The 56,681-nt window shown below is 54.9% G+C and carries 54 protein-coding genes and 1 pseudogene (2 of these 55 cut by a window edge); 22 read left to right on the top strand and 33 right to left on the bottom strand.

Annotation, left to right across the window (positions count from 1 at the left end):
- Window positions 1-441: the end of a type II toxin-antitoxin system HipA family toxin gene (locus tag KHQ24_RS09045; RefSeq protein WP_064187239.1), read on the top strand. Its footprint begins 882 nt before the window's first position; only the last 441 of its 1,323 coding nucleotides appear in the window; the start codon falls outside the window, past its left edge; its stop codon occupies window positions 439-441.
- Between the two features lie 16 nt (window positions 442-457).
- Here the strand turns inward: KHQ24_RS09045 and KHQ24_RS09050 are convergent, their stop codons facing one another.
- The 8 genes from KHQ24_RS09050 to KHQ24_RS09085 form a co-directional block, all read right to left on the bottom strand.
- On the bottom strand, window positions 458-1,750 hold the full coding sequence (locus KHQ24_RS09050) for a glycoside hydrolase family 10 protein (protein ID WP_211777231.1): 1,293 nt from the start codon (window positions 1,748-1,750) through the stop codon (window positions 458-460).
- A gap of 141 nt (window positions 1,751-1,891) precedes the next feature.
- Entirely contained in the window at window positions 1,892-2,098 is a 207-nt protein-coding gene (locus KHQ24_RS09055) for a helix-turn-helix domain-containing protein (protein WP_004205917.1), read from the bottom strand.
- Between the two features lie 2 nt (window positions 2,099-2,100).
- Window positions 2,101-2,634, bottom strand: a complete 534-nt coding sequence (locus KHQ24_RS09060) for a DUF2975 domain-containing protein (RefSeq protein WP_004205916.1) — start codon at window positions 2,632-2,634, stop codon at window positions 2,101-2,103.
- Window positions 2,635-2,662: 28 nt separating this feature from the next.
- The gene (locus KHQ24_RS09065) at window positions 2,663-3,007 is read right to left on the bottom strand and encodes a hypothetical protein (RefSeq protein WP_004205915.1); all 345 of its coding nucleotides are present in this window, start codon (window positions 3,005-3,007) and stop codon (window positions 2,663-2,665) included.
- Entirely contained in the window at window positions 2,994-4,109 is a 1,116-nt protein-coding gene (locus KHQ24_RS09070) for a serine hydrolase domain-containing protein (RefSeq protein WP_048294850.1), read from the bottom strand. Before KHQ24_RS09070 ends, KHQ24_RS09065 begins: the two co-directional genes overlap by 14 nt.
- Window positions 4,110-4,377: 268 nt before the next feature.
- Window positions 4,378-5,160 carry a type I methionyl aminopeptidase gene (map, locus tag KHQ24_RS09075; protein ID WP_065904745.1) on the bottom strand — a complete coding sequence of 261 codons (783 nt, stop codon included), beginning with the start codon at window positions 5,158-5,160 and terminating at the stop codon, window positions 4,378-4,380.
- On the bottom strand, window positions 5,141-5,359 hold the full coding sequence (locus tag KHQ24_RS09080) for a ParD-like family protein (protein ID WP_002904808.1): 219 nt from the start codon (window positions 5,357-5,359) through the stop codon (window positions 5,141-5,143). The genes map and KHQ24_RS09080 overlap by 20 nt, the downstream gene beginning before the upstream one ends.
- A gap of 290 nt (window positions 5,360-5,649) precedes the next feature.
- Window positions 5,650-5,898 (bottom strand): hypothetical protein, encoded by a 249-nt coding sequence (locus KHQ24_RS09085; protein WP_004205912.1) that lies wholly within the window; start codon window positions 5,896-5,898, stop codon window positions 5,650-5,652.
- A gap of 296 nt (window positions 5,899-6,194) precedes the next feature.
- Here KHQ24_RS09085 and KHQ24_RS09090 point away from each other — a divergent pair, with 296 nt between their 5' ends.
- Window positions 6,195-7,850, top strand: a complete 1,656-nt coding sequence (locus KHQ24_RS09090) for a putative bifunctional diguanylate cyclase/phosphodiesterase (protein WP_004205911.1) — start codon at window positions 6,195-6,197, stop codon at window positions 7,848-7,850.
- A 33-nt stretch (window positions 7,851-7,883) separates the two neighbouring features.
- Here KHQ24_RS09090 and KHQ24_RS09095 read toward each other — a convergent pair whose 3' ends face one another.
- The 7 genes from KHQ24_RS09095 to KHQ24_RS09125 form a co-directional block, all read right to left on the bottom strand.
- The gene (locus KHQ24_RS09095; protein WP_211777232.1) at window positions 7,884-8,822 is read right to left on the bottom strand and encodes an alpha/beta hydrolase; all 939 of its coding nucleotides are present in this window, start codon (window positions 8,820-8,822) and stop codon (window positions 7,884-7,886) included.
- Window positions 8,823-9,010: 188 nt separating this feature from the next.
- Window positions 9,011-9,151: a hypothetical protein gene (locus tag KHQ24_RS09100; protein WP_017900388.1), complete on the bottom strand. Its 141-nt coding sequence runs from the start codon at window positions 9,149-9,151 to the stop codon at window positions 9,011-9,013.
- A gap of 12 nt (window positions 9,152-9,163) precedes the next feature.
- Window positions 9,164-9,415, bottom strand: a complete 252-nt coding sequence (locus tag KHQ24_RS09105) for a hypothetical protein (RefSeq protein WP_004205908.1) — start codon at window positions 9,413-9,415, stop codon at window positions 9,164-9,166.
- 432 nt (window positions 9,416-9,847) lie between these two features.
- The gene (locus KHQ24_RS09110) at window positions 9,848-10,291 is read right to left on the bottom strand and encodes a PTS sugar transporter subunit IIA (protein WP_004205906.1); all 444 of its coding nucleotides are present in this window, start codon (window positions 10,289-10,291) and stop codon (window positions 9,848-9,850) included.
- Window positions 10,281-11,726, bottom strand: a complete 1,446-nt coding sequence (locus tag KHQ24_RS09115) for a sugar porter family MFS transporter (protein ID WP_004205904.1) — start codon at window positions 11,724-11,726, stop codon at window positions 10,281-10,283. Before KHQ24_RS09115 ends, KHQ24_RS09110 begins: the two co-directional genes overlap by 11 nt.
- Window positions 11,727-12,468: 742 nt before the next feature.
- Window positions 12,469-13,797: a 6-phospho-alpha-glucosidase gene (locus KHQ24_RS09120; protein WP_004205902.1), complete on the bottom strand. Its 1,329-nt coding sequence runs from the start codon at window positions 13,795-13,797 to the stop codon at window positions 12,469-12,471.
- A gap of 11 nt (window positions 13,798-13,808) precedes the next feature.
- Window positions 13,809-15,347: a PTS transporter subunit EIIC gene (locus tag KHQ24_RS09125; protein WP_211777233.1), complete on the bottom strand. Its 1,539-nt coding sequence runs from the start codon at window positions 15,345-15,347 to the stop codon at window positions 13,809-13,811.
- A gap of 267 nt (window positions 15,348-15,614) precedes the next feature.
- Between KHQ24_RS09125 and KHQ24_RS09130 the strand changes: the two genes are divergently transcribed.
- Window positions 15,615-16,313 (top strand): GntR family transcriptional regulator, encoded by a 699-nt coding sequence (locus KHQ24_RS09130; RefSeq protein WP_004205898.1) that lies wholly within the window; start codon window positions 15,615-15,617, stop codon window positions 16,311-16,313.
- Here the strand turns inward: KHQ24_RS09130 and KHQ24_RS09135 are convergent.
- Window positions 16,310-17,062 carry a sulfite exporter TauE/SafE family protein gene (locus KHQ24_RS09135; RefSeq protein ID WP_064187370.1) on the bottom strand — a complete coding sequence of 251 codons (753 nt, stop codon included), beginning with the start codon at window positions 17,060-17,062 and terminating at the stop codon, window positions 16,310-16,312. The genes KHQ24_RS09130 and KHQ24_RS09135 overlap by 4 nt on opposite strands.
- Before the next feature lie 110 nt (window positions 17,063-17,172).
- Here KHQ24_RS09135 and KHQ24_RS09140 point away from each other — a divergent pair, with 110 nt between their 5' ends.
- Both KHQ24_RS09140 and KHQ24_RS09145 read left to right on the top strand, forming a co-directional pair.
- Entirely contained in the window at window positions 17,173-18,057 is an 885-nt protein-coding gene (locus KHQ24_RS09140) for a LysR family transcriptional regulator (protein ID WP_108432962.1), read from the top strand.
- A gap of 130 nt (window positions 18,058-18,187) precedes the next feature.
- Window positions 18,188-19,063: an NAD(P)-dependent oxidoreductase gene (locus tag KHQ24_RS09145; RefSeq protein ID WP_211777234.1), complete on the top strand. Its 876-nt coding sequence runs from the start codon at window positions 18,188-18,190 to the stop codon at window positions 19,061-19,063.
- A gap of 52 nt (window positions 19,064-19,115) precedes the next feature.
- On the opposite strand, the gene KHQ24_RS09150 is transcribed toward KHQ24_RS09145, so the two are convergent.
- The 5 genes from KHQ24_RS09150 to KHQ24_RS09170 form a co-directional block, all read right to left on the bottom strand.
- Complete coding sequence (locus tag KHQ24_RS09150) at window positions 19,116-20,585, bottom strand: alpha/beta hydrolase (protein WP_017900396.1); 1,470 nt, start codon at window positions 20,583-20,585, stop codon at window positions 19,116-19,118.
- Window positions 20,586-20,763: 178 nt separating this feature from the next.
- The gene (locus KHQ24_RS09155; protein WP_211777235.1) at window positions 20,764-23,838 is read right to left on the bottom strand and encodes an efflux RND transporter permease subunit; all 3,075 of its coding nucleotides are present in this window, start codon (window positions 23,836-23,838) and stop codon (window positions 20,764-20,766) included.
- Window positions 23,835-24,983, bottom strand: coding sequence for an efflux RND transporter periplasmic adaptor subunit (locus KHQ24_RS09160; protein WP_043519563.1), 1,149 nt, complete (start codon window positions 24,981-24,983; stop codon window positions 23,835-23,837). The genes KHQ24_RS09155 and KHQ24_RS09160 overlap by 4 nt, the downstream gene beginning before the upstream one ends.
- A gap of 78 nt (window positions 24,984-25,061) precedes the next feature.
- Window positions 25,062-26,258 carry a sensor histidine kinase gene (locus KHQ24_RS09165; RefSeq protein ID WP_211777236.1) on the bottom strand — a complete coding sequence of 399 codons (1,197 nt, stop codon included), beginning with the start codon at window positions 26,256-26,258 and terminating at the stop codon, window positions 25,062-25,064.
- A complete protein-coding gene (locus KHQ24_RS09170) occupies window positions 26,255-26,950 on the bottom strand; it encodes a response regulator (protein WP_004205879.1) in 696 nt (231 codons plus the stop codon). Before KHQ24_RS09170 ends, KHQ24_RS09165 begins: the two co-directional genes overlap by 4 nt.
- Window positions 26,951-27,074: 124 nt before the next feature.
- On the opposite strand from KHQ24_RS09170, the gene KHQ24_RS09175 reads away from it, so the two are divergent.
- Window positions 27,075-27,851 (top strand): MipA/OmpV family protein, encoded by a 777-nt coding sequence (locus KHQ24_RS09175; protein WP_211777237.1) that lies wholly within the window; start codon window positions 27,075-27,077, stop codon window positions 27,849-27,851.
- Between the two features lie 213 nt (window positions 27,852-28,064).
- Here KHQ24_RS09175 and KHQ24_RS09180 read toward each other — a convergent pair whose 3' ends face one another.
- The 6 genes from KHQ24_RS09180 to KHQ24_RS09205 form a co-directional block, all read right to left on the bottom strand.
- Window positions 28,065-29,738: a dipeptide ABC transporter ATP-binding protein gene (locus tag KHQ24_RS09180; protein WP_012968222.1), complete on the bottom strand. Its 1,674-nt coding sequence runs from the start codon at window positions 29,736-29,738 to the stop codon at window positions 28,065-28,067.
- A complete protein-coding gene (locus KHQ24_RS09185; protein ID WP_012968221.1) occupies window positions 29,735-30,598 on the bottom strand; it encodes an ABC transporter permease in 864 nt (287 codons plus the stop codon). The genes KHQ24_RS09180 and KHQ24_RS09185 overlap by 4 nt, the downstream gene beginning before the upstream one ends.
- Window positions 30,591-31,553, bottom strand: coding sequence for an ABC transporter permease (locus KHQ24_RS09190; RefSeq protein WP_008804871.1), 963 nt, complete (start codon window positions 31,551-31,553; stop codon window positions 30,591-30,593). The genes KHQ24_RS09185 and KHQ24_RS09190 overlap by 8 nt, the downstream gene beginning before the upstream one ends.
- A complete protein-coding gene (locus tag KHQ24_RS09195; protein ID WP_008804870.1) occupies window positions 31,531-33,141 on the bottom strand; it encodes an ABC transporter substrate-binding protein in 1,611 nt (536 codons plus the stop codon). Before KHQ24_RS09195 ends, KHQ24_RS09190 begins: the two co-directional genes overlap by 23 nt.
- A gap of 377 nt (window positions 33,142-33,518) precedes the next feature.
- A complete protein-coding gene (locus KHQ24_RS09200) occupies window positions 33,519-34,163 on the bottom strand; it encodes a TenA family protein (protein ID WP_064150037.1) in 645 nt (214 codons plus the stop codon).
- A complete protein-coding gene (locus KHQ24_RS09205) occupies window positions 34,163-35,008 on the bottom strand; it encodes a BtpA/SgcQ family protein (protein ID WP_032740651.1) in 846 nt (281 codons plus the stop codon). Before KHQ24_RS09205 ends, KHQ24_RS09200 begins: the two co-directional genes overlap by 1 nt.
- Window positions 35,009-35,034: 26 nt before the next feature.
- Here KHQ24_RS09205 and KHQ24_RS09210 point away from each other — a divergent pair, with 26 nt between their 5' ends.
- Window positions 35,035-35,907 carry a PfkB family carbohydrate kinase gene (locus KHQ24_RS09210; RefSeq protein WP_211777238.1) on the top strand — a complete coding sequence of 291 codons (873 nt, stop codon included), beginning with the start codon at window positions 35,035-35,037 and terminating at the stop codon, window positions 35,905-35,907.
- Window position 35,908: 1 nt separating this feature from the next.
- On the opposite strand, the gene KHQ24_RS09215 is transcribed toward KHQ24_RS09210, so the two are convergent.
- Entirely contained in the window at window positions 35,909-36,862 is a 954-nt protein-coding gene (locus KHQ24_RS09215) for a substrate-binding domain-containing protein (protein ID WP_049138059.1), read from the bottom strand.
- Window positions 36,863-37,207: 345 nt separating this feature from the next.
- On the opposite strand from KHQ24_RS09215, the gene KHQ24_RS09220 reads away from it, so the two are divergent.
- The 7 genes from KHQ24_RS09220 (at window position 37,208) to KHQ24_RS09250 (ending at window position 43,912) form a co-directional block, all read left to right on the top strand.
- Entirely contained in the window at window positions 37,208-38,230 is a 1,023-nt protein-coding gene (locus KHQ24_RS09220) for a LacI family DNA-binding transcriptional regulator (protein WP_004190069.1), read from the top strand.
- Window positions 38,231-38,609: 379 nt separating this feature from the next.
- The gene (locus tag KHQ24_RS09225; protein WP_074186512.1) at window positions 38,610-39,356 is read left to right on the top strand and encodes an ATP-binding cassette domain-containing protein; all 747 of its coding nucleotides are present in this window, start codon (window positions 38,610-38,612) and stop codon (window positions 39,354-39,356) included.
- A gap of 18 nt (window positions 39,357-39,374) precedes the next feature.
- Window positions 39,375-40,376 (top strand): ABC transporter permease, encoded by a 1,002-nt coding sequence (locus KHQ24_RS09230; RefSeq protein ID WP_016161045.1) that lies wholly within the window; start codon window positions 39,375-39,377, stop codon window positions 40,374-40,376.
- A gap of 3 nt (window positions 40,377-40,379) precedes the next feature.
- Window positions 40,380-41,459 (top strand): phosphotriesterase family protein, encoded by a 1,080-nt coding sequence (locus KHQ24_RS09235; RefSeq protein WP_211777239.1) that lies wholly within the window; start codon window positions 40,380-40,382, stop codon window positions 41,457-41,459.
- A gap of 14 nt (window positions 41,460-41,473) precedes the next feature.
- Window positions 41,474-42,229 (top strand): glutamine amidotransferase, encoded by a 756-nt coding sequence (locus KHQ24_RS09240; protein ID WP_023297626.1) that lies wholly within the window; start codon window positions 41,474-41,476, stop codon window positions 42,227-42,229.
- Window positions 42,229-43,341: a M20 family metallopeptidase gene (locus tag KHQ24_RS09245; protein ID WP_094311925.1), complete on the top strand. Its 1,113-nt coding sequence runs from the start codon at window positions 42,229-42,231 to the stop codon at window positions 43,339-43,341. Before KHQ24_RS09240 ends, KHQ24_RS09245 begins: the two co-directional genes overlap by 1 nt.
- A 142-nt stretch (window positions 43,342-43,483) precedes the next feature.
- Entirely contained in the window at window positions 43,484-43,912 is a 429-nt protein-coding gene (locus KHQ24_RS09250; RefSeq protein ID WP_065905156.1) for a cell envelope integrity TolA C-terminal domain-containing protein, read from the top strand.
- Between the two features lie 186 nt (window positions 43,913-44,098).
- Here KHQ24_RS09250 and KHQ24_RS09255 read toward each other — a convergent pair whose 3' ends face one another.
- Entirely contained in the window at window positions 44,099-45,004 is a 906-nt protein-coding gene (locus tag KHQ24_RS09255) for a LysR family transcriptional regulator (RefSeq protein WP_049092257.1), read from the bottom strand.
- A gap of 103 nt (window positions 45,005-45,107) precedes the next feature.
- Here KHQ24_RS09255 and KHQ24_RS09260 point away from each other — a divergent pair, with 103 nt between their 5' ends.
- Entirely contained in the window at window positions 45,108-46,316 is a 1,209-nt protein-coding gene (locus tag KHQ24_RS09260) for an MFS transporter (protein ID WP_049092258.1), read from the top strand.
- A 101-nt stretch (window positions 46,317-46,417) separates the two neighbouring features.
- Here KHQ24_RS09260 and KHQ24_RS09265 read toward each other — a convergent pair whose 3' ends face one another.
- Together KHQ24_RS09265 and KHQ24_RS09270 are read right to left on the bottom strand one after the other, a co-directional pair.
- Entirely contained in the window at window positions 46,418-47,047 is a 630-nt protein-coding gene (locus KHQ24_RS09265) for a helix-turn-helix domain-containing protein (RefSeq protein WP_049092259.1), read from the bottom strand.
- A gap of 66 nt (window positions 47,048-47,113) precedes the next feature.
- Window positions 47,114-47,773 carry a winged helix-turn-helix transcriptional regulator gene (locus KHQ24_RS09270; protein ID WP_049092266.1) on the bottom strand — a complete coding sequence of 220 codons (660 nt, stop codon included), beginning with the start codon at window positions 47,771-47,773 and terminating at the stop codon, window positions 47,114-47,116.
- 440 nt (window positions 47,774-48,213) lie between these two features.
- On the opposite strand from KHQ24_RS09270, the gene KHQ24_RS09275 reads away from it, so the two are divergent.
- From KHQ24_RS09275 to KHQ24_RS09300, 6 genes and pseudogenes are all read left to right on the top strand, one after another.
- On the top strand, window positions 48,214-48,744 hold the full coding sequence (locus KHQ24_RS09275) for a fimbrial protein (protein WP_064183388.1): 531 nt from the start codon (window positions 48,214-48,216) through the stop codon (window positions 48,742-48,744).
- A 57-nt stretch (window positions 48,745-48,801) separates the two neighbouring features.
- Window positions 48,802-49,479: a molecular chaperone gene (locus tag KHQ24_RS09280; protein WP_032456061.1), complete on the top strand. Its 678-nt coding sequence runs from the start codon at window positions 48,802-48,804 to the stop codon at window positions 49,477-49,479.
- Between the two features lie 28 nt (window positions 49,480-49,507).
- Window positions 49,508-52,042, top strand: a pseudogene (locus KHQ24_RS09285) (fimbria/pilus outer membrane usher protein).
- 34 nt (window positions 52,043-52,076) lie between these two features.
- Complete coding sequence (locus KHQ24_RS09290) at window positions 52,077-53,084, top strand: fimbrial protein (protein ID WP_032456062.1); 1,008 nt, start codon at window positions 52,077-52,079, stop codon at window positions 53,082-53,084.
- Between the two features lie 10 nt (window positions 53,085-53,094).
- The gene (locus tag KHQ24_RS09295; protein ID WP_032456063.1) at window positions 53,095-53,607 is read left to right on the top strand and encodes a fimbrial protein; all 513 of its coding nucleotides are present in this window, start codon (window positions 53,095-53,097) and stop codon (window positions 53,605-53,607) included.
- Between the two features lie 135 nt (window positions 53,608-53,742).
- Window positions 53,743-54,369 (top strand): helix-turn-helix transcriptional regulator, encoded by a 627-nt coding sequence (locus KHQ24_RS09300; protein WP_032456064.1) that lies wholly within the window; start codon window positions 53,743-53,745, stop codon window positions 54,367-54,369.
- A 51-nt stretch (window positions 54,370-54,420) separates the two neighbouring features.
- Here the strand turns inward: KHQ24_RS09300 and KHQ24_RS09305 are convergent, their stop codons facing one another.
- Both KHQ24_RS09305 and KHQ24_RS09310 read right to left on the bottom strand, forming a co-directional pair.
- A complete protein-coding gene (locus KHQ24_RS09305) occupies window positions 54,421-55,041 on the bottom strand; it encodes a LysE family translocator (protein ID WP_053810379.1) in 621 nt (206 codons plus the stop codon).
- 184 nt (window positions 55,042-55,225) lie between these two features.
- Window positions 55,226-56,017 carry an HAD-IIB family hydrolase gene (locus KHQ24_RS09310; RefSeq protein ID WP_192079811.1) on the bottom strand — a complete coding sequence of 264 codons (792 nt, stop codon included), beginning with the start codon at window positions 56,015-56,017 and terminating at the stop codon, window positions 55,226-55,228.
- A gap of 534 nt (window positions 56,018-56,551) precedes the next feature.
- On the opposite strand from KHQ24_RS09310, the gene KHQ24_RS09315 reads away from it, so the two are divergent.
- Window positions 56,552-56,681: the start of a hypothetical protein gene (locus tag KHQ24_RS09315; protein ID WP_012968198.1), read on the top strand. 509 nt of this gene lie beyond the right edge of the window; 130 of the gene's 639 nt are visible here — the first part of the coding sequence; its start codon is at window positions 56,552-56,554; its stop codon lies beyond the right edge, outside the window.

Consider the following 56,681-nt stretch of genomic DNA (forward strand, 5'->3'; position numbering starts at 1 on the left):
TTTATGAAGTTCATGGTGTTCCAGTGGCTGACCGGGGCAACGGACGGGCATGCGAAGAACTTCTCGCTCTTTTTGCTGCCCGGCGGCAGCTACCGGCTCACGCCGTTCTACGACATTATTTCGGCATTTCCGGTGCTGGGCGGGACGGGACTGCATCTGCGCGACCTGAAGCTGTCGATGGGGCTCAATGCCACAAAAGGGCGGAAAACGGAGATTAACGCTATCTATCCGCGTCATTTTCTGGCGACCGCCAAAGCGGTTAACTTCCCCCGGGAGCAGATGCTGGCGATCCTGGGCGAGTTTGCCGACCGCGTGCCGCAGGCCATCGAAAGCGCCCGCCGAACGCTGCCGTCGGACTTTTCCGCCCACGTCTGGCGGGCCATCACGGAGAACATGCTTAAACTGCACGCCCGCCTGCAGCAAGGGCTGCTGGCGGGATAGCGAAGCCGGTTGGCGGTTAGCTCTGCGGCGGCCCCCAGCGGCTGCGCAGGTAGTTAACCGCCTGGCGGGTCTGCGGCTGATTGAGGTTGTTTTCGCGGAACAGGATGGTGCCCTGGATCTGCGGCAGGGACTCATTGAGGTCGAGCTGTTTTTTCAGCTCCGGCACGCCGCCATCCACCGTCCAGTCAGGTTCATTTTTGGACGGTTCACCCACCTTGTACAGGGCCACGCCGATATACAGCCGGGTATGCGTCGGCTTGACCACCTCGGCCCACCAGTTGGCCAGCACATCGTAGCGCGCCGCATCGCGGGCAAACGGCCAGTAAATCTGCGGGGCGATGTAGTCGAGCAGCCCCTGCTGCACCCAGCTGCGGGTATCGGCATAGGATTCATCATAGGCGGCCGCGCCACGGGTATCAGACCCCGCCGGATCGTGGGAGCGGTTGCGCCACACCCCGGCCGGGCTCACGCCAAACTCGACGTTCGGATTGAGTTTTTTAATGGTCGCGGAGACCTGGGCAATAAGCTGCTGAGTGTTATGCCGCCGCCAGTCGCCCTTCGAGGCATCGCCCTGCCCGTAACGACGGAAGGTCTCGTTGTCGTTAAGCGGGGAAGAAGCGGTTTCGGTGTAGAAATAGTCATCGAACTGCACGCCGTCAATCGGGTAGTTCTGCACCACTTCAGCGACAATGCTGGTGATCCAGTCACGCGCTTCGGGAATACCCGGGTCGAGAACAAAGCGATCGCTGGCGGTGCGGATCCAGTTACGGTGCAGGACGAACACGCTGGCCGGCACCTGAGTGAGGGTGTTGTTCAGCTCGGCAATCGTCGACGGTTTGGTGTTGACCGAGACGCGGTAAGGGTTAAACCATGCGTGGACCTTCATGCCGCGCTTGTGCGCTTCATCCAGCATAAACTGCAGCGGATCGTAGCCGGGGTATTCGCCGATTTTGCCGGTCAGCATATCGGACCACGGCAGGATATCCGACCGCCAGAGCGCCGTACCGTCCGGTTTCACCTGGAAAAAGACGGTGTTGATCCCCAGGCGCTGCAGATTATCGAGTTTGGCGATCAGCGCCAGCTTCTGCTGGGTGATGCGGCTTTCCGGCGTACTGGCGATAATTGACCCGACCGGCGGCCAGTCAAGGCGCGAGACGGTGGTCAGCCAGACGCCGCGTACCGGCTCCCGGTGCGTCTGACCGGCTTTAACGGCCGCGCTCTTCGGCGGCGTGACGAGGGATTTGGGGGCCTTACTGGTGCAGCTGAACAGCATGCCGGCGGCGATGAGCGCCGCGCCTGCCAGCGCCACTTTGCTGGCTAGGGGGAATCGACGAGAATGGCTGATGATGAACTCCCGTGTAATCAGATCGTCGCGTGTAGGCGCTATTCTCTTACGATTCGCCGGCCAGAGCAATTCCTTGATAGGACTGTTGACATCAGGTGGGAGAGGTCAGTCGGGCTCCCACGCCAGAATATCGCCAGGCTGACACTCGAGCGCCTCGCAGATGCGCGACAGGGTATCAAAGCGGATGCCTTTGACTTTTCCCGACTTGAGCAGCGACAAATTCTGTTCGGTAATGCCAACAAAGGCCGCCAGCGCCCTGGACGTCATCTTTTTTTCCACCAGCAGTTTGTCCAGATTCACCACCACAGCCATCGTTAAATAAACTCCTTATTCTCTTCTTCCGCACGGATCCCGTGGAGCATGGCGTGAAATGTCACAAACAGCAAGCTTCCTGTCAGAAGCAGCACCCCGTCGCTGAGCAGAAACACCACCTGGTAATAAGGCTGCGGCCACCAGGCGAGCAGCGGGATGAGAAAGCGGCACACCGGCAACAGGATCCCCATGCCCACCATGGCCAGAGCGATGTAACGAACGCTGTGCGCCAGGGAGAGGCTGAGCACGCTGCGCTGGCGGACGCTACGGGTTACCTTCATGCCCTGCCAGATAGCGAACGCGAACAGCCCGGCCGGAAGATACAGCAGGGCCAGCAGCAACAAACGTCTCGCCATCCCCGGCGCCTGGGCCGGGTTGTCGGTTAACGGCACTTCAGCAAAGTGCAGCAGGGTGGAAAGAAAATATCGTTCGCCGGTAAAGAAAATCCACAGCGGCACGATCAGGGCGAGCATAAAAAAGAGGGGCAGTATGCCGCTAATAATAGCCAGACTCAGCCGGGTTCTGGATTGCTTCACAATTTACCTTCCTGATTGATGAGAATAATTAAAGCACCAGCCGCGTCAAGCATGACATAAGGGCCACGGCGAAGACAACGCTCATCGCCCGGACGCCGCGTCGACGGCTGGCAAACCACGGACGGGTCCAGACGCGGTAGAGGCTGAGGGTGATGAACGATGCCTGGATGGTCCAGGTCAGCATCCGAAACAGGTAGCCCATTTTGCCGAGATTCTGCAGGGTCTGGAAAACCTCGGCGAGATAAATAACCCCGGTCACCAGCAAAACATAATTGAGCAGGCGTATTTTTCGCTGCGCCAGCCAGTCGCCGGAAATAAACAGGATCACCGACAACAGCGTTAACAGCGCCCAGAGGATGTCAATTCCGTTCATTACGCGCCTCCTGTTCATCAGGGGTGGCAGCCAGTAAGAGCTTGATGGCAGGCCCGATCACCGGCCAGGCGGTATCGGAGAGGATCACTACCGCGGTCTGTCGCTGTCGGTCGAAGGCCATCATTGCCGCAAAGCCGCCACTCTGCCCGTCATGCCAGACGATCTCCCGTCCGCGGACGCGGGTAGTGAACCAGGCATAACCCACCCGGGAATCGGGATCATCGGTGGCGAACAGGGGGGGCATGCCTTCACTGCCCGCCAGGTTTCCTGCCAGCAGCGCCTGGGCATATTTCGCCATATCGACAATCGTGGCGCGTACGCCGCCGGCGGGGGCGAAGGCATCCATCACCCATGGCTGCTGAGGAAAACCAGAGACAGACCAGCCCGCGGCAAACGACGGCGAGGCTGGGGTATTCTGCCGGGCCACTTCCGCGCCCTGCATTCCGGCGGGGGCAAAGACCCGTTGCGCCATCAGTGTGGCAAAATCGCGATGAGACGCCCGCTCCAGCGCCAGTCCGAGCAGGGCAAACCCGGCGTTGGAATAATCAAACCATTTCGTCGGCTGCAGAGTGGCCTGGTTCATCATCGCGATCAGCGCGGGTCGATCGTAGCGCCAGGGATTCTGCCGCCGGGCAATGTCGCTCAGAATAGCCAGCCGCTGCCCAACCGACGCGGTAAGCGGTGGCAGTCCTGAACGGTGAGAAACCAGTTGCTCCAGGGTAACGTCCCGCACCGGGCTGACAATCTCCGGGACCAGCGCCGACACCGGCGTCTGCGCGGTGACTTCGCCGCGGCGAATAGCCTCCAGCAGCAGGCTGGCGGTCATGGTTTTGCTCAGGCTGGCGATCTCATACTGCGTCGTATACTCGCTCCCCCACAGGCCGTAGCGCACCCCCTGAGGCGTAATCAGCGCGGCGGCGACCTGTCCGCGGGCGCCATTGAGCAGGGGCGTTAATATCGAGACCAGCTGTTTATCCCCCGTCGTCCGGGAGCTGGGGGGATGAAAGCCGGGCTGCAGGGCGATCCCCGCCGCCACAATGACGGTAAAAACCAGCACGGCGGCAATGATCTGTCTGTCCCGGCGATAGCGGTTCCAGCGCATGTTTTCTCCTTAACGCGGTACGACATCCAGGTGAGGGAATACCGTTTCTCCCTGGTGTTAAAGTGAGCGCAGGTTAGCCTGGTGTTTATCGTTTTACAATAAATTTTTATCGTTTTATGATTAACTTTATGAGGGGTAAAGCAGACACACCCGGCGCGGTGTGGAGAACGCGGGGGGCAATAGAGGCCAGGGGATAAAGTGCGCTGACGAAGGGCGGTACTCGCCAGCGAGAAATGTCGGCTATGCCGATATACCGGGAGAAGAAAACTCAGCGGATCCGCGACTGCTCGTCGTCGCGTAGCGTCAGCACCTCAAATCCGTTGGCGGTGACGGCCACGGTGTGTTCCCACTGCGCGGAGAGTTTTTTATCGCGGGTGACCACCGTCCAGCCATCCTTTTTGGTCTTGATACGACTGCCGCCCTGGTTCACCATCGGTTCAATAGTGAATACCATGCCTTCCCGCAGCACCGCGCCTTCACCGGGCCTGCCGTAGTGCAGCACCTGCGGCTCTTCATGCATTTCCTGGCCGATACCGTGACCGCAATATTCTCTGACCACGCTGTAGCCATGGTCCTCGACCCAGCGCTGAATGGCATGGCCGATGTCGCCCAGCGTCGCGCCGGGTTTCACCACCTCAATGCCTTTCCACATGGCTTCATAGGTGGTCTTTACCAGCCGGCGAGCCAGCGGGGAAACGTCGCCTATCAGGTACATCTTACTGGAGTCAGCGATCATGCCCGCTTTCTCGAGGGTGATATCGACGTTAACGATCATCCCGGAGCGCAGATGCTCGGTCGCCTTCGGGATCCCATGGCAGACCACATCGTTAATCGAGGTGTTCAACACATAGGGAAAGTCGTATTGCCCCTTGCTGGCCGGGCGGGCGTCCAGCTGGTTGACGATAAAATCTTCCACTCGATCGTTGATTTCCATCGTCGTCACGCCGGGGACGATAAAGGTATCCAGCATGTCAAACACCGATGCCAGCAGCTGGCCGGCATGGCGCTGGCGCGCGAGCTCATCGGCGGTTTTAATGATTATTGATGGCATTGATCACCTCCAGCAGACGGTCAGAGCCGGATTTCAGCATCAGCAGTTTGATCTGCTGGTGGTTAAGCTCGGGGTAGAGTTCGCTCATCATGCCCAGGCGGATCCAGTATTCCGCCTGGGCATTAACGGAGCGGGACATGGCTTTGCTGGCATCACGAATGTCATCGTGCAGCAGATCGGAGATTTTGACGATTCCCATAGAAACAGACCATATATGATTCGTAGATGTATCGTATACAAACCAGCGCGGGATGTCCTTGGCATTTTGTGGCGTGGGTGACGAGCGTCATGCAAAAAAGCCCGACCAGCGGGCTTATTTACCGTATTTTTTCAGGTTAAAAATTCGCGCGGCTCACCATGGCGAAAATTACCCATTAGGTTATCGGTATGCGGAATGAAAATAACATGATGACGACGCATCAATATATTTTATGCAGGTGTTAATTTTGCGTATGAATATTCTCCCGTCAGGCCGGGAATCCGGGGAATTTACAGCGCGTCAGTGAGTTTATCCACCACCACTTTACCCGCATTATCGAACTGCGTAATGCGGAAGCTGTCGCTCCAGGAGCGGCGGGTGGTGAAGCGGTCAAACAGGGATACCCGGCCTTTACGCTGGCCATCTTTACTTAAAATAACCCATTCAGTTACCGAAGAATAATGCTGACTATTGTCATGACGACTCTGTTGTTCAACCAACCGATCTTCTTTTTCCACTTTTAAATAATCACGCAACATATTTAACCTCCATAGAAAGTATTATTAACATTACTCCTTTTATTTATTCTTTCAATCAAACTTTTTAATCAATAAAAGTAACTATTAGTGGGCGACCTAAGTGCGAAAATCGCCGAGGTTATCCCCCCGAAGGTGGCCTGGTCCACTACGCTTAACAGGAGTGTCCGCCGCGCGATCGGCGGTTGTCCGGGCCGGAAAGGCGACCATAAAACACCTTAACCTTGTATTCATTATGGGCGTGATTCTGTTATATCTAATGCGTTTTGCCACGACCGAGCCACAGAGAGCGCTGTACCATGAGTAACGATCACCTGACGGACATTGCCTATCGCCACTTTATTGAAAGTGTTAAAGATTATGCCATCTATATGCTGAGCGCCGACGGGACGGTCATTAGCTGGAATGAGGGCGCCCGCCGGGCAAAAGGGTACCTGAGCGATGAGATCATCGGTCGCTACTTCGGTCTCTTCTATAGCGAAGCCGAACAACTCTCCAGGGTGCCGGCGAATAATCTGCAAATTGCCCTGCGTAGCGGGCAGTTCGAAGGCGAAGGCTGGCGGTATCGTAAAGATGGCTCCCGGTTCTGGGCGCATGTCATGATCAATGCCATCCGCGATGAGCAAAATAACCTGCTGGGCTTTGCCAAAATTACCCGCGACATCAGCGAACAGAAGGCGATCAATGACCGCATCGCGTGGATGGCGCGTTACGATGCGCTGACCGGTTTACCCAATCGGGTGGAGTTCTTTGAGCGGGTGGAAAAGCTAATCACCGGGAATGACGCCCGCCGCTTTGCCGTTTTCACCATCGATTTAGATAAGTTTAAAGAGATTAACGATCTGCAGGGCCATCTTATTGGCGATCAACTGCTGCAGCGCGTGGCAGGCGCCGTACTCAAAACGCTGCAGAAGGAGGAGATGGTCGCCCGCTTCGGTGGCGATGAGTTTGTGGCCGTCAAACCTTTTGCCGATGAAAGCGAGGTGGACGCCTTTGCCGCCCGTCTCTGGCACTGCTTCAGCGGTAAGCAGACGTTTGCCGCGACGGAAGTGATCCTTTCCGCCAGCATGGGTATCTCCGTCTACCCGGAGGACGGGACGGATATTAATACGGTTCTGAGCAATTCCGATCTGGCCATGTATCGGGCAAAGAGCAGTCTCGACCACAAAATTTGCTGGTACGAACGCGAGATGGACGACAAGACGCGGCAGCGGAATATGATGGCCGCCGACATCCGCCGCGGTATTCAGGCGGGGGAGTTTTCGCTTCACTATCAGGCGATCCGCAATATTAAAGATCGTCGCATCACCGGTTATGAAGCGCTGTTGCGCTGGCAGCATCCTCAGCTGGGCGCTATTCCGCCGGACGTGTTTATTCCCATTGCCGAAGAGAGCGGCGCCATCGTGCCGTTAGGCTACTGGGTGCTGGAGCAGGTGTGTAACGAAGCGCTGGAAAAGGGTCTCAACAGAAAAATTTCGGTCAATATCTCGCCGGTGCAGCTGCGTCATCGTAGCTTTATCGAAAAAGTCCGCGAGATCCTGATGCGTACCGCCTATCCGGTCAGCCTGCTGGAGTTTGAGGTTACCGAGACGGCGTTTATCGTGAACAAGCAGCTGGCATTCAGCGTCCTGCATCATCTGCAAAAGATGGGGATCAGTATCGCACTGGATGATTTCGGCACCGGCTACTCCTCCCTGAGCATGCTGCGCGATTTTCATTTCGACGTCATCAAGCTCGACCGCAGCTTTATGCTGGATGTGGAGAGCAATCCCCAGGTCCGCTCATTCGTGCGGGCCATTATTTCGCTGGGCAACTCGATCAATACGCCGCTTATCGCCGAGGGCGTGGAAACCGCAGGACAACTGCAGATCCTCGAAGAGGAGGGATGTGACGAAATGCAGGGGTTCCTGTTCGGCGAGCCGGTCGATATTAAACACCTGCCCGATCAGCGCTGAATCGCCCGCCGTCCGCTGGTGGGCGCAAGGTCATCACTGATGCGCAAGCGCTGCCTGCCCGGAAAGGTGCAGCAGCGCGGAGCGCAGGGAGACCTCGAACATCTGACCATGGGTCAGCCCAGGGTAGCGCCAGAAGGCCACCCGCAAGCCGTTGTCCGCCAGTTGCTGTTGGGTCTGACGCAAAACCGCCAGGGAAGCCACGTGCCCGGACGGCTCTCCAGGGGCTTTGCCATCCCCCTCCAGCAGATACAGCGATTTCCCGACGAAAGCCGCGGCATCGATGTTTTTGCTGTCTTTAAGCGGAGACTCGAGTGCCTGGCCGAGCGACGGGCTGGTGGAATAAAAGATATGGAACAGGTCGCTCTTACGCCACGCGTCGAGTACAAACAGTCCGCCATAGGAGTGACCCCAAATAGCGCGCTGGCGGGGATCGATTTTCAGCTTAGCTTCTGCTTGAGGAACCATCGTTTCGCTCAGCAGCTGGCGAAACAGGTCATTACCCCCGGTTTTTCGCGGCGGCAGCGCGGATTTTCCAGCGCGAGGTTGATGCGTCTTAAGCGGCGGAGTGTAATCCCAGGCCCGGGCTGTGGTATCGAAGGGCAGCGCCGTCTGGTAACCAATAGCGACGATGACCGGCGGGGAACCAGCGGAGAGCTGTTGCAGAAACGCGTCGTTGAGTTTATCCATCACCGCGTTGCCGTCCAGCATATACAGTACCGGATAACCGGCGGCCGGCGGCGCTTTATCCGGCACCGCAGTCCACACCCGGTAATGGCGTTCGCCATCGGCAGAGTCGTACTGGCGCTGGGTAAAATGGTAGAAAGCTGACCCTTTGTCCGCAATATTCGGCCCCAGCGGCTGCAGATCCGGCCGGGCGAAACTGCCGCTGCTGTAGAAGAGCGCGGCGCCTATCGCCAGCGTCAGCAATCCGTGCGCCTGCCGCGCTGTGATGATCCCTGAATCCTGCTTCACCTCGTCTGTCCCCCTGTTTTCTGTCATCTGGCGTTTTGCCTGGGCTGACACGTTAGCATAGCTTCATTGATAATGGTTCTCATTTCTTTTCATGCGCGCTGCAGCAGGCTGCATGCCGCTAAGGCTGGTGGCGGAATCAGTCTAACAGGAGGAGAGATGGCCGCCTGTCGGCGGCCGTGAGAGAAAAGTCAGGACCGATCGTGAAGGGTGCTCAGCAGTTTTTTGACCAGCGGGGTAAGCGCCATAACCAACAGCGCAATAATGACAATCAGTAAGATCGTCAGACCTTTATGGTGATTGATAAGCACCAACAGCATCGCCAGCGTCATGGGCATGCTCCTTTAATAACGGTATTCAGCGCCGCTGAGGTGAATGAAATTCAGTAGAATGGTCATCACCACCCAGGCCAGCAGCAGAAAGCGTCGTCTGTCGCGTCGCGCTTCCAGGGCGGCGAAATAATTAGCGCTATACCAGGTCGATATAATAATAGCCAGCGTGATGATGACCTGCCAGACCGCCTGACGATAGCCTGTCACGATGCTTATCCCGCGAAAGCAGAGGACGATCGCGATACCATTAAGCGCGTTACACATCAGCCATCCCCACAGGCTTGCGGGCCGGCTAAATAAATATCCAAATCGTAAAACCAATGTCGTATACACCTTTCCAAAATAATCGCGCTGTAAAATGCATTTTAACGCTGGAGGCAGTATTGATATAAATCAAAACTAATGGGATAGCGCAGGAATCACTGGCGCGCGGCACTCACGGCCTGAACAGCAAAGCAAAGAATGCAAAGACTTTTAATAGTTAACATGCTGTTTTTATTGGTCATTTTCCTATATTGGATAAGAGCTGTCGCATAATAAATAGAGTTGATAGCCATTCGATATGCGTTAATTTCCCCGGTTATTATTGTGAGTGACGTGATAACGGAGAAAATTAGATTTTTCGTAATGCTTGCTTTCTGCGAGACCAATAAAATAAGGCGATGGCCGGGGGCAGAGCCCCGGCCGGTGGCGCACTTAACGCGGTAGCGCGTTATGCTGGAGGATCTTCAGGAAGTCATTTTTGTCGGAGATTAATGACAACGCATTCGCGATCAGCTCATCGCTGAATATCGAGGCAATTTCTTTGAGCACGTCAATATGCTCTTTCTCTTTCGCAATCACGCCAATGGCAATAAACATCACGTTGCCGCGATCCCAGATAACGCCATCAGGAAACTGATAGATCTCAATCCCGGTTTTAAGAATGATATCCGTCGCTGATTTCGGCAGATGCGGCAGGGTGATGCCATTGCCCAAAAAAGTGGAAACCTGATGTTCACGCTCCAGCAGAAAGTGAACGCACTCCTGATTGACATAGCCTTTGGCTTTACACTCTGCGCCAATCATGGCGATGACTTCCGCTTTATTACTGGCCTTGCAGCCGATGTGCAGATTATCCAGCGTGATGTTATCGATCATAGCCAACCTCCCTGGTGAGACGAGTAGATTTTTTATCCTCATGATTCGCTGACAGCTCCGCTTCTAACTGCTCCAGCGATTTATTGGAGGTCTCCGGCAGGGCGAACACCACGAACAGAATCGCCAAATAGTTGATGGCCGCGAAGATAAAGAAGACCGGCCCAAGGCCCAGTTTCGCCTGCAGCAGCGGGAACAGGTAGCTGACCACCGCGTTCATGATCCACATGAAAAATACCGAGATCCCCATCGACAATCCGCGGAATTTCAGCGGGAACAGCTCGGCTAACACCACCCAGGTGATAAAGCCCATCGAACCCTGCATCACGCCGACGAACAGCGCACCCAGCAGCCAGATAGCGGTGGCTTTGAGGTCGCCCACGAGGGTGTAGTCGACCGCGGCGATAATCAGGTGCAGCGTGGCCATAATGGCGAAGCCGTAGATAATGATCGTCTTACGCTTAAAACGATCGACGAGAAACAGCACGCCAATCAGCATACCGCCGACGGAGAAGACGCCGTTCAGCACGTTACAGATCAGCGAGGTACGCTCTGAGAAGCCGGCGGCACTCAGGATTTCCGTGCCGTAATACATAATCACGTTCACCCCGGTGGTTTGCTGCAGCGCGGCCCAGGTAATGCCCACCAGCAAAATTTTGAGGATCCATGGCGTTTTGAGGATAGTGGTGAAGGTGTTCTGGGTGCTGAACTTATTGCCGGCTTCAATTTTGATCAGGGTGGAGATGTCGTCGAATTCTTTCTGCGCGCGTTCCGCCGGGCGGATCTGTTTGAGAATATGCAGCGCTTCCTCGTGGCGGTTTTTGCTGATCAGCCAGCGCGGACTTTCCGGCGCGCGCCACATGCCAACAAACAGGCAGATAGCGGGGATCGCCTGCACCAGCAGCATATAGCGCCAGACGTCCGGCAGATGGCCCCAGATGATGCCAATGATCGCGTTAATGGCAAACGCCGCCAGCTGGCCGATAACGATGGCGACTTCATTCAGGCCGGTCAGCTTACCGCGCATCTCGGTGGGCGCCACTTCAGAAATAAAGGTGGGGGCGGTGACCGAGGCGCCGCCGACGGCGTAGCCCAGCAGGGCGCGGGCAATCAGCAGGGTAGTGATATCGGGAGCCGCGGCGGAAAGCAGGGCGCCGATAAGAAAAACAAAGGAGAGGAAGAGCAAGTATTTGCGCCGGCCGAAGTAGTCGGCGAACTTACCGCCAAACACGCTGCCCAGCGCGGCGCCGATCAGCAGGACACTCATTACCAGCCCTTCGGTGGTCGGGGTCAGCGCCATGTACTGCTTCAGTGAGGAAAAGGCGCCGTTGATAACGCCGGTGTCGTAACCGAAAAGCAGGCCGCCGAAGGTGGCCACTAAGGTGATCTGATGAAGTCGTTTTCTCTGTTGCTGGTTCAGGTTTGTTATAAATGACATGGTAGTCCCTTTATTTTGTTGAACGACACAAGATAAAAATACATCTCCCCAGTCAGGATTTATCACGCCTGTGTTGTCGTATCTAACTGAATTAAATGATTTTCTTCTTTGTGTAATTGCTCAGCACAAGGCAGGGTACGCTAAGCAATGGCGGTCAAAGAGGTTTACGGCTTGGTGTTGGCATGGATGTCGTCGATATCCGTTCTCCTTTTCGGGTTAGCGGTCTTCAGTGCGTCGGCAGCGCCGACGTTGGCCGCAGGACAGCGCCCTGGTGTGGCACGTTGCTGTCGTTCCGGCGATTTACCGTGCTAAGAATATGGCACAAAGAAATGGAATGAGCATGCTACAAGATCACATTATGAAAATTTAATTTCAAATCGGTGTTGCAGGAAGGTAAATACATGAAGCGAATCACAATGGCATGCGGCAGTATATCCCTATGAAATGCGGGTTAAATTTGCGAGCTAGTAATAATGATGTTGTTTTCAGTGGGTTAATGTAACGCAGAGAATACAACGCAGATCACATTTTTACGCCATAATATCGAAGAATAGAATTTATATTTCATTACTCTGTTCAGGGAAAATAGTGGCTGGCGATGCTGTGATGTCAGTCTGGCCTGGCGTCGCGCAGGCCATTGACGCGTTGGCGCTGAGGGAGGCTATGGAAGGAGGTATCGCGGGATGGATGCCGGCGATAACCCTGCCGAGAGGGGCTCTCACGGCAGGGTTGTGGCAAAAAATCAGTGCAGCGCGGGCCAGTAACCTTCGTTGGCGACGATCAGCTCATCGAGAATCGCTTTCGCCACCGCGGCGCTGGGCACCGTTTTTGACAGGGTGATGGCCTGCCACAGTTTCTGGTAGCTTTTCTCAATCCAGGCGTCAACGACCAGCTTCTCCACCGCCACCTGCTGCTCCATCAGTCCTTTCTGGAACGAAGGGATTTTTCCCATCGCCAGCGGTTCCGGGCCGTTGACGCCCACCAGGCAGGGGACTTCCACCATCGCCGTCTCGTCAAAGTTGGCGATCGCCCCGTTGTTTTCCACGATCAACAGCATCCGCTCCTGGGTGTTAAAGGCGATGGCGCAGGCGAGGTCGACGATGAAGGTGGCATGGGCCCCGGCATGGAAATGCGCGCCTTCCGCGGTGCCGCGACGAGTGATCTCCCGGGCCATATCGAAGACCTCTTTTTCACGTCCGGCCATCACTTCGTTAGCCCGCGTAAAGTCCGGGTCAGAGTGGGCTACCTCGTAGTCAGGATAGAGGTAGTATTTCAGATAAGTGTTAGGCAACGTCAGGGGATCGAGGGCAAACACATCCTTCACTTTTTTAAAGGTTTCGATCCAGCTCGGCGCTTTATGCTGAAAATCTTCTTTTGGGCTACTGTAACCCTGCTCCGCCACGTGACGCTTGAGCGCCGGCATCAGATCGTTACCGGCTTTATCGGTGATGCTGGTCCACCAGCCAAAATGATTGAGGCCATAGTAGCGGACGTTCAGCGCCTTACGCGACGGCAGACCGAGGATATCGGCAAACAGCCCCTCGATGGCCACCGGCATATCGCAGATGTTGATGATGCGCGCGTCGGGCCGCAGGCGACGGGTCGCTTCCGCGACGATGGCCGCCGGGTTGGAGTAGTTAAGCATCCACGCCCCCGGGGCGTACTGCTGCATATAATCGACCAGCTCCAGCACGCCGGCAATCGAGCGCATACCGTAGGCGATCCCTCCCGGTCCACAAGTTTCCTGACCCGGCACGCCATATTTCAGCGGGATTTTTTCATCCTTTTCCCGCATCTCATACAGGCCAACGCGAATATGCGCCATCACAAAATCCACGTCGGTGAAGGCCGCCTGCGGATCGGTTGTATAGCTGAATTTTACCTGCGGGAAGCGTTCCGCCACCAGAATGGCGCAGGCGTCGCCGATGGTCTTCTGACGCTCGTGATGGTTATCGTACAGACGGATCTCCCGCAGGGGAAAGCGCGCCATATTTTCCAGCAGCATCATGACAATCCCCGGCGTATAGGTACTACCGCCGCCGGCAATCGTGACCACAAAGTTATCTTTCATTTACCACCTCGTTATTCAGTTACACCCAGACTGGCGTTGACCGCCGTTCGAATTTTGTTAACCCCCAGGCCGTAGATCACCTGAACATGATTGCCTTTAATCAGCACGCTGCTCCCTCCGCTCTCTTTTAACAGCGTCTGCTGGATGAGTGCGGGGTCGCGCACATCGACCCGCAGGCGGGTAAAACAGTTTTCCACCGCACAAACATTTTCTTTGCCGCCCAACCCCGCAATCACCATCGCGCCTTTGTCAGACTCGCCATTTGCCGGATCCGTCTGTGGGGAACGCACCGCATCGGCAGCGGCTTCGCGCCCCGGGGTAAGCATTCGCAGGCGGGTAATACAGAAGGTGCCGACCAGGTACATGGTGGCGGTCTCCAGCAGCCCGAGGGCGACAAACACCGGCCAGCGCGTCACGCTGGCGCCGGCGGGCAGGTTATAGACGACAAAATCGAAAAGACCGTTGGTGGCGCAGACCCGCACGTGAAGCAGCCAGGCCAGCATCTGGAAAAAACCGTCCAGCAGGGAGTAGATAAGCCACAGCAGCGGGGCGGTGAAGATGAAGAGAAACTCAAAAGGTTCGGTGATCCCCACCAGCACGGAGGTGACAATTAAGGGGATCAGCGTGACTTTGAGCCGCTGTTTATTCTCCGGTTTCGCCGTGCGATAGAAAGCGAGCGCCATACCGGCGGTGCCGAAAATCTTCACCATCCCATAGGTCAAAAACCGGGCGGAATCACTGAGCGCGTCAACGGGATGACGGGCGATTTCGGCGAGAAAAATAGGCTTGGCGCCAATGACGGTCTGGCCATCAATCAGCAACTGACCGCCGATAGAGGTAAAGACGAACGGCGACCAGATCAAATGATGCAGCCCGGTGGGGATCAGGAACCGGTTGAGAAAGCCGTACAGGAAGACCCCGATGGCGCCAAAGGATTTCATAAAGCCGGTCAGCGCCGAGATACCCAGCTCCACCACCGGCCAGAGATAGACGGTGGCGATAGCAAACAGGCCCACCAACGGCAGCATCACGATCAGCACCAGCTTGCTGTTGCCGTAGATCGACAGCGCGCCGCGAAACTCAATGCCAACCACGCGATTGTGAACAAAGGCGACGGCGCAGCCAAGGATAATACCGAGGAACACGCCCATATCGATGACCTGAAAACCGAAGATATAGGTTTGTCCGCTGCCATATAGTTGCGCGTTGGTGGCTCCGGTCGCCAGACGATGGGTCAGGGTCAGCCAGCTGTTGTTCGCCGCCAGATAGACCAGCCAGGTCATGGCCGCCACGAAAGCGGCTTCGGCTTTGCGGGTTTTCGCCAGACCGCTGGCCAGTCCGAGGCAGAACAGAAACCCGAGATTGTTCATCAGCGCCCAGAGCATGCTGGAGACGAATTTCCCCAACAGATAGATTCCGCTGCTTTCATCCACCCACAGCCGGTTGGTGGTCATGCTGAACAGGGCGATCAACAGGCCGATAGCCGGCAGATACAGCACCGGCCCGATCATCGCCTTGGAAAAGTCCTGAAGCTTTTTCACGCCAATCATGGTTGTCCTCTCGTCTTCATCGCCCGCTGTCATCACCTGATCAATAGGCTTATCAGACTAGGAGCAGACCACCGGGATCCCGAGCAGGAAAAAGGCCATCTGTGACGAAAGTCATATATATTGTTGCAGGAGAGATATATAAATATAGCCATTTTTATAGATGAGTTAACGCTGCTTATGGCGCGTGAAAATTAATTTTTATGAATAAATACAATGCATTAAATGCGGCTGCATTTGACGTCATTCCTCTCGGTGAGACATCTAAAAGTGATTTATAAAAAGATTGCCACAGAACTGAAGGCCCGCATCAACAGCGACGACTATGCCGTCGGCGATATGCTGCCCAGCGAAAAAGCGCTGGCTGCGGAGCTGCAGGTCTCGGTGATGACGCTGCGCAAAGCGCTGGCGCTACTCGAGGAGGAAAAGCTGATCGCCCGGCGGCACGGCAGCGGAACCTGCATTGTGCGTAAAAGTAACTATCATGGCGGAGAGCTGGAGGGATTTAACTACCAGATGCAGGTGGTGGGGGTCACCAACTACCGCAATAAGGTTATTGAGTTCACCTTGCTTGACGCCCCGCCGGCCATTGCCCAGCAGTTAAAGATCCAGCCGGGAGAAAAAGTCTACTACGTCAGGCGGCTGCGGCTGATTGATGAGGTCCCGATCCTGGTGGAGAACAGCTACATTCCCTACGCCGCTTTTCCGTGGCTCAGCGTGGGTAACCTTGAGCAGTCTAAGTTCAACTATTTCAAAAAAGAGTGCCATATCACCATTATTGAGAGCCACCGCAGCTATACCCCGGTGCTGGCGACCCGCGAGCAGGCGGAGCTGCTGCAGGTGGCGCCTAACAGCCTCCTGCTACGGGTGCAGTCTGTCAGCTACGCCCAGAACCGGGCGATCGTTGATTTCTCAGAGATCTACCAGAATACCAGTAAATACAATGTGAAGCACATTACCCGCCGCTAGGATGATTCCGCCAGCAACCCCCGGAGGACAAGCTCCAGCCCCAGCGCCAGCAGGAACAACAGAAAGCCCTGACGAAAGCGCTCCGGGCTTAGACACGAGCGGATCCGCTGTCCCAGCCACATGCCGAGCAGCGCGGGCGCCAGCGCCAGCGCCGACAGCAGCAGCGAATCTGCGCGCCAGCCAGCGTGCAGAGAGAGGCCGGCCGCCATCGCCAGAGTGGACAGGGTGAACGACAATCCCAGGGCCTGGACCAGCTCGTCGCGACGAAAGCCCAGCGCCTGCAGCCAGGGCACCGCCGGAATAACAAATACCCCGGTCGCCCCGGTGATCACTCCGGTCAGTCCGCCCATCAGCGGCGACAGGCGCTTTTCCATGCGTGCAGAAACCTGCACCGCCGGACCACGGAGCGCGTATCCGGCATAAGCTATCAGCACGGCGCCCAACGCTAGCGCCGACCACCGCGGGTTAAGATGGATGAGCAGTGACGATCCCGCCAGCGTGCCAATAATCATCCCGGTCATCATTAACCAGAGGCGACGCGCAATCTGCGCCAGCGCGGGGCCGGCCAGCAGCTGCCAGAGATTGGTCAACAGCGAGGGGAGCACCAGCAAGGCCGCCGCGGCCGGTGGCGGCATCAGCAGGCCAAGCAGGCCCATCGCCACGGTGGGCAGCCCCATACCGGTCACCCCTTTGACCAGGCCGGCGGCGATAAAAATCAGCAGTAAACAGAGAGTGTGGAGATCAAACATCATGGCTCACCTATCGGCTCAGAGAAGGGCATTGAAACAGCTGGTCGCGGGGGGGACAATGCGGTATGTTGCCCAAAGGCTACGGTAAAACCGAAGGGAAGGAGGGCGTCATGCGACTGGATCTCGCCGATCTGCGGCTGTTTATCGCCATCGTGGATACCGGCAGCATTACCGGCGGAGCGGCGGCGGCCCATCTGGCGCTGGCCTCCGCCAGCGAAAGGCTGCGCAAAATGGAGGCGGAGGTCGGTGTGCCGCTGCTGCACCGTCATGCCCGGGGAGTGACAACGACCGAGGCCGGGGAGGTGCTAGCGCGCCATGCTCGTCCGTTGTTAGAGCAGCAGCGGCGTCTGCGCCAGGCGATGCACGCCTTCGCCCGCGGTCAGCAGGGAACGCTGCGCCTGTTTGCCAATACCTCGGCGATGTCGGCTTTTCTGCCGGGCAAACTCGCCGCGTGGATGGCAGCGCATCCCGGGATACAGATCGACACCGAAGAGCGCACCAGCGCGGATATTGTCAGCAGCATTCTGGCGGGCTTAGCGCAGGCCGGGGTGGTGTCCGATGCGGTCGATCCCGGGCCGTTGCGTCTGGAGCCCGTCGCGGAGGATCCCCTGGTGCTGATCGTGCCGCCGGCCCATGCCTTGCGTGAAACCGCCGAAGTGGCTTTTGCGACGATTATCCATGAGCCGCTGGTCGCGCTCTATCAGACCAGCGCACTGCAGCAGCATATCGAAGAGCAGGCCGCCGGGCTCGGCCAGGCGCTGAACGTCCGCATCAGGATGAGCCATTTTGAAGGGCTTTGCGAGATGGTGGCTCACGGTGCCGGCGGGGCGATCCTGCCGCGGGTTATTGCCGAACGCTACCAGCTGCGCTACCGGTTCACCGTTATCACATTGCAGGATCGCTGGGCGCTGCGTCGGCTGTGCCTGTGCTATCAGGATGACGACCGCCTGTCGCCAGCAATGCGCCGCTTGCTGGAGTGGCTCCGCCAGCCCTGAGCCGCTATAAACATGGCCATGACGTAGTGACAGTGTCACTTTTTATGGCGGTTATTGCTACTGACTTCCGTGCCAGAGATGCGATAGTAGACGTCCGCCATTTATTAATACGCGAATCAGGACAGACAAGATGAGTACATTACCAAAGGTCGCGGTGCTGGGACTCGGCGCCATGGGACACGCTTTTGCCAGCAATCTACTGAAGAAGGGCTTTACCGTCGCGGGCTGGAACCGTTCGCCAGCGCGCGGCGAGGATTTACAGGCGCAGGGATTATCTCTGCACGCCACGCCGCAGCAGGCGGTGGCCGATGCTGAGGTGATCATCAGTATGCTCGCCGACGGTCAGGCTACCCTGGAGGTACTGGCGCAAATTGCGCCTGCCTGTCAGCCGCAGGCGATCTATTGCCAGATGGGCACCATTGGCCTGCCGGAGACCCAGCAGGCTATCGCCTTGCTGCGGGAGCTTCAGCCGGCGATGACCTTCGTCGATGCTCCGGTTTCAGGGACCAAAGCCCCGGCGGAGAAGGCGCAGATCCTGGTGCTCGCCAGCGGGGAGCGTGAAAAATGTGGCGCGGCGGAGCAGATATTTGCCGCTATCTCACGTGGGACGCAGTGGTTTGGTGAGGCGGGCAACAGCCAGAAAATGAAGCTGGTCCTCAATGCCTGGCTGATTTCGATGATGCAGGGCATCGCGGAAAGCGCTCAGCTGGCGAAGACGCTGGGCTTTACTCCCGTCCAGCTGTGGAGCGCCCTGGAAGGCGGCCCGCTGGCCGCACCGTATGTCAAAGTCAAACTGGACGCCATCGCCAATGAGCAATTCGTGCCGCAGATGCAGCTGGCGCATGCGCTGAAAGATGCCCGGCTGGCGCTTTCCCTGGCCGAGCCGCACACCATGCCGGGGCTGGATAACATCGCCGAACTGTGGCAGCAGGCGGCGGACGCAGGATATGCCGGGCAGGATTTGTCCTCGATATATCAGTGGCTGTCGACGTCGGCGAAAGCGTAGTACCGCATCCTCAGGAAAAAGTGGCCGTGGTGGCCACTTATCCAGAGAAGAGTTATTTCCCGGAGAGAGCCGGGCGAGTGTCGATCCCTTCGTCAATGCGCTTGATCATATAGGGAAAAAACGGATTGGAAGACTGGCGCATCAGCGAGTCCAGACCCACTACCAGCACAGAACGCTCGCCGCGAGCTGCAAACGTGCCGAGGCTGATCCCGTATTGATTCAGCGGATGGGGATAGCGTCCGTACAGCGAATCGCTCAAGGGGAAGGGAAGCGCGACATGAGAAAGCGAATACACGTCCGGTAAATAATGCAGTCCCTGTAGCTTCTCCACCGTAGTGTCTGTTTTCCCGGCAGGTGTTGTTCGGATCTCCATCTCTGTACTGGCGGAATTGGCGTTAGTGATGATCGTGGTTTGATAAGCTCGCGGCGCTGCGGGCAGCAACCGCGCCAGCGCGGTGTAAGACGTCCGGCGTAATAATGAATTAAACCTGACCGCATGATTTAAATCGAACAGGACAATTTCACTGCCATTATCCGGCAAGCGGTTATACAGCGCCGTCACGATCGCCCGCGTACTGACCGTTGAATCCATGACGGACTGAAAGGTCAATACCGGCGGTAAGCTGTTAAGTTTCTGATTTCTCGCGTCAGCCACTATCTGCTTTTGCAGCGCTTTGGTCAGCAGGAAGGACTGCCGGGCGGCGTTCGTCGGGAAGGAGTTATATTTAAACGGATTAAATTCGGGCATGATGTTTAACCATGCGGCTTTCGAGAAGGCGGGAAGAAACGCGGGCCAGCCCGCGAGGCCGGAAAAACGCGCGAAGCTAGTAATACCGATCATCGGAGAAATCAGGATCACCCGCTGGGGTTTTGCCAGTTCGGCATTATCCAGCGTGTCCAGCGAATACTTCATTGCCAGCGCGCCGCCGTTGGAAAATCCGACGATATGCAGGGGCGCATCTTTACCCGTCAGTCGTTTCGCTTCTCTCACCGCCAGGCGCGTGGCGGCCAGCCAGTCCTGCCAGTCCACGTCGGTCAGCCCGGCGGGAACCGTCCCATGGCCCGGTAATCTGATACCGATGGCGACATAACCCTGTTGGCGGTAATTTTCGGCGATATGCCGCAGGCTGTAGGGCGTATCCGTCAGACCATGCAGCAACACCACGGCACCTTGCGGTTTACCATCCGGCATCATGATGTATGACCGATTCCAGTTGGTGGGAAACGAGTCCGGATAGATAGGGCTGTGACTGTAGTAACGATTCAGTTCGGTTTGCTGCGAAGCGTCCAGCTTATCGGTAACCTGGCGTTTTACCTCACTGAAGAGCGCATTCTCTTTTTTGATGTAATCGTTCCAGTCAGCATTGTCGATTTCATCCGCGTCCATCTCATGCGGAACCCAGGTATGCCAAAGCTGCAGATCGGGCCCGCGCTGAATGTCATAAAGGCGTAGTCCCAGAGCGCCAACGATCAACAGCAGCAGGGACAACACGATACGTTTTAACCAGGTTAGCCATTTCAATGCGTAGCTTCCTTTCTTAATGACATGTTTTCTGAGTATAAATAAACATGGTCAGGGAGATTGACTTTTTATTAGGTTTCCTGTTACCCAGGCGTTGCAGCAGCAGGTGAGCAAGTTCTTTGACTTGCAGCGAATAACCTGGCAGCCCCCCTGAGACGAGGATACGACGGCACGCCACTCATTTTTCACAAGTCTCGCCTGAGGACGTCATTCTCAGGTGTAACAAAAGGCTTAACGATGCAGGTAAAACGGTCAGTGTAACCAGCGTGGCAATCAGTAGCCCCCCAATAATCGCATAGGCCATCGGTCCCCAGAATACCTGATGGGAGATGGGGATCATCCCCAGAATGGCGGCACAGGCAGTCAGGCAGATGGGGCGCGCACGATGCTCTGCGGCCGCAATAATGGCGGCATCGCTTGCCATCCCCTGAGCAAGATTGCTGTCAACCTCGCTAATTAGTATGACGGCGTTACGAATGATCATGCCAGCGAGCGCAATCACGCCAAGCAGAGCGACAAATCCCATCGGTGTTCCGCCAGGTAACATAGCCAGTACGATACCCGGTAAACCAAACGGGGCCATCAGTATAGCCAACGCCATACGGGAATAGTTGCGCAACTGGAGCATCAACAGCAAGAGCATGATGACCAGTGTCACCGGCAGAACCGCATAGACCGAACTATTACCTTTTTCCGATTCAGCAACCGCGCCTCCTTCTTCAATGCTGTAGCCTTCAGGCAGTTCCGCGCGCAACCTGTCTACCGCTGGTCGCAACGCTGCGGATACTGCTTCGGCGCGAAGTCCCGGTGCGAGGTCAGTTTGCACGGTGATGAAAGGCAAACGCTGTCGACGCCAGATCACCGGATCATCCACGCCCCAGACTGGTGTGGCAAAGGCGCTGAGGGGGATTTGTTTACCGTCATTCCCCTGAATAGTCAGCGAAGAGAAGGTGGCGAGGTTAAGACGCTCATTGTCCCTGGCCCGGAGCACTACATCGACAAGGCGGTCATTTTCGCGAACCGACGTGACTATACTGCCGGACCAGACGGTATTGAGCATCCGGGCCAGACTTTCTGACGACACACCCGCAGCCCGGGCGGCGGTCTGATTGACCTTGAGGGTCATGACTCTCTCCGGCTCGCCTGCCGTCTGATTAACCTCGCGGGAAGAGGGAGACCGACCAATGACATCACTCAGGCGATTCGCGATCGACCTGACCTTCAGATAGTCAGGCCCACTCACCCGGTATTTGACTGGCCACCCGACCGGGGGCCCAAGTTCCAGGGGCGATACGCGCGTGATGATGTCGCTAAAGCGCGTAGCCAGTATCCTGTTTAACTGTCGATGAAGACGATCCCGCGCTTTAAGATCTTTAGCCACCACCACCATCTGGGCGATATTTTCATTTGCCAGAAGCACATCCATAGGCAGGTAAAAACGGATCGCTCCCGACCCAACGTATGTCGAAAAGCGCTCAACGTTGCGGTTGCCTGCCAGGGCCATCTCCAGCTTTTCAACCCTATTTTGCGTTTCCGACTGCGAGGCATTTGCCGGTAGCGTCAGGCTTACCAGCAATTCTGGCCTGTCGGAGGCGGGGAAAAACTCCCCCTGCATAAAGGTTGTTCCGTATACGGACAGACCAAGCACAATGAGGGCAATACACACGGTGGCGAAGCGGTGACGCAACGCCTTGCGCAGTAGCCACTGGTATCCGCGGGCCATCCATCCAGGACCTTTCGCCCTCTGTCTGATGTTGTCAGATAACAGCCACGTGCCGGTTAACGGTGAAAACAGGATCGCGACAACCCATGAGCACAGCAGGGCGATGAGCACCACGGCAAACAGGGAAAAGCAATATTCACCAGCGCTGGACGCAGCAAATCCCACGGGAATAAACCCGGCAATCATCACAAGGGTGCCCGTCAGCATCGGAAATGCGGTCGTTTTAAAAGCCCGGGTAGCCGCCTGCCGGCGGGAATCCCCGGCTTCCAGACCAGAGACCATGGTTTCCACGGTGATCATGGCGTCATCGACCAGCAGGCCCAGCGCGATAATCAATGCGCCGAGAGAAATACGCTGCAGACCTATTCCTGCCAGCATCATTCCCGTAAAGGTCATGGCCAGAACCAGGGGGATGGCCGCAGCCACGACCAGTCCAGCTCGTAAACCCAGTGAGACAAACGAAACGGCCAGGACGATCGCCATGGCTTCGATAAGCACCCGGATAAACCCGCTCACGGCGTCGCTGACCACCGCTGATTGATCGGCAACCTTGACCATCTCAATACCGTGCGGCAGCGTGACGCTGATGGCATGCATTTTTGCATTCAGTGCGGCGCCGAAACGCAGCATATTACCCGTCGGCGCCATCGAGATAGCCAGCCCGATGGCGGGTTTGCCGTTGACCCGATAAACCGGTTGGGGAGGCTCGCCGTTTTCCCGGCTAACGGTGGCAATATCCGTCAGAGGAAGGTAACGATTGTTAATATGCAGCGTGACGGCACGTAAGCTCGCTTCAGATGTCAGCTCCCCGCTGACCTTTATCGCCATATTTTCCTGTCCGGTGCGGATTATACCTGCCGGGACAACCGCATTTTGTGCTCTGAGGGCATCCGCTATCTGCTGGATGTTCAGCCCCATACCTGCCAGACGCGCTGGAGAAAAAGAGAGGACTATCTGTTCCTGCTGCTCACCCAGCAGAGTGGTTTTTCCGATATCCGGTAACGACATGAGTTCCCGCCGAATGGTCTCAACTTGGTCCCGGACCTCCCGCAGGGTATAGCCCTCAGGTATAAAGCCATAAATCGTACCGAACGTGTCATCAAACTCGTCGTCGACGGCGGGGCCCTGAACGCCTTCTGGCAACGACGGGGCAATGTCCTGCATTTTCTTGCGTACCTGATACCAGATATCCGGCACCTTTTCCGGCGGGGTATCGTCACGAAGATTGACATAAATAACGGTTCTCCCGGCACGGGATTCACTTTCGAGATAATCAAGCCAGGGGGTTTCCTGCAGCTTTTTTTCCAGCGTATCGGTCAGCAGTCGGGTGGTATCCGTTACGGATGCCCCGGGCCATTGCGCGGAAACGACAGCCGTTTTAATCGTAAACGCCGGATCTTCATTACGTGGCAGCTTCTCATAACAGAACGCGCCCATAGCAATGATCAGTAGCATGAAAAAACTGACCATCTGTTGATTATTTAGCGCCCAGGCGGAGAGGTTAACTTTCTCATTCAATACTGGTTTCATGATTCGCACTCCCCGGCAATCACCGGCTCGCCGGAGCGTAATTTACTCACGCCGGCGGTAATTACCCGGTCGCCTGGTTCAAGGCCGCCGGAGATAATGACCGAGGTGGCGGTATAGTATGCTGGCACCACCACGCGAAGCTGTGCCTGCGACTGCGGATTAATTACATAAACTGCCGGTTTGTCGCCGACGCGGCTCAGCGCTGAAGCGGGAAGGGCGTATCCATGCGGGCCGGTTGCGGGTAACGTGACGGTGACGCTGGCGCCCAACGCCATTGCCAGCGGCGGGTTTTGCAGAGTAGCCCTGACGCGCCATGTGCGGGTCTGAGGATCGGCCTGCGGGCTGATATCTCTTAGCGCGGCGGACGCTTGCACCGACGGGTCGCTGAGGAGGGACACTCGCAAGCCAGCCTGTTCCTGTGGCGGGATCGCATCGGGTTTCGCGATATCAAACACCACATCGCGGGCTTCGCCGGTCGCTAGCGTCAACACCGACTGCCCCCCACTGACAACCTGACCCGCAGAGGCGCTTACTTCGGTGATCATGCCGCTTTGCGGCGCAATCAGACGCGTCCAGCCAAGATTTTCCCGGGCATTACGTAACGCGGACTCGCTGTTTTTTAAACGCGCGCGGGCGACAAGCCAGTCCGCGCGGGCGTTATCGAGCTGCGTGCGGGCAATCGCGCCAGTTGGCATAAGCTTTTGCATTCGGCTGACGTTAAGTGCAGCAACCTGAGCAGAGGCTTTGGCTCCTTCATAGTCAGCCTGTGCGCCATCGAGCTGATTCTGACTGGTTGTATTTTCAAGCGTGGCCAGCAGTTGCCCTGCATTCACCCGGTCGCCAATATCGACGCTACGCGTCACTATCCGGCCGCCGGTGCGAAAGCTAAGAATCGTTTCATCGTGCGCATGGATCTCTCCGGTTCTTTCAAGGGCGGGAAGGGTTTGCGCTGAGCCAACGACAACGTAGCGTACCGTTCGAACAGGAACAGTCTTATTACCATGGTTGTCCCCGCATCCGGGCAGCAGAAAAATCACCACCGAAAGAATGGTCAGGGGAAGAAAGTGCAGCCAGGAAAGGGTGCGCGCCACGTCGTACAAATGGTGCAGACTGTGGCGGAGGGAGAGTAAAAATTCATCTGACATAACGCCGCTCCATATAGGTTACGGCGTTATTAAATGCGCGCTTAGTCGAGAAAGATTCGACGTTTTGTCAAGGTATTATCAAGAGCGGCTATTTTCCATCTTAGACGACGTTGAGGGTAACAAAATTGTGACTGCGAGTCCGCCGGTTTCAGGTAACGACGCGCTGATACTGCCACCATGGGCCTGACAAATCGCGCGAGCAATCGACAAACCGAGACCGCTGCCGCCGGAGTGGCGGGCACGCGACTGCTCCTCCCGGCTAAAACGGTTGAACATTTCCGGCAGGAACTGGGAGGATACCCCCGGGCCGTCATCGCGAAATTCGAGGTAATATTGCCCATTGGCGTAGTGCAGCGTGACATCAAGATGGCCGCCATCACGCCCGTAACGGAGGGCATTTTCCATAAGGATAGTAAACACCTGGCCCATACGGAACGTATCGCCTTTGAAGGGACACGCCTGAGAATGATGAAGTCTGATGGTAAAACGATGTGCATCAGCCTGGGGCATGATCCATGTTGCCCGTTCCTTAAGCAGCTCATCCAGATAAAAGGGTTCATTTTCCAGAACCAGATTCCCGGCATCAGACAGCGAGAGCAGATGAAGTTCATCGGTCAGGCGATTCAGGTGCTGAAGCTGTTTCATTACCATGGCCAGTTGCTCCGGGCTGGCATCAAACACGCCATCCAGCATGCCCTGTAAACGTCCGATAGCGGCAGTCAGGGGGGAGCGAAGCTCATGCGCCATGGCCACATGAGAGGTACGTAACTCTTTTTCATAGCGGGCCAGTTTTACCGTCATGGTATTAAAGTCACTCGCAAAGCTGACCATTTCAGCCGGCGCATTCCTGATGAGCTCTGCCTGGCGGCCAAATTGTCCTTCGGCGACGTCCTTTGCCGCATCACGCAGCCGGCTGAACTGCAGCGCCAGTGGCCTGGCATATCTCAATCCCATCACCACAATAAAAGGGATCATGACCAGGACCAGTAACGCCACGGTGACCCAGTCCGCCGAGGCGATGGATGGGGTTGAATAACTCAACCCCCACCAGGTATCGACGATTTGATGGAAGCGCGCCGGGTTGGCCTGCGGGTTCTGGCTGAGCGCAAGAAACTCTTGCCGGACCGATACCGGCATTCTGCCCAGGTTCCAGTAATTCTGCACCGCATAACGTAGCCACATACAGGTCGCAATGACAATTACGGTTCCGATGGCCAGCGCTAATATACGTGCGCAAATCCAGCGCCACAGGGAGGAGTAGCGATTTTTTGTCATGGTTGTCTGAACCGGTAGCCTACGCCGCGAACGTTAACCAGCACGCCGGAAATACCCGCCGCCTCGAGTTTTTTACGCAGGTTATAAATATGGGTATCCACCACGCGCTCCAGGGCTTCACTTTCCGGCAAACAGTGCTCCAGTAAATGCTGGCGGGAAAAAGGTCGTGAAGGAGAGCGCATAAGCGTAGTCAGTAGCGAAAATTCGGTTGGGGTGAGGTCTAACGTCCGCGGTGTGTTGTTCCCGTCGACAATACTCGCCACGATGGCCGTGACATCCACTTCAAGTGATTGCCAGCGAAGGATCTCTTCCTTTGTTTCTTTTTTATTGCTACGGCGCAGTACCGCCTGTACCCGAGCAACAACTTCTCCCGGATGGTAAGGTTTAACAATATAATCATCGGCGCCATAGCGCAAGGCGCCAATACGATCGGGAGTATCGCCCATGGCGGTGACCATGATCACCGGAACATCATTTTTGCGACGCAGGCCAGCCAGGACTTCGGTGCCGTTAAGCCCCGGAAGCATCACATCCAGCAGGATCAGATCGGGTTTCCACCGGTGCGCCATATCCAGCCCGGAAAGTCCATCTCCGGTAATGACGACATCGTAATTTTCACGGCGTAAATAGGCTTCGAGCACGCCAGCCGCATCGGCGTCATCTTCAATAATCAGCACTCTTCTGGACAACATCCGTTCACCTTGACCGATTCTTAACACTATCCCGACGATTCATTGATTTTGCCAAAGCATACTGCGCCAACATTTTGTGGCAGCTCCTGCCTCAGGAGAAACCAGCATCCGTGAGGAGAACAGTATGATAGCGATAAAAAAAGCCCTGTTTATGACCGTACCGCTTTTGACGGCCATCACATCCTGTGTACAGGCAAATGATGACGGCTCTTTCACTATCGGGCTGGGGGGGCGCTACGCTCCGCGATATTCAGGTTCAGACAAGCAGGTATGGCAGGTGGTTCCTGTATTGCAGGGTCGTAACGGCGCTTTCTTTATTGATTCGCAGAAAGGGGTAGGGTATGACCTGCAGAACGCCAGCGGCTGGTACTTCGAACATACGCTGGGATACGATCTGGGAAGGACGGATAAAAACGCCAGCTGGCGGGCAGGGGCAAATAATTTGAAAGGGATGGGAGATATTGATGTTTCCCTGAATACAGCTCTTGCCGTCGGCTGGCAGGCTTTTTCCTGGCTCAGTGTTGAAGGTAAAGCGACGCTGCCTTTAACGGACAGCCAGGGGGTAAGCTACCAGGCATCCTTCACGTTGATTCCCGTACAAACTGGCCAGGACACGTTCGCCTTTCAAACGGCGGCCCTGTTTGGCGACAAGCGTTACCTGAATACCTGGTATGGCGTGAATTTGCAGCAGAGCCAGCGCTCAGCTTATAGCCGCTATTCAGCACCGGGGGGATTTTATGGCATAGACAACAGTCTGGTCTGGAGCCACCAGTTTGATGCCCACTGGGGCACGGTTTTGAGTGCTGACTATACCTGGCTTGGGGAGCATGCTAATGAAAGCCCGATCGTGTTACGACGTAACGAGGCGGCACTGACAGCAGCTGTCACATGGACATTTTAGGTCGGAAAGTATGGCGTGCGTTTTGCCGGGAAAGGTCAATATGGTTGGGTTACGCGTCCTGATATTCTATTTAACATAATATACATTATGCGCACTCATATTGTGGTGGCTAAGTTGTTAGGTTTTCTCCTGGATAAGTTACTCGTAGATTCAGCATCGATAGATTCTGATGACGGCTCATGCGGCGGAGTTTTTTGGTTTGACGTTTACTGCTCAGTTATATCGCAACGGCGTCTGCCCAACAGCTGATAACAATTGTCGAGTCCACGGGTGGCGTGGCGCCCGAAAAATTTGATCCACACTGCCGCTTTCGACTACCTCGCCGTCTTTCATCACCGCAATACGATGACTCATATGCTGCACCACGCCCAGATCATGAGAGATAAACAGCATTGACAGATGCAAACGGCGTTGCAGCGCTACCAGCAAATCCAACACTTGCGCCTGGGTGGTGACATCCAGCGCCGACACCGGCTCGTCGCAAATCAGAATATCCGGCTCGCAGGCCAGGGCCTGGGCGATGGCGATACGTTGCCGCTGCCCACCGGAAAGCGTGGCCGGACGTCGCGTCAGCAGATCAGGACTTAAACCAACCAGCGCCAGCAACGCCTGCGCACGTGACAACCGGTCCGCGGCTGTGAGCGTCGTATGCAGGCGCAGAGGCTGTTGCAGCAATTGCGCCACGTTATATTGCGGATTAAATGAACCCAGCGGATCCTGCACAATCGTCTGGATACGCGACCGCAACGGCTGCCGCTGACGTTCTGTCAGCCTGCTCCATGGTTGCCCAGCGAGAAGGATCTCGCCCTGTTGCGGTGCCTGCAGCGCCAGCGCCAGTTTGCCTAGCGTGGTCTTCCCGCTACCGGATTCGCCCACAATGCCCAGCGTTTCGCCCTGCGCGACCTCTAACGTCACCTGATTGACGGCCTGCAAGCGACGGCCATCCGGCAGAACATACGCCAGTGATACGTTATCGGCAGCCAGCACGGGTGTGGTGCTGTCAGTACTGATGTTCTCCCGCACTACCGTTTGACCCAGCGGATCGTTTCCTGTTAACCACGTCCCACGCGTACCGGCAGAGGGAATGGCCGCCAGCAGACGGCGGGTATAAGGGTGTTGCGGCGCATGCAGCACCTGTCGCACCTTGCCGCTCTCCACTGCTTTGCCCTGCCGCATCACCACCACACGGTCGGCAATATCCGCCACCACCGATAAATCATGGGTGATCAGCAGCACGCCATGCCCGGCATCCGCCAGGGCCCTGAATACATTCAAAACTTGTTTTTGTACGGTGGCGTCCAGCGCGGTAGTAGGTTCATCGGCAATGAGTAATCGCGGCCCCGCCGCCAGCGCCGACGCGATGAGCGCTCGTTGGCGCAAGCCACCGGAGAGTTCATGTGCGTACTGCGCCATCCGGTTATGCGGATCGGGGATGCCGGTTTGCGTTAACAGCTCCGCCACGCGTTCGCGAACTGCCGCCCCCCGTTCCAGGCGGTGCGTCAACAACGGCTCCGCGACTTCCTGACCAATCCGGCGCAGCGGGTCAAGCGAGGTCAGTGCATCCTGCAAAACAAAACCAATTTCGCGCCCGCGTAGTTGCTGCCAACGGCGGGCATCGCACGCCAGTAAATTCTGCGACAGGCCATCGTGCCCATGCAATATCAGGGACTCGGCGCGAACAGCCGCCCCTGCCCCCGCCAGCCCGACTAGCGTCCGGGCCGTGACGGATTTACCCGAACCGGACTCGCCTACCAAAGCCAGGACTTCACCGGCATGCACGTCAAACGATAAGGCGTTAACCGCCTCAATCAGCCCCTGCGGCGAGGGGAAGCTGACGCTCAGTTGCGCCACCTGTAACAGCGGTTGCTGGAAGGTCTCTGAAGTCATGCGATCCCGCCTTTGGCAATAAGGGTTTGAACACGTCGGCCCAGCAGCGTAATGGCAATCACCGACAGCGCGACAACGCTGGCGGGCAGCAGGCTGACCCATGGGGCGCTATCGAGAAAATTACGTCCCTCAGAGAGCAATGCGCCCCACTCCGCCGTCGGCGGAGTCACCCCAAGTCCAAGGAAACTGAGGGCCGAGGCGGATAATATGGAATACCCTATCCCCACCGTTGCCAGTACCAGCAGCGGGCGCAGCGTATTGGGCACAATATGGCGCAAAATAATCACCATTGGCGGCTCTCCCAACGCCACCGCATGCTGCACATACCCCGATAACCTGACCTGCAACACTTGCGCGCGCACCAGCCTGGCATAGCCAGCAATGCCGGCCAGTCCGACCGCCAGCAGGGTATTCTCTGGCCCACGCCCCAACACCGTGATAGCCAGCAGCGCCAACAGCAAATCGGGGAACGCCAGCATAATGTCCAGTAGCCGTACGAGTAACTGCCGTACCGCCCTGGGCGCAAGACCTGCCAGTGTCCCCAGCACAATACCGCCCGCGCTGGCAATCAGGGTCGCGCCGACCCCAATGCTCAGCGACAGCGAGGTGCCATACACCACGCGGGTAAACACATCACGCCCCAACTGGTCAGTACCGAACCAGTGTCTGAGGTCCGGCGGCTGCAAAATCGCGCTGAAATCCATCTGTTCGGGGGTGTACGGCGTGAATAGCGATGGAAAAAACACCGCCACCACGAGCAGTAGCACCAGTAACAACGGAATGCTGGTACCCGGCGCCAGCCACGGGTTACGATAGCGCCCCCCGTCGCGGCGGGCCACCCGCAGTAAAAGATCACTCATCAGCATGCCCTCGCAGACGTAGACGGGGATCGATCAGTAAATAAAGGGTATCAATCAGCAGGTTAATCACCACAAACAACAGCGCGGAGAACATCACCACCCCCAGCACCAGGGGCATGTCTCGGTTCTCAATCGCACCGAGAGTGATTTGCCCCAGCCCCGCCCGACCAAATACTGTTTCGGTCAGAATTGAGCCGCCTAATACGCTGGCCAGCAGCGTCCCCGTCAGCGTCGACACCGCCAGCGAGGCATGGCGCAACGCATGCCGTAAGCGCAGCGCAGTTTCACTCACCCCTCGCGTACGCACGGTCATGGCGAACGGCTGCGAAAGCGCCTCCTCCAGCCCATCACGCAGCACCTGGCTGAGTGTCGCAGCCAGCGGCAGGCTGAGCGTCACCACCGGCAGCACAAGGGCGATCCAGCCATCGTTACCGGTCACCGGAAACCATTGCAGTTTGAAACTGAAAATGCTCAACAACACGATGCCGATCCAGTACACCGGTGTGCTAAGCAGCATCAGCTCCAACCCGGCAAGCAGAGACCGCAGACGCGGATGACGTCCGGCTGTCAGTAATGCGTTAAATACCGCCAGTACCAGTGCCAGCGCCAGGGCGCTGACGGCCAGCGGCACCGTCTCTTTCAACGCTGCGCTAATCACCTGCACAACAGGCTGGCGATACTGATAACTCACGCCAAGGTTGCCCGTCAGCGCCTCGCCACAGTAGCGCAAATATTGCCACCACAGTGGCTTATCCAGGCCGAACTGGCGGGTCAGTGTCTCGCGAAAACTATCATCCACAACGCTGTTGGCGCTGCCTATCAGAATTGCCACAGGATCGCCGGGGATCAGTTTTACCGCAACAAAGGTCAGCGTTGCCGCACCCCACAGCACGGCGAAAATGGTCAGCAGGCGCTTGCCTGCTGCCAGCAGCTTAGCGTTGGATCCAGACATCATAGAAATTCGGCTTCGCGTTCGTGGCCCAGCTAATGCCCTGCACCTGTTTGGCTTTCCCTAACTGATATGCCGGGATGTAAATTGGCACCGCCCAGGCCTGATCGATAATCTGGTGCTGGATGGCATAGTAGATGCGTTTACGCTCGGCTTCGCTGGCACCGACAGCGGTTTCCAGTTGGCTATCCAGCGCTTTAACGCGGCTGAAGTTGTTCCCCTTCGGCGGAATATAATTGGAATGGAAAACGGTACGCAGGATGTCCGGCTCCGGGCGAACAAAATAGTTCGAGATAATGTCGTACTGGTTAGCCGCCGTGCGGCTGCTGAGAATGCCTGAATCCACCGGATCGAGTTTCAGTTCAAAACCGGCTTGTTTTACCTGGTATTGAATTGCCTGGAACAGCGTCACGTCAGCGGCTTCGACATCGTTTGAAGAATAGGTAAATTGCACAGTAAGGCGTTTACCCTCCTTGACCCGGTAGCCTTCGCTATCGGTTTGCTGCCAGCCGGCTTCATCCAGAAGACGGCGGGCTTTTTGCAGATCAAACCCCCACTGGCTGGCAATGGCCGGATCGTAATCCAGCGTAGCGGGTCCAAGAATATTGTCGGCAGGTTTCAGGATGCCAAAGAACGCGGCTTTAACGGCAGTAGTGCGATCGATGGCGCTCTGGAAGGCCTGCCGCACTTTCAGGTCGCTGAAGATCCCTGTGTCGCTATTCAAATAAAGGACGCGCGGAACGCCGGGGTTTTCCCTGGTGATCACATCCAGCTTCGGGTTATTTTTTACCTGCGCATAATTCACCGGCGGAATGGCATCGATCACCTGTACCTGCCCGCTATTCAGCGCGCCAAGACGTACCGCTGACTCCGGCAGGTACTTAAATTCGATCTTATCCAGCCATGCCGGGCCTTTATGGGTGGCATAGCCCGGACCCCAGTTGTAATCGGCGCGCTTGCTGAGTTTACTCCCGCTGCCTTTGACAAACGATTCGAGGATAAAGGGACCGGAACCGACCACGGTATTGCTGGTATTCGCCGTTTTCTGCAGATAAGCCGGTGACTGAATACCGAGATACGGCAAGCTCAGCCCCTGCAGCAGCGGTGCGAAAGGCGTTTTATAGCGGATCACCACGGTGTACTCATCTGGCGTAGTGATCGCGTCAATCGGCCCCAACAACGATTTGGAGTAACTGGAGGTGGTTTTCGGATCGAGTATGCGTTCAAAGTTATATTTTACCGCCGCAGCATCCAGTTTCGTGCCATCACTAAAAGTCACATCCTTGCGAAGATGGAAGGTGTATTCGCGGTTATTGTTTTTAATTTCCCAGCGTTCCGCCAGCCATGGTGTAAAGCTGTTATCTTCCGCCTGGCCGACCAAAGAATCCACCACGTTACGCGTAACCAGAGCGGTGACGGAATAAGCGGTAATAGAGGGGTCAATAATCGGGGTATCGCTGCCCAGAGCGACCGTCAGCACACCCCCCGCGACAGGTTTATCCTGTGCGTGAGTGGTGAAGCTGGCAGTAAGCGTTAGCGCGGAAAGCAGACTGATGCGCAATAAACTGTTCTGTGAATAAATGCTTCGTTTCATCCCTTTTCCTTGGCCTGGTTTTTGTTAAATATCTGGCAATTAAAGTCCATTGTAGGGGGAGAGCCGCCGTCGAGTAACGATGGATAATTTATATCTATTTCTGAAAATAGCTTTTTCTTCAGGTGGGAAGAAAAGAAAAAAGAGAGCCCCGAGCTACAGGCCCGAATAAAATAACATAAATGCTCGCCCTCTATAATTTCTCTCAAAAGAGTCAGAAGACAGCTAAATTAACCCTCCGACTTTATTAAGATAAAAATGTGAAATAAGAATCGGCATTAACGGTAATGGTAAGTTTCGCCAACAAGACGCAGAACGTCGAGATATAACCCGTATTCAGGAGACGCCGCGTCCGGCGCCCCCTGTGATCCACCTCGCGGCTACTCCTCGTACGCCGCGTGATGGAAATCAATTTCCCACTGCAGCACCTCGCCGTAAAGCGCCGATAACGCCTGCTTTTCGTCTTCACTCAGCGCCATGGCGCAGCGGTCGAGTTCGTTTTTTAGCCAGAGAGCCTGCTGATAAAATTCGTCCTCCGCGTGCATTTCCACCCAGCGTCGTAAATCAGCATCGCTCTGATAATGTTCGCTCGCCCGTCGGCACCAGAAATAGTACATCCACTCCGCACCGAACATCAGGGTCACAATCTGCTCATAGCTGCCCTCGTGGGCGGTCCGCAGCATACAGTCGCGAAAGCGCCGTACCCCGGGCAAATCATCCGGGTACTCAGCGGGATCGATCTGCCGCGCTGACAACACCTGTTCAAACCACGCGATCTGTATATCAACCAGGGCATTCAGCACGCCAATCAGCCAGCGCTGCTGTTGAATACCCGGCGCTTTGCTGACCCCGAGGGCAAAAATCGCGATCGCCGTCGCGACAAAGTTGCCCTCAAACACCAGATAGCGGTTGAAGACGACTGTCGGCAGACGATCCTGTTCGATATCAGTCACAAACGGGTGCTGCTGCATCGCCTGCCACGCCGGTTGATGTTCGCGCAGCAGGCGTTCGCTAAACGCTTCCATTAAGCTTCCTCCAGCGCGGCCTGCGCGACCGACATAAAATGTTTCACCCGGGCCAGCTCAACATCGTTCCACCAGACGCCATCGACCTTCATTGTACTGGCCACAATGACCCCCTGAGTCCGCCCGAGGATCTGCATCACGTTAGCCGGTGTCACCCCGGAGCCCACCAGGAGCGGTAGTTCCGTCGCCGCGCGGATCTCGTCAATTTCCGCCATCGTGGCGCTATCGCCCGTACGCTGGCCGGTGGCGATCACCGCGTCAGCCTCGAAGAAATCGACATCGCGCGTCAGTTCCTGAATCGAACGATCGGCGACAATGGCATGGCTACCGTGCTTAACGTGGCTATCGGCAAAAACGCGAATATGTTCAGCGCGCAGCATACTGCGGTAGCGCAGCGCCTTAGCGGCCGCCCCTTCTATAAATCCTTCGTTGGCGATATAGGCGTTGGCCCACTGGTTGACGCGGACGAAATCGGCGCCTCCCGCCAGGGCGATCGCCATTGCCGGGATCGCCGCGTTAGCCAGAACGTTAATGCCCAGCGGCACAGCAAAACGTTCACGAACTTTCTCGGTAATGACCGCCATCAGCGCTGAGGTTTCATGGCCGATATCCTCAGGTTTAGAGAAAGGAATATCGCCATGGTTTTCAATAATCAGACCATGAACACCGCCTGAAATATAATTTTCAGCATCACGAAGCGCACGTTCAACAATATCCGAGACTGATTTTCCTCGATATTTTGGCGAGCCAGGAAATGGGTCGCAATGAATAACACCAATAACAGCCTTGCTTCGTGAAAAAATAGCTTGTATTGCATTCGTTTTTTCTGCTGAGATAGCAACCATCTTATCCATCCTGTTAAGGGAACACTATGCGTGTTTACGTTACTGGTAATATTACCGTAGATGAAACCTGGTCCATTCCGGATATACCGAAAAAAGGAGCCTCCATTCACGGCGTTAAAGTGTCGCAGGATATCGGCGGTAAAGGCGCGAACCAGGCGATTATATTATCCCGCTGCGGAATAGAGACGCGTTTAATTGCCGCCACGGGAAATGACAGCAACGGCGCGTGGATCCGCCAGCAGATAAGAAATGAACCACTGACGCTACTACCCGTCGGCCATTTCAATCAACATAGCGATACCTCGATTATTTTAAATAGCGCTGATGGCGACAACGCCATCATTACCACTACGGCGGCGGCCGATACATTCAGCCTGGATGAAATTATTCCGCATATGGCGGATGCCGTCGCTGGCGATATTCTGCTACAGCAGGGCAATTTCTCCCTCGATAAAACGCGGGCGCTGTTCCAGTACGCCAGAAGCCGCGGCATGACGACGGTATTCAACCCCTCACCTGTCAATCCTGACTTTTGCCATCTGTGGCCACTCATCGACATCGCTGTGGTCAATGAATCCGAGGCCGAGCTGCTCCAGCCATACGGGGTGAAAACCTTAGTGATTACCCAGGGTGCCGCAGGCGCCTGGCTGGTCCAGGAGGGCCAGCGTCAGTTTTGTCCCGCCGTGCCCGCCGAGGCGCTTGATACTACCGGCGCGGGCGACACGTTCCTCGCCGTCATGTTGGCTTCCGCCCTGCTGCGCGGCGTCGCGCCGGATGCGCTGGCGCTGGCGCACGCCAGTCGCGCTGCCGCCATTACCGTTAGCCGCCGGGGAACGCTCAGCGCGTTTCCCGGCAGCCATGAGCTCGCCGCCCTGTTAACCACGGGCGGCGCGCGCTGACCTACTTAAACAGTGGACGGTATGAATCGACGTTCGCTTTGGTTACCACCGTCGCCGGAACCAGAATGGTTTTCGGCACGGTTTTACCCGACGTGATGCTGTTCAGCGCATTCAGGGCTTCTGCGCCCATCTTTTCCGGGTCCTGCTGCAGTACGGCGGTGACGTAGCCGCCGTCAATACCGGAAATCGCCTTCGCCGTCAGATCCCAGCCAAAGACTTTAATATCCTTCTGCCGCCCCTGGTTTTCCACGGCGGCGATAGCGCCGAGCAGCGCGGGTTCGCCGGTGGCATAAATCGCTGTCAGATCCGGATTACCGGTGATCAGGTTTTCCGCCGCGGTCATCGCTTTATCCTGCACATTCTGCCCGTCGACCACGTTAGCGATAGTAATCTTCGGATTGCTTTTCAGCGTATCTTCGAACCCTTTCTGCCGCTGGTTCTGAATGGCCGAATTCAGCGCACCGACAATACCCAGTCGCGCCTGGCCGCCCATCTCTTTCTGCACGTAGTCTACGAAGTATTGACCAATAATTCTGCCGCCTTCAATATTATCAACGCCGACCTGAGCTGCCTGTGGCCCGGCCGGTAATACGGCATCAATCGCAATCACCGGAATGTTTGCGGCGGCGGCTTCTTTAACCGCTGGCATGATCCCGTTAACGTCGATAGCAGCAACCAGAATGCCTTTAACGCCTTGCTGAATATAGTTTTCTATCGCGTCGTTTTGCGCCACGGGATTATCGTTAGAGTTAAAAATAACTAAATCCTTGCCACTGGCTTTGGCCGCATCCTGTGCGCCTTTATTCATCAGATTAAAGAACAGCGCCTGTTGGTTGATTTGTACCAGCGCATAAGTCGGACCGGCAGCGCTGGCGGCAGAAATAAAACTCATTGATGCCAGCATGGTCGTGGCGACAGCAAGGAAACGCAGTTTTCCAGTGTGAAATAACATCATCAGTATCCTCGTCGGGAATAGTTGATAGCCAGCAGAGTTCCGCGCCGCATGCGAACGCAGAAGGATTATTTTTTTGGCGGGCAAATATCGTCTATATCGCCAGAACAATCATTGAACGTTCGGCGGATACCTGCTTAATGTCATCCCGGCAACCGGTCCGTGTCGGTGCGCGACTGGAATAACTTAAACGGGGTTGGGAATGACTTCCCGGATGATGCGGTAAACTGCCTATACAATTCTCTGCTGATTAAAATTTGTCAAGCATTTATTTTTGGTGATTGTTCGCAGAGAAATTGCTGTATCCACCGCGCTTAACTATGTTACAGATAGCCGATTCTGGCAGAAATGGCGCAGGAAATGAGTATAAAACGCGTATTGTTATCCGATGTGGCAAAGCTGGCGGGGCTGTCGAAGGCGACCCTGTCGCGCTATATGAACAACAGTATTGTGCTGCCGCAGGACACCATCGACCGCATCGAAACCGCCATTCGCGAACTGGACTATCGCGGCAATAGCCTGGCACGTCGTCTTAGCAAAGGCGGCAGCGAAACGCTTGGCCTGGTGCTTCCCGATATTACCAACCCCTTCTTTGCCGAACTGGCCGACGCTGCCGAAGAGGCTGCTTCTGCCAGCGGCTACAGCCTGGTGCTGTGTATCACCCGCAACAACCCGGAAAAAGAGTGCCAGTTCATTCGCTGGCTGGATACCTGCCAGGTCGACGGTCTGCTGTTCACCACCAACCGCCCCGATAATGGCCTGCTGCGCAAGGAAGTCCAGCGTCACGAACGCATTGTCCTGCTGGATGAAGATATTCCCGGCAGTAAGGTACCGAAAGTGTTTGCCGATAACGTCCAGGGCGGGCGGATCGCCACCGAAAAACTGATCGCCGCCGGGCATCGCCATATCGCTTTCGTCGGTGGCCCGGACAAGCTGATGAGCGTCCGTGAGCGCTATCAGGGCTTTTGCACCGCGATGGAGCAAGCGGGCCTGAGCTGGCCGCCCGAATGGGTGATGTATGGCGACTACCAGCGCGAGTTTGGCCAGCAGGCGCTGCGGTACCTGTTCAGCCAACCGGTTCGCCCCACCGCCGTCTTCGCGGCCAGCGACTATCTGGTGCTCGGCCTGCTCGATGGCTTGCGCGCCAGCGGGCTCCAGGCGCCGGAGGCGCTTTCGTTAGTCGGCTTCGATGACGCCAACTACGCCGATTTTACCCAGCCGCGGATCTCAACTATCCGTCAGCCCGCCCGCGAACTGGGCCGTACCGCGGTGAACATCATGATGCGCCTGCTAAACGACGATCCGGATATCCCTGCGGAAACCCGCCTGCCGGTTGAATGGATTGGCCGCGACTCGATCAAGATCTGTTAAGCCCGTTCCAAAATGGCGCAAAAGCGCCCGCTTTTGGCGCAAAAAACGATCAATTAACAATTTATTCACTATAATCAGTAAACCGGTTTACCGGATTTATTCAATTAAGTGTATTGAATACATAAGGTTAAGTTACAGGGCTGCTGTGTGGTTCCTGCCCTGGCACGGATGCTGCAACGTTCTTACTGGCGAACAAATATCTTACATAGCGTTTGTCCTGACTGTACTGGCGAGGGCTCTATTCCGCAGGTAAACCGGTTTACTAGATTGTAGACCGTGTCGGATAGAGTCCCTCCCGCAGGATGGCGAACATTTTCCCGGCCACAGCGATGGGAGTTATCAGATGCAGCAGCCACAAACTACCCCGCCAAGGGTAGAGATGATCAATATCACCAAGACCTACGGGTCGATACGCTCATTGCGCGGAGTCAACCTTGAGCTGGCCCCGGGCGAAGTGCTGGGCTTAGTGGGCGATAACGGTGCGGGGAAATCCACCCTGACCAAAGTGCTCTCTGGCGCGGTGATCCCCTCCAGCGGCACGATTCGTATCGACGGTGAACAGCAACAGTTTACGAATCCGGCCGATTCGCGCCGTTGCCATATCGAGATGGTCTACCAGGATCTGTCGCTCTGCGACACGGTCGACGTCGCGGGCAATCTGTTTATGGGCCGTGAGCCGATGAAATCGGTCCTCGGCATCCCCTTTCTCGACGAGGCCAAAATGCACGCCGATGCCAGAGAGATGCTTAAAGGGCTCGGGATCTCCATTCCGGATACTCACCTGCTGGTGCGAAATCTCTCCGGCGGCCAGCGCCAGGCTATAGCCATCGCCCGCGCCGCGGCCTTTGACCCGAAAGTGCTGATTATGGATGAACCCACCGCCGCGCTGGCCGTCGCGGAAGTTGAAGCGGTTCTGGAGCTCATTCGCCGCGTTTCCGCTCGCGGGGTGAGCGTGATTCTGATTACCCACCGCCTGCAGGACCTGTTCCTGGTCTGCGACCGGATCATGGTGATGTATGAGGGTACGAACGTCGCCGACAGACGGGTGTCCGACACCAGCCTGAGCGATATCGTTAACCTGATTGTGGGCGAAAAATTCACCGCCCGCTCTGCGGCAGCACATTGAGGTAACAGGATGAGTATCATGAACTTAAGCAGCTCCCGCATGATCCAGCATTCGCTGCCGCGCCGCCTGCTGCATAACCACTCAGGCGTGGTCAGCATCGCGCTCTTTTTCGTCTTCTGCTGCGTGGTGTTTTCGCTGATCACCAGCAACTTTCTCACCGGCACCAACTGGCTCAACATTATCCGTCAGAGCGCCCCACTGCTGATCGTCGCGACGGCTATGACTCTGGTCATTACCACCGGCGGTATCGATCTGTCGGTAGGCTCCACCCTGGCGCTGGTCGGCGCACTCTCCGCTATCGCTCTGAATAACTGGGGGCTGCCGTGGCCGGTGGTACTCCTCGGCGGCCTGCTGCTCGGCGGATTCGTTGGCGCCATCAACGGCTTCTTTATTGCCTATGAAGGCATTCCGGCGTTCATCGTCACGCTCGCCACCCTGGCCGTAGTTCGCGGCATCGCGCTGCTGGTCACCCAGGGCTACTCGATTCCGGTACCGGCTGACAGCCTGTTTACCTTTATCGGACGCGCGTGGGTAGTTGGTATCCCCATGCCCGCGCTGATCGGCATGATGATACTGGTGATCGGGCATATCGTTCTCAACCATATGCGCTTTGGCCGCTACGTGACCGCTATCGGCGCCAACGCCGAAGGCGCGCGGCGCAGCGGCATTAACACCAAAGCGGTGACCATGAAGGTCTATATCATCAGCGGAATGGCCGCCGCGCTGGCGGGGATGATCATTACCGCACGCCTCGGCAGCGGCTCTTCCAACCAGGGCGAAGGCTTTGAACTGCAGGTCATTGCTGCCGTTGTGCTAGGCAGCACCAGTCTGTTTGGCGGCTTCGGGACTATTATTGGCACGCTGCTGGGCGCGCTGTCGATTGCGGTCATTCAGAACGGGCTGATCCTGTCGCATATTTCGCCGTTTTACACCCAGATAGCCACCGGCACCATTATCCTGCTGGCTATCTGGCTGAACACCCGCATTCTCAACCCGACGCGCTCCGCGGCAAAAGGATAGCTGATGAAAGGATCAATTTTTCGCCATCCCTCCCCGCTGCCGGTTGGCGTCAGCAGCGGTTATGTAATGACTGTGCTTGGCCCACTACCGATTAACGAAATGGGCGTTACTCTGATGCATGAGCATATTCTGCTGGATGCCTCCGGCAAATGGGTGCCACCCTGCTGCTGCAGCGATCGCCATCTTGCCGAAATGCCGGTGAAAATGGAAAACCTTGGCGAACTGTCGCTTAACCCGCTGATGAGCCGCGATAACTGTCAGCTGTTTGATGTCGACGTTGCGATTGACGAGCTGACTAAATATCGAGCCCTTGGCGGAGAAACGGTGGTCGACCCGACCAATATCGGCATTGGCCGCGATCCGAAAGCGCTGGCGCGCATCGCGCGTCTGACCGGTCTGAACATCATTATGGGTACCGGGCTCTATCTGGAAGCTTCGCACCCTGAGTGGGTAAAAATCAGCAGCGTCGAACAGCTGACCGAACGGCTGATTTACGATCTTGGCGGCGCGGAGGAGAAACCGGAGGTGCTCGCCGGGCTCATCGGCGAAATCGGTATCTCCAGCCGCTTTACGCCGGATGAGGAGAAATCCCTGCGCGCTGCGGGTCGGGCCAGCGCCACGACCGGCGTGCCGATCGAGGTCCATCTGCCCGGCTGGGAGCGGCTGGGCCATCGGGTGCTGGATATTCTCGAGCAGGAAGGCGCCGATTTACGCCATACCGTGCTGTGCCATATGAATCCCAGCTTTGCCGATAAGCGCTACCAGCGCGAACTGGCACAGCGCGGGGCGTTTCTCGAATACGACATGATCGGCATGAGCTATTACTACGCCGACGAGTCGGCGCAGTCGCCCTCCGACGAGGAGAACGCCCGCGCGATCCGCGAGCTGATTGACGACGGCTACATCCAGCAAATTCTGCTGTCGCAGGACGTCTTCCTGAAAACCATGCTCACCCGCTACGGCGGCCACGGTTATGGCTACATACTCAAGCATTTTGTTCCGCGTCTGCGGCGCCACGGCGTCAGCGGCGAACAACTTGAAACCTTAATGATTGGAAACCCCCAGCGGGTCTTTGGCGGATAAAAGGAAACGTCATCATGCAGAAAAAAATCTTACTGGTCGGTGAGTCCTGGACCAGCACGTCAACGCACGTTAAAGGCTTCGACCAGTTTGCCACCGCCACCTGGCACACCGGCGCAACGGACTTTCTGGCCGCGCTCGCCGACAGTCCCTATGCCATTACCTATATGCCCGCCCACGCGGCGGCGACCGACTTTCCGCTGACGCTGGAAGCGCTGCAGGAGTGGGATGCGATTATTCTCTCGGACATTGGCGCCAATACGCTGCTGCTGCATCCGGACACCTGGCTGAAGAGCCGCCGAACCGCCAACCGTTTAACGCTCCTGCATGATTACGTGGCCGGCGGGGGGGCGCTGATGATGATCGGCGGCTATTACAGCTTCCAGGGAATCAACGGCGGCGCGCGCTACCGCCATACCGCGGTGGAGAAAGTGCTGCCGGTACGCTGCCTGGCCTGGGACGACCGCATTGAAACCCCGGAAGGCTGCTATGCCGAAGTGACGGAGTCTCACCCCCTGTTTAACGATATTCCGGGCGAATGGCCGTGGCTGCTGGGCTATAACGAAGTTGAAATGCACCCGGAAGGCAAACTGCTGGCGAGCGTGGCCGGTACCGGTCATCCGCTGTTGGCTGTTCGCGAATATCAGCAGGGTCGTTCGCTGGTGTGGACCAGCGACATGTCGGCGCACTGGCTGCCGGAAGAGTTTGCCAAATGGCCCGGCTATCGCCAGCTATGGATTAACTGCCTCGACTGGCTGACGGAACGCCGCTGATGACCACGACCCTTGAGCTCGCCCGGCAGCTGCTGGGCTTTAACACCATTAACCCGCCGGGCAGCGAAGCTGACTGCATGCGGTTCTTCGCCGACTGGCTTGACGATAGCGGTTTTGAGGTTTCGCTGTCGTCGTTCGGCGAGGGACGCTGCAATCTTATCGCCAGCCTTCCCGGGGCGAAGAGCGGTAAACCGCTGGCCTTTACCGGACATCTGGATACCGTCCCGCTGGGAAATGCCCGCTGGCAGTACGATCCTTTTGGCTCGCAGATGGAAGACGGGCGTCTTTATGGCCGCGGATCCAGCGATATGAAAGCGGCGATAGCGGCGTTTGCCGTCGCCTGCGTTCATCAGCGGGAAGCGATCCTCGCCGGACGCGGCGCGGTATTGCTGATAACCGGCGGAGAAGAGACCGGCTGCGACGGCGCGCGGGCGCTGATCGCCTCCGCAACGTTGCCGGAGGTGGGCGCGCTGATCGTCGGTGAACCCACCGCCAACTATCCGGTTATCGGCCATAAAGGCGCGCTCTGGCTGCGCTGCGAAACGCGGGGGAAAACCGCCCACGGCGCGATGCCGGAGCTGGGGATCAATGCTATCTATCTTGCGGCGGATGCGTTGGGTAAGATTCAGCATTTTTCGCCAGGCGCGCCGCATCCGCTAATGAAGCAACCCACCCTCAACGTCGGACGCATAGAAGGCGGACTCAATATTAATTCCGTACCGGACCGCACGCGTTTTGATGTCGATATCCGCAGCGCGCCCAATTTACAGCACGCCACTATCCGGGAGCGCTTGACGACGCTGCTTGGCGAAAGCGTCACCGTCTCCACGCTGGTCGACCTGCCCGCCGTCCTCAGCCGGGAGGATCACGCGTGGATTAAGCAGGTTTACCAACGCTGTCAGCCGCTGCACGCTGAGCCGATTGCGCCGCGCGTCGTGCCCTACTTTACCGACGCCTCGCTGCTGCTGCCTGCATTGGGCGATCCGCCATGTATTATTCTCGGCCCCGGCGAGCCGTCGATGGCGCATCAAACCGACGAGTACTGCCTGCTCAGCCGACTGGCGGAGGCAGAACGGCTATACGGTGACCTGATCCGCGACTGGATGGCCTAACCGTCCGCGACGAAAGCCAAAAATGTGTGACAGTGTCACTTAAAACGAGCATGATGCATTCAGCGTTTGAATAATCTCGCGGAATAACAGAGGATAACCGCCTCGTACACGAAATGTTTCACCACCAGCAAGGAGGCTTACCATATCCGTGAAAATCAACGCTGTGCTCGTTTGCACCCTCTCTTTACTCCTTTCCGCCTGTTCGGGTCATGCTTCTGCGCCGGACAGCGCCGAAGACGCTCAAATATCGGCAGAAGTGGATAAGATACTTCGCGATTATCAAACGGGTGCAGACACGTCACCGCAGGCCAATGCCTCACGCTATCTGGCGCGGATCCAGGCGGCTATCTTCGCTAACATAGACCAGCCGGGCTCCTGGCAAGGGCAAAAATGCTCGGTGCGCTTTACCCTGCAGCGTGACGGGACGGTGCAGGATCCGGCGGTCGAGAACGGCGATCGGCCATTCTGCGCGCAGGTGATGTCCGCGCTGAAAGTCGCCAAAATTCCGCCTGCCCCCGATGAAAAAACTTATCAAACATTCAGCCATGTCGTTCTGGACTTGAAGGCCTGAGCTTGCCCTTGAAAGCGCCCCGGCCATCGCCAGGGCAATGGCTAAAAAGATAAGCTGACAGCCTCCTTAACAGACGCTTTTTGGCGATCGGCGAGGAGTGATTCAATGGTGCTTGAGTCGAGGTGATGAGCGGCAAGAGCGCCGGCTGAACGGGACAGCGCATCCAGGTGCGCTGATGATGGCCTCTTATTCATGACTCAATCTCTGATACATGAAATCAATAAGCCCTCTTGTTTTTGCCGGCAAATAACGCCGATCGGAATACAGGGCGAACAATTGCAAGGGGGCCGCCGATTGTTCAAATTCAATTTCGATTAACCGGCCATCGTCAATATAGGGCTGGCAGGCTTGTTTCGACAGGATGGCATAACCGACGCCTGAGATGGCCGCTCGCCCTGCCATCTCCCCGCTGTTGACCCGATAACGACCGTTAACTTTAATCGTCTCGAATCCGCCCTTTTTATTCACAAACTGCCAGGGAGCGCCTTTAAGCGCATTTACCGTTGTAATACAGGGCAATTCTTCAAATTGCTGTATACGAGAAGGCGTGCCATAACGCTGGATAACGGAGGGGGCCGCAACGATGGTGCAAGGGATGGTCACCAGATGACGGGCTATGTAGTCACTGTCATCCATCTGACCACGACTCACAATGACAGCGAGATCCAGATCATCGCGCAGGGATTCATAACCAGACAAATTGGTGACGCAACTTATCTCCAGGTCCGGATGCTGACAGGCGAAATCGGCAACAATAGCGCCCAGCAGTGCAGGACCGATTTCATTGGGAATACAGATACGTAGTGGCCCCTTGAATTGCATTTGCCGCAACGTTAATTCGGTTTCAGTTTGCTCAAGCGCTTCCAGTAATGGCTTCGCCCGGGTATAGAGTAGATGCCCCGCCTGAGTGAGTTTCATATGTCGGGTACTGCGTTCAATAAGCTGAAGATTCAGTTTGTCTTCTAGCTGAGCAATGCAACGGCTCACATTTGATGCCGGCATTTCAAGGGCTTTCGAAGCCCCAACAAAACTGTCTCTTTCAACTACAGCGATGAAGACTTTCAGCGCATTAAAATCAAGAACTGGCCGCATCAACTATCCCACATATGATAATAATTAGTGCCATTTTTACCATCTAATCGATAAGTTTGATAGTAGTTAAGCTAGGTTATCTTTCATCAACAGGTCGCTTGCTATGCCACGGGTCACCACAACATTTAATCAAAAGGCGCTGATACGGATAGCGCTGGTCATCGCTTTTGTGCAGTTTACTAACGCGCTGGAATATATGATATTCAGTCCTGTTTTTACATTTATGGCCGCGGATTTCGCTGTTCCCGTCTCCTTCTCAGGCTATGTATCCGGTATGTACACCTCTGGAGCCGTCCTGTCGGGAATTATCGCCTTTTACTGGGTTGACCGTTGCAATAAGAAGCGTTTTCTTATCGCTAATATGGTGCTGCTAGCCATAGCGACACTGTTGACAACATTCATAACCCGTTTTCCTCTTCTTCTTACCTTGCGATTCTTCGCAGGGCTGGTTGGAGGGACGACAATGGGTGTGGGGATCGGTATTTTGATAAACCACACGCCGGCTGACTTGCGCGGAAAAATGTTGGCGACGGTGATTGCGTCATTTTCGCTGGTAAGCGTTGTGGGGATGCCCGCTATATTATTTTTGTGTACTCATTACGGTTGGCATGTCGCGTTGTGGTTAATCAGCACGCTCTGTTTGTTGGCATTGCCATTCATCGTCACTGTCATCCCTCAGGACCCCGTCACTTTCGACACGTCTTACGCGCTGCCCCTCGATGTTGATACTTTACTGTTTGCTTCCGGTAATGCGCTGGTACAGTTTAGTCCAATGCTGATCATTCCTGTTCTGGCGCCGTTAATGACGCAGCTGTTGGGGGCTTCTGAAGGCCTGCTGCCCTGGCTGTTCTTCGGCGGGGGACTGGCGGGGTATCTGTCTACAAGAATGACAGGGGCATTAACCTCTCGTTTTTCTGCCTTGAGTTTGGCGACCGGGTCAACCCTCGTTTTTATTCTGAGCTTGCTGATACCCTTCCTGGGCTATCCGCATCCGGCGCTGTTTATGACGTTATTTCTCGGGGCAGCTTACAGTCGTCTGGTTTCATCTTCGGCGGTTACGATTCAGTTTCCTGATAACAACCAACGAGCGGGATTCTCTTCATTACAGACGTCCATGATGTATCTGATGACGACTGCCGCATTTTTCCTGTCCGCTTTTCTGTTACCTGACCATCGCATGGCGCTCCAGAATATGGACACGTTGCTGGCGCTATGTGCAATTTCCGCATCAGGATCCCCAATTATTATCATCATTTTGCAAAAAAAACTGGCTAAGCGGACGATCCCGCCCGATCGGCACACCACTGGGTAGAACATGGCGCGCCCTGCCCTGGGCATTAAAAATTATCATTGACCCTGGTGTGGTCGCTAAATGGAGATGAGGGGCGTTTTTTTGTCTGACGGGGTCTGAATTTAGTACCTGGCGGGAAGCTTATGGATTTTAATGAGTCTTCCCTCTTCCATTTCGATAAAACCACCCGTTTTTAAATCTGCAAGTATGCGCATGACGCCGCTGCGAGAAAGATGGGTTTTCTCGCGGATGTAGAGTTCCGCTGTGACTGCGGCGCGATAACTCTCATCTTCTTCAATTAAATTGAGCAACTGCTGGCGGATCATCTCGTACGCCGTCGGTGCGCCCTGCGGCATCACATTGTTGTAAAGTCGGCCATACACAAACATCAGTTGCTTTGAGAGCAGCCCCCATAACGACTTTTCTTTAATAATGTCATGAACACGAGCGGTGGAGATCTCGCCAATCACGCAGGAGTTGATAGTTTTAATGTAATCATCGAAGTAAATATCCGTCAGATTGGCAAGACCAAACACGGCGGGACTGCGCGCAGTGGACAGCATCATATTATCGTTTCGGCGATAAACCGCTACGGTTCCCTCAAGGATCAGGTAACACATCCCCTGGCCATTCACCTTGAAATCCAGTTGCTCCCCTCTTTCAGTTTTACGTGGCGTGCAATATGGCTGTAAGTGAGAAATCAGCTCTTGCGCGTAGGGTGAACCTTTGTGAGGTTTTGCTGAAGAGGACATAACCGATAACCTTAAGATTGACCTGTCTGATTATAGCCTGACTTCCTGTTGCGGGTATCCTCATCGTCAGTATTTTCGAGGCAGATGGTTGATATCAAGGAGTATACCCCGTTCCATCGTGATGTACTTCCCGGTTCGCAGCTCTGCCAGAATCCGCATAATCCCGCTCCGTGAAAGATAGGTTCGGCTTTTAATATAGGTTGCAGCCGTAATTTGTTGCCGTATCGCATCCGGCTCTTGCATAAGCTCAACCAGCTGAAAGCGGATGATGTCATAAGCCGACATCTGCGAGATTTGTGCGCAATGTTCATACACCCGGGAGGCCGTGTAAATCAGGAGTTTCGAAAAATGCTCCCATAGATCCAGTTGCGCCACGATGTGATTAAAACAATCCAGTGACACCCGGGCGATCTCTGACGTCTCCAGCGCTCTCACATAAAGATGCTCTGAGGAAAACTGACTACTCACGCCCAGAATAAACGGTGATGATTCAGAATTTAATACAATGCCATCGCCGCGACGGTGCAGCGCGACGCTACCTTGCAATAGTAAAAAACATTGCCGGATATCATCTTTATAATAATGCACGACCTCACCTCTGCCGATCACTACTCTTTCTGCTGCTGGCAACACATGTTTTATCAGAGTCTCGATGTGCCGGAATGGCTTTAATTCCAGGGTAATTGATTTATCTTGGTTTTCCGGGGTGGTTAAGCGCGTGTTCATATGCAGCCTCAATTCCTCAACTGTGATCGCTTTATTGATCGACCGAAGAATTATCTTAAAAATTAAGAAGCCGCGAAATATTGGCCTGGGGTCTAAAAGTAGACCGCTCAAAAGATGCATTCTAAGTTATTGATTTTGTGTCCCATGATCTTTGAGTCTAAAAATAGACCGGACCTTAATAAGCATGATAAAAAAGAAGAAATGTTGCTTATTCGTTAAGTGGGAGTCTACTTATAGACCCACAAAACATTTGAGTTTAAGAAAATGATTAGATAAATTTTAGCCAGTCAGCAGAACAGTTCATGGTCTTACCGTAATTATTTATGGCTGCCATGCTGCACAGTGAAAATTAAGGCACTGGTACAAAAAGAGTGTAACGCTCATCGGCACCCTATTGCCTGAATATAAATGGCAAACAAAGTTAATAAGGAAACAAAGTAATGAAAAAAAGTCTTGTTTTAGTTGCCTTGACCGCAACTGCAGCGCTGTCTATGTCTCACGCTTTTGCTGCCGCTGGCACCGTGAATTTCGTCGGCAATATTCTGGATACTGCCTGTGAAGTCGATGTGGCATCGCAAAACCAGCAGGTCAATCTCGGTAACTTTTATAAAACTGAATTTCCGAGCAGTGGCACAAAAGCGGCTGCAAAGGATTTTAATATCGTACTTAAAAACTGCCCAACCACGGTGACTTCGACCAAAGTACGCTTTGATGGCACCCCCGATCTGACCAACCCTAACCTGCTGGCTATTGATACATCAACCTCCAGTGCGGCGTCAGGGGTGGCGATTAACCTGATGACCGCCGATAAAGTCGACCTGCCTTTGCACGGTGAGAACAGCTATAACTACATACTTAGCAGTACCCAGGACAATACGCTGAAATTCTATGCGCAATATATCTCCACCACGGCATCAGTAACGCCGGGTACGGCCAACTCTGTTGCTAACTTCTCCATTGTATATAACTAATTTTCTTTCAAGAAATGCTGATGGGGTCGATACGGCCCCATATTTCAGAGGTCTAAAATGAATGTTCTTGGCAGTATCTTGCTTACCATCACGATATTGAGTATTGGCGTATCCGTTGCTCAGGCCGGTGTCGTTATTGGTGGTACGCGCGTCATTTTTGATGGTAATAAAAAAGAAGCCTCGATTGGCATAAATAACCCTGATAAAACCCCTTACCTTATCCAGTCGTGGATCGAAACACCTGGGGGGGGTGGCGAAAAGGCGCCTTTTATCATTACGCCACCACTATATCGACTAAATAATGGCCAACAAAACGTCGAGCGCATTGTTGCCACCGGAGCCTTACCTCAGGATAAAGAGAGCTTGTTTTGGCTTAATATAAAAGCCATCCCCTCCGCAGCTAAGGTTGACAATACGTTGCAAATTGCCATTAAAACCAGAATTAAACTTATCTACCGTCCGGCGGCGATGAAAGGCGCCTCCCCTGAAGAACAGGTCGATAAACTACGCTGGCAACGTGTTGGTAATAAGATACAGGTAAACAATCCGACTCAGCATGTCATGAATTTTAACGAGATTTCACTATCAGGTAAAAAATTACCAGATGTCAGTTATGTATTACCCGGCAGTACCGCGATGTTCGATTTACCCTCCGGCGTAACGGGCGGGCCAGTGACATTCAAAATTATTAATGATTATGGCAGTCCCGGGGCAGAACACAAAGCCAGTCTGTAGACCGGCGCAAAGACACTGAGTGGGATTTATGATGATGGCAATGGATTATATAAAAGCACGGTCTCCACGGTTGGCATTATTGATAACCATCGCGCTCTTCGGTAATACACAAAATAGCTATAGTCGCGATTTTTTTAACCCAGAACTGGTTGAACTGGATAATCCAGGGACAGAAAAAGTCGATCTTTCTGGTTTTGAATCTGGCGCGCAAGCCCCCGGGAATTATCATGTCGATGTCGTCCTGGACGATCGGTTAGTCGATACCCGCGATATCAGGTTTGTGTTGCTGAAAGAGCCTGGCGGTGATGATAAATTAGTCCCCTGTTTATCCATTGAGCAATTAGAAAGCTGGGGAGTCAAGACGGGCCTTTTTCCCGCGTTAAAGGGTGAAACATCCTGTGCGAACCTGTCCGCGATTCCCAAGGCTAGTGCGGATTTCCAGTTTGCCATGCAACGTCTGGTATTGAGCATTCCGCAAGCGGCACTTTCAGCGCAAGCGCGCGGATCGGTGCCACCGGATCGCTGGGATCAAGGCATTAACGCCGCCCTGCTCAACTACAGTCTGAGTGGGGCGAATAACTGGGCCAAAAATAACAACAGCAGCACCAGCGATAATCAGTATGCCAACCTGCGTCCTGGTCTGAACATTGGCCCCTGGCGGTTAAGAAACTACACCACCTGGTCGCGAGATTCACAGGGTCATGATGCGTGGAAGACGGTTTATACCTATGCTCAACGTACGATAATCCCGTTAAAGTCTCAGCTCACGCTGGGTGACAGCTCTGCCCCGGCAGATGTGTTCGACAGTATGCCTTTCCGGGGAGGACAACTTGCTTCCGATGATGACATGCTGCCCGACTCCCTCAAGGGCTATGCCCCAGTGGTGCGTGGGATCGCCCGGACTAATGCCTAGGTGATAATTCGCCAGAATGGCTATCAGATATACCAGAGCTTTGTGGCACCGGGCGCTTTTGAAATCACGGACATGTATCCTACCGGAGGCGCCGGCGATCTTGATGTCACTATTAAAGAGGCTGATGGCAGCGAGCAGCACTTTAGCGTGCCATTTGCCTCCCTTCCCGTATTACAGCGTGAAGGCCGAATAAAATATGCGTTAACGGGCGGCCAATATCGTTCGTACAACGGCAGCGTGGACAAAACGCCCTTTGCTCAGATGAGCGTTATTCTCGGCTTGCCCTACGGCTTTACGTTTTACGGCGGATTGCAGGAGTCGAGTAAGTACCAGTCGCTCGCCGCGGGCGTCGGTAAAAACATGGGTGACTTTGGCGCTATCTCCAGCGACATCACCCAGGGCTGGTCCACGCCGCAAAATATGCCGAAAACCAGGGGGCAATCATGGCGGGCTCGATACAGTAAAAATTTTGCCGCAACGGGCACCAACTTCGCGATTGCCGGCTACCGCTATTCGACCAGCGGCTACTATGGCATGCAAGAGGTCCTGGATTCTTACGGTGACAGTCATGCACTTCAGGACCGACGCCGCAACCGTGCTGAGCTGACGCTGAGCCAGGGGCTGGGAGACCGTCTGGGATCGTTGATGCTGAACGCCGCACGTGAAGATTACTGGAACTCAGGTAAGGCGATGGAATCATGGAGCGTTGGGTATAACAACTACTGGCACAGTATGAGTTATGGCCTGACCTGGACTCTGAGTAAGAATGGGGGCGCGGGAACGTACAGCGCACCCCAGAGCGACGATAAAAACCAGATGCTGGCGCTGAATATCAGTATTCCACTGGAAAAACTGTTGCCGCAGACATGGGCAAACTATGGCATGAATGCCAGCAAGAATAACGGTACGACACACAGCGCTGGGTTAAATGGTGTTGCTCTGCCGAATAATGCGCTCAACTGGAATATTCAACAGGGTTACGGCACTCACGACGTGGCCTATACCGGCAACATGAATGGTGATTATCGCGGCACCTATGGTGAAATCACCGCCGGGTACAGCTATGACAAAAATACCGATCGTCTGAACTATGGGATTCAGGGAGGCGTGGTTGCGCATGCCAATGGCGTGACGTTCTCTCAACCATTGGGCGAAACCAACGTGCTGATTGCCGCCCCCGGGGCTGCCGGCGTAGGCATCCAGAATATGACTGGAGCGACAACCGATTATCGCGGATATACGGTTGCCTCTAACTTAATGCCTTATCGCAAAAATGATGTGTCATTAATCACTGAAACATTACCGGCTAACGTTGAGTTAGAACAAACGGTCAAAACCGTGGTCCCTACGCGTGGCGCGATTGTCAGGGCGAACTATCGGGCAAGCGTCGGTGTTCGCATGTTGATGACCTTGACCCAGCGAAACGGCCAGTTAGTGCCGTTTGGCGCAATGGCCAGCATTGAAGGAGCAGAACCAAGCAGCTTTATCGTTGGTGATAGCGGACAGGTGTATTTGACGGGGCTCGATCCCCAGGTAAACCTGATCGTGAAATGGGGAAATCAATCCGCAAACACCTGCAGGGTCTATTACGCGATAAACATGACGAAGCAGAATAACGATGTGATTATCGATAATGCTGTTTGCCGTTAACGTTGAACCAAATTTTTAAATCAGGTGCATAGATATGCGACTTTTCCGATCTGCATTATTAATGCTGGCTTTGTTGTTTCCATTGACGGGCTTCTGTTGTGATTATACTTACATCGGCTCTCCCTATACCGTGGATTATGGCAATATTATTGTTCAGCGCGATGTTCCCGTTGGGCAAGCAATAAGCAATGAGATATATGGTTCCTTAGCACATGCTTATACCTGTGTCACCACCGGCAATGAAGGGTCAAGCTCAGGAATGAAAAGCGCTATTTTACCCTATGTCGCGACGTACGGCGCGCGGCGCGTTTATCAAACCAATGTGCCTGGGGTGGGTATTTCTTTTGGCTTTTACATGAACTCCAAAGCAGGCGCGTCGACGTTTAGCGGCACCGATTATATTGACCGCGGTAACGCTTCAATGTCCAGTTGGTCATCAAACCCTGGAGAACTGGTTATTCACGATTATCAGCCAGTTATACAATTCTGGAAGATTGGTGATATTACCTCTGGCTCAGTAACGGGGCAACTGGCATCGTTTGTCGCCTTTACGATGCAATATCTCGGCGGAGAACAAGCGCCTGAGATTCCCGTGAATGCGGGGGCCGGATCTATTACCCAGGTGGCATGTGCGGTGACAACATCGAATATTGTATTTGAACTGGGTGACGTTTTGGTCACTGAGTTTGGTTCTACGGTGGGATTAACCCCCGCTAATGCGCAGAAAACGCAGAATCTCATTCTGGACTGTGATGCCGGAGCCAATATTAACGTCATGCTCTCCGGCGCACAGAATCCTGACGTCAGTGATAATACCGTGCTGGCGTTAACCGGTCAGGGAAGCGCAGGCGTCGCACAGGGGGTTGGCGTGCAGCTGGTTTATAACAATACCCCTCTAATCCTTGGCAATAATCTTGTTCTGAAGAGAACCAATGGCGGCCAGGAGATGTTCCCGTTAACCGCACGCTACTATCAGACCAATACAACGGTAACCACCGGCATCGCAAATGCGTCCGCAACGCTGAGTCTTACCTATCAATAAAGGCTGTTAAATGAAGATGAATAAACTAATCTTGCTGATGGCATGCGCAATGGTATTACCTGCAATGTCCGCAGACAATGTAGATATCAAAGTCACCGGGCGTATTATCGCTGCGCCCTGCGTCTTTAACGGTGGTAGTGAAAATATGAATGTTGATCTTGGCAATATCCAGGCAACAAACATGTTCACCCCCGGGTCTTCTTCCGATCCGGTTACTTTTCATCTCCTGTTTACCCGCTGTCCGCCGGGCACGCTGAGCGTGACGACCCGTTTTAGCGGAACGCCTGACCCGGAAGCGGGCGTGAATTATTACCAAAACAGCGGCACGGCAACCCGCGTGGCCATTGCGATGTCTGATGCCACAACGGGTCTGTTGATGGGCAGCGGATCCAGCATCACGCAAAATATAGCTGAAGACAGAACGGCGACGATACCGATGAAAGCCATGGTGACCTCCGTGGCGGGAAGGCCGACACCAGGTTCCATTCGCGCCGTCGTCGTTTTAACAATGCAATACAACTGATGGGGCGCTGGCTATATAGGGTCATAGGCGCGTTAGTCATCATCCCCTTCAGGAAGCTAACAGGGTGAAATAATGTGCTGCGTCTATCATTACCCGAATGCAGGAGCGCTTAATAAATATGTTTCGGTATGGTAAATGGTTAATATTGTAATAAAAGAGTCGGATACCCTCTTCCAATGTGGCCTGACCTTTTTTTTTAGTGATTTCTTTTCCCAACACAATACTACAGTTGATTTCAATTTTAACTTTACGTCAGAAAGCGTTCAGCTAGCAGACGTCATTGTGCTGGCATTATGTCCAGGCGAATGTTTTATTTGCTGCCCTGAACTACAGAAGCGAAAAAAAGGCATTGTGATTGGTTTTGTTGATGATGATATGCGAGCCTCTGCGCTCCCCTCTTGCTTTCAGGATATTATCTTTATCTCTCGCCGGCATTCCGTGAGACAGTTACGTAGAGCAGTACATACGGCCTGGCACCGGCTGCAGCAGACAAATTATCGACAGTCACCCGCGTCATGTTTTGACTGTCAGCCGACCAAATTGTCACCGCAGCAAATCCGCATCATGATCTGTTTATATGAGGGGATGTCGGTAACGCAAATTGCCGATGAGCTTATGATCAGTGAGAAAACGGTCTATGCGCATAAATATATGGTCATGAGTAAATTTAACTTACGCAACGATTATGAGCTAATGCTTCTGCTCAATAAACTGACAAAAAATAACGACTGGCCAAATGGCTTTATAAAAGTTAGCCAGTGATACCAATGCGCTGAGAAGGCAACTGACACAGGGGCGCGAGCCCCTGCATGGTTACCGCCGGCTCATCGCCAGCTTCGCGGCAAATACCAGAAACAGGCAGCCGGTCGTTCGATCCATCCATTTCACTACGGCCGGTTTTTTCAGGATGCCGGCGGCATAGCGAGTGGCGGTAATCAGCGTTAACGACCACAGCGTACCAATTAATACATGGATAGCGACCAGCAGAAAGGTCCAGCTGACGGGTGAATGTCCGGCGGGGATAAACTGAGGTAAAAACGAAACGTAGAAGACGCCCATTTTGGGATTAAGCACATTCCCCAACATCCCGCGCAGGAACCAGTTACTCGTGGAATTGGATTCGGTCGGGTGGGTGTTAAATTGCTGGCGTGGGCGCAGGAGCAGCTGGATGCCCAGCCAACAAAGGTAGCCCGCGCCGCACCATTTCAATAAGGTGTAAGCCAGTTCAGAAACCGCCAGTAGCGCGCCCAAACCAAAGGCCACCAGCGCGCCCCAGATAAAGCACCCGAGATCGATGCCTAACGCGGCATGCAAGGCTTTGCGTCCCCCTTCCGCGGTCGCCGTGCGCAGGATAAGAGCAGTATCCAGACCTGGCGTCAGGGTAAGCAGCGTGGCAGCGAGGGTGTAAGCAAGAAGTGAATCAGTGACGAGCATTTCCTGTCTCCGAAAGAGACAAGGTTACTGAAGTGTTCACATTTTTGCAACAAGAATGATGAGCCATTAAACATGGATGGCGTCCGCCTGGATAACGGGAAGTCCCCTATGAGGCTCTCTATCCAACGCATACAACAACCGGACCTGTTGCCCGGTTGCCATCTGCCAGAGCGGAGAAGGCAACTTAACGGATACTTGCCCTTTTAGCATTTAAAATTCTGTTCGCGCCATCAACAAACCCTTCACCACCTGGAAATTGACTTATCCAGCGCGGCAACGATGGTATAACTTGCGCTATATCATTGATCGTGTTCATTCCCAACGTTTTGCTGTAGTAGCTGAACATGGGGGCATCATTGAGCGAATCACCACTGTAGAAAACCGATGCCTGTTCATCTGATTCTTCCAGTACGTAAAAATGCTTTAACACCTTTCTGCTCATGACGAGTTTGTCATACCCCCCTAACCACCCCAGTACCCATAGATTATTAATGGTATAGCTGCATTTATTTTCCGCTAATTCGTCAATGAGCTGTCTGGTCTGCTCATGATTTTTGGGAAGTTTGAAAGCGATACTCGTCAGGCGAAAATCCTGATCGTCAGACACTTCAACCCAGGGGTATTTCTGGCTAATCTTGAGAAGAATATGGCTGATTTTTTCTCGATTGAGAAGATATTTGTCTTCATGCCAGAAGTACCTGTTAATACCATGTTCGATGTTATTTCTGGTAAGAAATAATCCTCCATTTTCAGCGATGACCCCATCAACTGGCCACATTCTCGCCATCTGATCGGCCCAGCCGGCAGAGGCCGCCGTTACCGGAATCACCTTGATGCCCGCATGTTGTAGCATTTCCAGACTCTGATAGGTTCGGGCCTGCAGTCTGCCCTTATAAGTCAGCGTTTCATCCATATCAGTTAAAACAAAACGAATATTCTGTAGCTCTTCATTCTTAACGTTATCAATTAAATTCATAAATCCCCCATACTGGTGATATTAATGGCTTTATTGATAAACGTTAATATCGAATTGGCATTTGATATTCTCTATTAACTCGAGAGATTTGATCCTTCTTACTGCACGAAGAAAGTCCGCAGGGGCATTATCTGGCCGAAGATTAATTCATTGGTCCCTACATTCAGCAGAAACCTATCGAGGCTTGCGCTTCCCTGCGCTATCAACGTTCTGCGCCATCGGCAACCCCTGCTTATCGCTTCAACTCGTCCTGCCACAGCGGGGATGACGCCAGCTGTTGGCATACCGTGTCGATAAATACCCGGGTATGCCGCCATCAAAGCGGTCTCTCCGCGGATGGCCGCGCGTGGAGAAGGCGCGATCCTGCTGACTGGCGGCATGTTTGCCACTCAGCCCCACACCATCAGTAACCCTCCCCGGCCGTCGCCAGGCGTCCGGGAGCCATCGCCCGGACGTGCGGAAGAAACGTCATCCATCGCTTGCTTTCCCTGTCACCTCGGATCAGGATACGACGATATTCATGGAGGCTATGTGATGAAATATTTTATCGGTATGGCGGTGACGTTATTGTTGAGCACGCCGGTGCTGGCGGCGGGCGAGCTTGAGATTAACCAGTCTCCCCTGACGCTGGTGTTGAGCGATCAGAATCAGGCACGGGTCTCTT

The sequence above is a fragment of the Klebsiella sp. 54 genome (assembly GCF_018223875.1).
Lineage (GTDB): Bacteria > Pseudomonadota > Gammaproteobacteria > Enterobacterales > Enterobacteriaceae > Klebsiella > Klebsiella quasipneumoniae.

What these genes read in the sequence shown, in the direction of transcription:
- KHQ24_RS09090 (WP_004205911.1), top strand. Translation starts at nt 6,195, where the DNA reads ATGAGTAACGATCACCTGACGGACATTGCCTATCGCCACTTTATTGAA.
- KHQ24_RS09310 (WP_192079811.1), bottom strand. Translation starts at nt 56,017, where the DNA reads ATGAATTTAATTGATAACGTTAAGAATGAAGAGCTACAGAATATTCGT.
- KHQ24_RS09100 (WP_017900388.1), bottom strand. Translation starts at nt 9,151, where the DNA reads ATGACGCTGGCGATGCTGTTGGTGCTTATCAATCACCATAAAGGTCTG.
- KHQ24_RS09120 (WP_004205902.1), bottom strand. Translation starts at nt 13,797, where the DNA reads ATGAAAGATAACTTTGTGGTCACGATTGCCGGCGGCGGTAGTACCTAT.
- KHQ24_RS09080 (WP_002904808.1), bottom strand. Translation starts at nt 5,359, where the DNA reads ATGGGAATCGTCAAAATCTCCGATCTGCTGCACGATGACATTCGTGAT.
- KHQ24_RS09145 (WP_211777234.1), top strand. Translation starts at nt 18,188, where the DNA reads ATGAGTACATTACCAAAGGTCGCGGTGCTGGGACTCGGCGCCATGGGA.
- KHQ24_RS09255 (WP_049092257.1), bottom strand. Translation starts at nt 45,004, where the DNA reads ATGCGGCCAGTTCTTGATTTTAATGCGCTGAAAGTCTTCATCGCTGTA.
- KHQ24_RS09085 (WP_004205912.1), bottom strand. Translation starts at nt 5,898, where the DNA reads ATGTTGCGTGATTATTTAAAAGTGGAAAAAGAAGATCGGTTGGTTGAA.
- KHQ24_RS09305 (WP_053810379.1), bottom strand. Translation starts at nt 55,041, where the DNA reads ATGCTCGTCACTGATTCACTTCTTGCTTACACCCTCGCTGCCACGCTG.
- KHQ24_RS09265 (WP_049092259.1), bottom strand. Translation starts at nt 47,047, where the DNA reads ATGTCCTCTTCAGCAAAACCTCACAAAGGTTCACCCTACGCGCAAGAG.
- KHQ24_RS09125 (WP_211777233.1), bottom strand. Translation starts at nt 15,347, where the DNA reads ATGATTGGCGTGAAAAAGCTTCAGGACTTTTCCAAGGCGATGATCGGG.
- KHQ24_RS09165 (WP_211777236.1), bottom strand. Translation starts at nt 26,258, where the DNA reads ATGACAAAAAATCGCTACTCCTCCCTGTGGCGCTGGATTTGCGCACGT.
- KHQ24_RS09280 (WP_032456061.1), top strand. Translation starts at nt 48,802, where the DNA reads ATGAATGTTCTTGGCAGTATCTTGCTTACCATCACGATATTGAGTATT.
- KHQ24_RS09200 (WP_064150037.1), bottom strand. Translation starts at nt 34,163, where the DNA reads ATGGAAGCGTTTAGCGAACGCCTGCTGCGCGAACATCAACCGGCGTGG.
- KHQ24_RS09065 (WP_004205915.1), bottom strand. Translation starts at nt 3,007, where the DNA reads ATGAACGGAATTGACATCCTCTGGGCGCTGTTAACGCTGTTGTCGGTG.
- KHQ24_RS09215 (WP_049138059.1), bottom strand. Translation starts at nt 36,862, where the DNA reads ATGATGTTATTTCACACTGGAAAACTGCGTTTCCTTGCTGTCGCCACG.
- KHQ24_RS09190 (WP_008804871.1), bottom strand. Translation starts at nt 31,553, where the DNA reads ATGATGTCTGGATCCAACGCTAAGCTGCTGGCAGCAGGCAAGCGCCTG.
- KHQ24_RS09260 (WP_049092258.1), top strand. Translation starts at nt 45,108, where the DNA reads ATGCCACGGGTCACCACAACATTTAATCAAAAGGCGCTGATACGGATA.
- KHQ24_RS09170 (WP_004205879.1), bottom strand. Translation starts at nt 26,950, where the DNA reads ATGTTGTCCAGAAGAGTGCTGATTATTGAAGATGACGCCGATGCGGCT.
- KHQ24_RS09240 (WP_023297626.1), top strand. Translation starts at nt 41,474, where the DNA reads ATGCAGAAAAAAATCTTACTGGTCGGTGAGTCCTGGACCAGCACGTCA.
- KHQ24_RS09195 (WP_008804870.1), bottom strand. Translation starts at nt 33,141, where the DNA reads ATGAAACGAAGCATTTATTCACAGAACAGTTTATTGCGCATCAGTCTG.
- KHQ24_RS09275 (WP_064183388.1), top strand. Translation starts at nt 48,214, where the DNA reads ATGAAAAAAAGTCTTGTTTTAGTTGCCTTGACCGCAACTGCAGCGCTG.
- KHQ24_RS09245 (WP_094311925.1), top strand. Translation starts at nt 42,229, where the DNA reads ATGACCACGACCCTTGAGCTCGCCCGGCAGCTGCTGGGCTTTAACACC.
- KHQ24_RS09210 (WP_211777238.1), top strand. Translation starts at nt 35,035, where the DNA reads ATGCGTGTTTACGTTACTGGTAATATTACCGTAGATGAAACCTGGTCC.
- KHQ24_RS09110 (WP_004205906.1), bottom strand. Translation starts at nt 10,291, where the DNA reads ATGATCGATAACATCACGCTGGATAATCTGCACATCGGCTGCAAGGCC.
- KHQ24_RS09070 (WP_048294850.1), bottom strand. Translation starts at nt 4,109, where the DNA reads ATGCGCTGGAACCGCTATCGCCGGGACAGACAGATCATTGCCGCCGTG.
- map (WP_065904745.1), bottom strand. Translation starts at nt 5,160, where the DNA reads ATGCCATCAATAATCATTAAAACCGCCGATGAGCTCGCGCGCCAGCGC.
- KHQ24_RS09205 (WP_032740651.1), bottom strand. Translation starts at nt 35,008, where the DNA reads ATGGTTGCTATCTCAGCAGAAAAAACGAATGCAATACAAGCTATTTTT.
- KHQ24_RS09115 (WP_004205904.1), bottom strand. Translation starts at nt 11,726, where the DNA reads ATGTCATTTATAACAAACCTGAACCAGCAACAGAGAAAACGACTTCAT.
- KHQ24_RS09160 (WP_043519563.1), bottom strand. Translation starts at nt 24,983, where the DNA reads ATGTCAGATGAATTTTTACTCTCCCTCCGCCACAGTCTGCACCATTTG.
- KHQ24_RS09225 (WP_074186512.1), top strand. Translation starts at nt 38,610, where the DNA reads ATGATCAATATCACCAAGACCTACGGGTCGATACGCTCATTGCGCGGA.
- KHQ24_RS09105 (WP_004205908.1), bottom strand. Translation starts at nt 9,415, where the DNA reads ATGTGTAACGCGCTTAATGGTATCGCGATCGTCCTCTGCTTTCGCGGG.
- KHQ24_RS09290 (WP_032456062.1), top strand. Translation starts at nt 52,077, where the DNA reads ATGCGACTTTTCCGATCTGCATTATTAATGCTGGCTTTGTTGTTTCCA.
- KHQ24_RS09235 (WP_211777239.1), top strand. Translation starts at nt 40,380, where the DNA reads ATGAAAGGATCAATTTTTCGCCATCCCTCCCCGCTGCCGGTTGGCGTC.
- KHQ24_RS09135 (WP_064187370.1), bottom strand. Translation starts at nt 17,062, where the DNA reads ATGTTTGATCTCCACACTCTCTGTTTACTGCTGATTTTTATCGCCGCC.
- KHQ24_RS09300 (WP_032456064.1), top strand. Translation starts at nt 53,743, where the DNA reads ATGGTTAATATTGTAATAAAAGAGTCGGATACCCTCTTCCAATGTGGC.
- KHQ24_RS09175 (WP_211777237.1), top strand. Translation starts at nt 27,075, where the DNA reads ATGATAGCGATAAAAAAAGCCCTGTTTATGACCGTACCGCTTTTGACG.
- KHQ24_RS09180 (WP_012968222.1), bottom strand. Translation starts at nt 29,738, where the DNA reads ATGACTTCAGAGACCTTCCAGCAACCGCTGTTACAGGTGGCGCAACTG.
- KHQ24_RS09155 (WP_211777235.1), bottom strand. Translation starts at nt 23,838, where the DNA reads ATGAAACCAGTATTGAATGAGAAAGTTAACCTCTCCGCCTGGGCGCTA.
- KHQ24_RS09185 (WP_012968221.1), bottom strand. Translation starts at nt 30,598, where the DNA reads ATGAGTGATCTTTTACTGCGGGTGGCCCGCCGCGACGGGGGGCGCTAT.
- KHQ24_RS09230 (WP_016161045.1), top strand. Translation starts at nt 39,375, where the DNA reads ATGAACTTAAGCAGCTCCCGCATGATCCAGCATTCGCTGCCGCGCCGC.
- KHQ24_RS09295 (WP_032456063.1), top strand. Translation starts at nt 53,095, where the DNA reads ATGAAGATGAATAAACTAATCTTGCTGATGGCATGCGCAATGGTATTA.
- KHQ24_RS09140 (WP_108432962.1), top strand. Translation starts at nt 17,173, where the DNA reads ATGCGACTGGATCTCGCCGATCTGCGGCTGTTTATCGCCATCGTGGAT.
- KHQ24_RS09055 (WP_004205917.1), bottom strand. Translation starts at nt 2,098, where the DNA reads ATGGCTGTGGTGGTGAATCTGGACAAACTGCTGGTGGAAAAAAAGATG.
- KHQ24_RS09220 (WP_004190069.1), top strand. Translation starts at nt 37,208, where the DNA reads ATGGCGCAGGAAATGAGTATAAAACGCGTATTGTTATCCGATGTGGCA.
- KHQ24_RS09270 (WP_049092266.1), bottom strand. Translation starts at nt 47,773, where the DNA reads ATGAACACGCGCTTAACCACCCCGGAAAACCAAGATAAATCAATTACC.